The organism is Micromonospora sp. M61 (assembly GCF_018070245.1).
GTDB classification, from domain to species: Bacteria; Actinomycetota; Actinomycetes; order Mycobacteriales; family Micromonosporaceae; genus Micromonospora; species Micromonospora zamorensis.
Window position 1 is genome coordinate 115,343 of the sequence record NZ_JAGPYA010000009.1, and the last position, 46,267, is coordinate 161,609.

A 46,267-nucleotide genomic window follows, 5' to 3' on the forward strand; every position below is an offset into this window, starting at 1 on the left:
ATGTGGATGTGGTGGAGGCGCATGGGACGGCGACGAGGTTGGGTGATCCGATCGAGGCGCAGGCGTTGTTGGCGACCTATGGTCAGGGCCGGCCCGAAGACCGGCCGTTGTGGCTCGGTTCAATCAAGTCGAATCTGGGTCATACGCAGGCCGCGGCGGGTGTTGCGGGGATCATCAAGATGGTTGAGGCGATGCGGCATGGGGTGTTGCCGCGCACGTTGCATGTGGATGCTCCGACGTCGCAGGTGGACTGGTCGGCCGGTGCGGTCCGGTTGTTGACCGAGGCCCAGCCGTGGTCGGCTGACGGACGCCCACGTCGGGCGGGGGTGTCGTCGTTCGGGATCTCCGGCACCAACGCCCACGTCATCCTGGAGGAACCCCCCTCGACAGCGGCCCCGGCCCAGGAGAGGCCCCCGACCAACGAGATGGTGCCGTGGGTGCTGTCGGCCCGGTCGCCGGAGGGTTTGCGGGGTCAGGCGTCGCGGTTGGCGTCGGTGGCGGGTGTGGATCCGGTGGATGTCGGGTTCTCGTTGGTGTCGTCGCGGTCGTTGCACGCGCATCGGGCGGTGGTGTTCGGGTCGGAGGAGCTGGCCGCGCTGGCCGCTGGTGAGTTGGGTCCGGTCGTCGGATCGGTGGTGCGTGGCAAGGCGGCGTTCGTGTTCTCCGGTCAGGGGTCGCAGCGGCCGGGCATGGGTCTGGACCTCTACGACACGTTCCCGGTGTACGCGGAAGCGTTCGACGCGGCGTGCGCCGAACTGGACCGTCACCTCGACCGTCCGATCCGCGACGTGATCTCCGAGGGAACCGAACTGGATCAGACCGTCTACACGCAGACCGCCCTGTTCGCCGTCGAGGTCGCCCTGTTCCGGCTGGTCGAGTCGTTCGGCGTCACCCCGAACTACCTGGTGGGGCACTCGATCGGTGAGATCGCCGCCGCGCATGTTTCCGGGGTGCTGTCCCTGCCCGACGCGGCGAAGCTGGTCGCCGCCCGGGGCCGACTGATGCAAGCCCTTCCGACCGGTGGGGTGATGGTCGCGGTGCGGGCCACCGAGGCGGAGGTGCTGCCGCTGCTGACCGACGGGGTGTCCGTCGCGGCGATCAACGGTCCCCGCTCGGTGGTGCTCTCCGGCGTGGAAGGCGAGGTCGCCGCTGTCGCCGCCCACTTCGAGAAGTCGAAGCGTCTGCGGGTCAGCCACGCGTTCCACTCGGTGCTGATGGAGCCCATGCTCGCCGAATTCGCACAGATCGCCGAAACGTTGACCTACGCGCAGCCCCGGATCCCGGTCGTGTCCAACGTGACCGGGCAGCTCGCGGAGACGCAGGACGCCGGCTACTGGGTGCGGCACGTACGGGAGGCGGTCCGGTTCGCCGACGGCATCGCCACCCTGGAGGGCTTGGGCGTCGCGACGTTCGTCGAGATCGGCCCGGACGGGGTGCTCTCGGCGATGGGCGCGGACTGTGTGACGGATGCGGTGTTCGTACCCGTGCAACGCTCTGACCGCGACCAACCGACCGCCCTGCTCACCGCCCTGGCGCAGGTCTTCGTGCGCGGCGTCGCGGTGGACTGGACGCCGTGCCTGACCGGCGGACAACTGATCGACCTGCCCACCTACGCCTTCCAACACCAGCGCTACTGGCCGACGCCCGGCACCCAGGCGACGAACCCCACCGACGCCGCCTTCTGGGACGCCGTCGAACGGGCGGACCTCGACGCCCTCACCGCGACCCTGAAACTCGACGACAGCGCCGCCCTCACCCCACTGCTGCCGGCCCTGGCCTCCTGGCGCCGCGACAACACCGCCGGGGCGCTCGGCCGCTACGGCATCGACTGGGCCCCGCTGCCGTCGACCGCCGCACCCACCGGGACCTGGCTGATCGCCGAACCGGCCGGTGACACCCGCGTCTCGGACGCCCTCGCCGCAGCCGGCCTGGACCTGCGGCGCGGCACCCCAGACGAGGCCACGATGCGGGACGTCACCGGCGTGGCCGCCGTGGTGGACGACCCCGCGCAGGCCCTGCACGCCGTGCAGACCCACCAGTCCCTGCGCACCGACAGCCCGCTCTGGCTGATCACCAGCGGCGCCGTGGCCGCCGGCCCGCACGACCCGGCGCCCACCCCGCCCGCCGCGGCCGTCTGGGGTCTCGGCCGAGTCGTCGCCCTGGAACTCCGCCGTGGGTGGGGCGGCGTCGTCGACCTGCCCGCCGGCCCGGTCGACGGACGGTTGCTCGCCGCCGCGCTGACCGGCTCCGGGGGCGAGGACCAGATTGCCGTCCGCGACGGGCTCCTCGGCCGGCGACTCGTCCCGTCGGCCGGTACGGGTCGACCCTGGCAGCCGCGCGGCACCGTCCTGATCACCGGCGGCACCGGCGCGCTGGGCGCGCACGCCGCCCGGTGGGCCGCCGGCCACGGCGCCGACCACCTGGTCCTGCTCAGCCGCCGGGGGGAGGCGGCACCCGGGGCCCTCGACCTGCGCGACGAACTCGCCGCCGCCGGGGCGCGCGTCACGATCAGCGCCGTCGACCTGGCCGACCGGGACGCGCTCGGTGCGGTCGTCGCGGATCTGAACGCGGCGGGTGACACCGTCACCGCGGTGCTGCACACCGCAGGCGTCGCCACCCAAGCCCCGCTCGCGGAGCTGACCGCCGACGCCATCGCCGACGTCATGGCCGCCAAGGTGCTCGGCGCGACGCAGCTGGACGAGCTGTTCCGCGACACGCCGCTGGACGCCTTCGTGCTGTTCTCGTCCATCGCGGGTGTCTGGGGCAGCGGAGACCACGCCGCCTACGCGGCCGCCAACGCCGCCCTGGACGCGGTCGCCGAACAGCGCCGCTCCCGAGGGCTCACCGCTATTTCGATCGGCTGGGGCCCGTGGGCGGACGGGGGCATGGCCGCCGACAACGCCGTGGACGAGCAACTGCGCCGACGCGGCCTGCGCCCGATGGCCCCCGAACGGGCCCTGCGCGGGCTGCGCTCGGCGGTCACCGACGACCGTACGAGTATCGTCGTCGCCGACGTCGACTGGGCGACGTTCGCCCCGGCGTTCACCGCCGTCCGGCCGAGCCCGTTGCTCGACGGTGTTCCGGAGGTCCACGCCCTCACCGCCCAGCCGGAATCCGAGACGGACGACGGCTGGCGGACCGAGCTGCTGGCCCTCACCGGGACCGAGCGGACACACGCGGTGCTGGAGACCGTGCGGACACACGTCGCGGAGGTGCTCCGGCTGCCGGCGGCCCACGCGGTGGACCCCGGTCGTTCGTTCACCGAGATCGGCTTCGACTCGCTGACCGGCGTCGAGCTGCGCAACCGGCTCGGCACCGCCACGGGGCTGCGGCTGCCCACCACGCTGATCTTCGATCACCCGACGCCGGAGGCGCTCGCCGCGTACCTCGAGAACGAGGTTGCCGGGGTGACCGACGCGACGCCGGCCGCCGCCGTCGCGGGCCGCACCGACGAGCCGATCGCGATCGTGGCGATGTCCTGCCGCTTCCCCGGCGGCATCGGCTCGCCTGAGGAGCTGTGGCGGTTGCTCGCCGACGGTGGTGACGCCATCGGCGCCTTCCCCACCGACCGGGGCTGGGACCTGGACGCCCTCTACGACCCGGACCCGGACGCGGTCGGCACCACCTACGTCCGCGAGGGTGGCTTCCTGGCCGGGGCCACCGAGTTCGACGCCGGGTTCTTCGGCATCTCGCCCCGGGAGGCGCTGGCCATGGACCCGCAGCAGCGGCTGCTGCTGGAGACCGCGTGGGAGGCGTTCGAGCGCGGCGGTGTGCCGACCGACGCGCTGCGCGGAAGCCAGACCGGGGTGTTCGTCGGCACCAACAACCTCGACTACGGTCCGCTGCTCACCGGTGAGCAGGAAGCCGCCGAGGGCTACGTGAGCACCGGCAACGCGGCGAGCGTCGTCTCCGGGCGGATCTCCTACACCTTCGGGCTGGAGGGCCCTGCGGTCACTGTGGACACCGCCTGCTCGTCGTCGCTGGTCGCCTTGCACTGGGCGAGTCAGGCCCTGCGGCAGGGCGAGTGCGACCTTGCCCTGGCCGGCGGTGTCACAGTGATGTCGACCCCGGGCGCGTTCATCGAGTTCAGCCGCCAGCGTGGCCTGTCCGCCACGGCCCGGTGCCGGGCCTTCTCCGCTGGCGCGGACGGGACGATCTGGGGCGAGGGCGTCGGCATGCTCCTGCTGGAACGGCTCAGCGACGCCGTCGCCAACGGGCACCCGGTGCTCGCGGTGGTCCGGGGAAGCGCTGTCAACCAGGACGGCGCGTCGAACGGGCTGACCGCCCCGAACGGACCGTCGCAGCAACGGGTGATCCGGGCGGCCCTGGCCAACGCGGGTGTGTCGGCCGCCGACGTCGACGTGGTGGAGGCGCACGGCACCGGAACGAAACTCGGCGACCCGATCGAAGCGCAGGCGCTGCTGGCGACGTACGGGCAGGGTCGGTCCACCGACCAGCCGCTGTGGCTGGGGTCGGTGAAGTCGAACATCGGTCACACCCAGGCGGCGGCCGGTGTCGCCGGCATCATCAAGATGGTCGAGGCGATGCGGCACGAGACCCTGCCGCGTACGCTGCACGCCGACCAGCCCAGCCCGCACGTGGACTGGAGCGCGGGAGCGGTGGCGCTGCTCACCGAGGAGCAGCCGTGGGCGCGGACCGGCGACCGGCCGCGTCGGGCGGCGATCTCGTCGTTCGGGTTCAGCGGCACCAACGCGCACGCCGTGCTGGAGGAACCGCCAACCCCGCAGCCGTCGGTTGCCGCCGAGCCCGAGCAGCAGCAGGCGCCGGTGATGGCGCTGCCGCTGTCGGCGCGTACCGAGCCCGCGCTGCGTGAGCAGGGTGCGCGGCTGCGGCAGCGGCTCTCGGCGGGGGCCGATCCGAAGGACGTGATCCACTCGATCGCCACCACCCGCAGTGTCCTGGAGGAGCGGGCGGTGGTGGTCGGCGCCGACACCGACGCCCTGGTCGCGGCGCTTGACACCCTGGTCGCCGGCGGTGACCATGCCGCGCTGGTCACCGGTTCGGCGGTGCGTGGACGGACGGCGTTCGTCTTCTCCGGGCAGGGGTCGCAGCGCCCGGGCATGGGCCTGGAACTGGCCGCCACGTATCCCGTGTTCGCCGAGGCGTTCGACGCGGCCTGCGCGGAACTGGATCGTTACCTCGACCGGCCGTTGCGCGCGGTGATCGCCGACGGCGGCGAGCTGGACCAGACCGTCTACACGCAGACCGCCCTGTTCGCGGTCGAGGTGGCACTGTTCCGGCTGGTCGAGTCGTTCGGTGTGACGCCGGACTTCCTGGTGGGGCACTCGATCGGGGAGATCGCCGCCGCGCACGTCGCCGGGGTGCTGTCGCTGGCCGACGCGGCGAAGCTGGTCGCGGCGCGCGGTCGGTTGATGCAGGCGTTGCCCACTGGTGGGGTCATGGTTGCGGTGCGGGCCACCGAGGCCGAGGTGCTGCCTTTGCTGGTCGACGGGGTGTCCGTGGCGGCGGTCAATGGTCCTCGCTCGGTGGTGCTGTCCGGTGCCGCCGACGAGGTGGCATCTGTGGCCGCGCACTTTGAGAAGTCGAAGCGGCTCCAGGTTTCTCACGCGTTCCACTCGGTGTTGATGGAGCCGATGCTGGTGGAGTTCGCACAGGTTGCGGAGACGTTGACCTACGCGTCTCCGCGGATTCCGGTCGTCTCGAACGTGACGGGGCAGGTTGGTGAGACGCAGGACGCCGCGTACTGGGTGCGGCACGTGCGGGAGGCGGTTCGCTTCGCCGACGGCATCGCCACCCTGGAGAACCTGGGTGTCAGCACGTTCGTGGAGATCGGCCCGGACGGTGTGCTGTCGGCGATGGGCGCGGACTGCGTGACCGATGCGGTCTTCGTGCCGGTGCAACGCGCCGGCCGGGACCAGCCCACCACCTTCCTGACGGCTCTGGCCGGCGCCTTCGTCCGCGGGGTCGCCGTCGACTGGGACACGTGCAGCCCCGGCGGTCGGCGCGTCGACCTGCCCACCTACCCCTTCCAGCGCGTCCGCTTCTGGCCGTCCCCGGTCGAGCGGGCCTCCGTCGACCCGGTGGACAGCGAGTTCTGGCAGGCCGTCGAGGAGGGCGACCTCAGCCCATTGGGTATCACCGGAGACGGCAGCGACCTGCTGCCCGCCCTGACCGCCTGGCGTCAGGAACGGCGGGCCACCCGAGCCCGCGACTCGTGGCGCTACGAGGAGGCGTGGACCCCGACGACCCCGACCGCCACGACGGTCAGCGGGGCGTGGCTGGTGCTCGGCGACGACGCGTACCCGACTGTCGCCGCTGAAGCCCTCGCCGCGTCCGGCGCCGAGGTGCGTGGCGTCCCGGTCCTCGGCCTGGACCGCGCCGCCGTGGCCGACCAGCTCCGCCTGGCCGACGCCGGCGGTCCGATCGCCGGGGCCGTCGCGTCCGCTGGCACCCCCGAGGCCGCGCTCGTCCTCGTCCAGGCGTACGCCGACGCCGCTGTCGACGCGCCGCTCTGGATGGTGACCACCGCGGCCGTCGCCACCGACCCCGGTGACCCGCTCGACCCGTCCGCCGCGGCGGTGTGGGGACTGGGCCGGGTCGCCGCCCTGGAACTGCCGCACCGCTGGGGTGGCCTCCTGGACGTACCCGCCGACTGGGCCGGCGAGCACCTCGCCGCCGCGCTCGGTGGCGGTGAGGACCAGCTCGCCATTCGCGGCGACCGGGTGCTCGCCCGGCGCCTGCGGCACGCTCCCGCGCCCGTCGGCCGGTGGCGCCCGCGCGGCACGGTCCTGGTAGTCGGCGACACCAGCGGCGACATCGCCCGCTGGGCGGCGGCCGAGGGCGCCGACCGGGTGATCGTCACCGAGAGCATCACCGAGGTGGACCACGGCGTGGTCACCCTGGAAACCTGCACCGGCAACGACCGCGCCGACCTGGCCGACCTGCTGACCCGCGTCCGGGCCGACGGCGTCGCGCTGACGGCTGTCGTCCTCGCCGACCGCTCCGAGCCCGCCCCCACGCCCCTGACCGACACCGACCCCGACGCCTGGGACACCCCGGCGGTACGCCGGGCCCGGCACCTGACGGACCTGATCCACGAGGACTTGGACGCGTTCGTCGTCTTCACCTCGGTCGCCGGCACCTGGGGCGGCGGTCTACAGGCCGCCGCTGCGGTGGCCGCCACCACAGTGGAAGCACTCGCACAGCGGGCCGGCGGCACCGCGATCGCCTGGGGACCGTGGACCGGGAGCGACGAACGCCTGCGCCGCCACGGACTGAAGGCCCTCGCGCCGCACGCCGCCCTCGACGCGATGGCGGCTGCGGCAGCCACGGCCGGCCGGGTCGTCCTCGCCGACGTCGACTGGCCCCGGTTCGCGCTCGCCTTCACCGGCACCCGGCCCAGCCGGCTGCTCACCGACCTGCCCGAGGTGCCCGTCTCGGCGGCGGAGCAGGCCCCGGCCGGGGACGCCGGTGCCACCGCCGCGCTACGCGACGCGTGGCGCGCCCTGACCGAACCGGAACAGGATCGGGCGGCCCTCGACCTGGTACGCGGCACCGTCGCGGCCGTCCTGGGGCACGGCACCCTGGAAGCCGTCCCACCTACCCGGGCCTTCACCGAACTCGGCTTCGACTCGCTCACCGCGGTCGAGCTGCGCAACCGGCTCGGCCGGGTCACCGGCCTCAACCTGCCGCCCACGGCCGCATTCGACCACCCGACCGCGCTGGCCCTCGCCGGTCATATCCGGCACACGGTCATCGGCGATGGCCTGGACCTGACCGGCGGGCTTTTCGCCGAACTGGACCGTCTCGAAGCGGGCCTCGCCGTGTCCACACCGGACAGCACCACCCGCAGCCGGACGGTCCTGCGACTCCAGGCCTTCATCAACCGCCTCAACGACGTCGTCGAGCCGGTCACCGAGGAGGCACCACCGCTCGAAGAAGCCAGCGACGAGGAACTGTTCGCCTTCATCCGCAGTGAGCTCGGTCGCGCCTGAACGCGCCGGGACAAGGAGGAACACACTCATGACACGCGACTTCCCGGTGCCCGTCATCGAGGACTGGCAGCGGCTCACCCTCAGCGTGCTGCGCAGGTCCGGAAGAGCGGACGAGAACACCGCCGCGGGCGACGCCGCCGACCTGCTGGCCACCACCACGTACGACGGGTTCCCGCTGGCACCGCTCTACACCTCGCGGGACACCGCAGTGCCCGACGGGCTTCCCGGGCAGGCGCCGTTCACCCGCGGCGGCGGCCTCGGCGGCCGGTGGGACGTGCGTACCGTGCACACCGACCCCGACCCGGTACGCACCGCCGCGGCGGCCCGGGCCGACCTGCACGGCGGGGCGACCTCGCTGTGGCTGCGGGCTGCCGCCCCCGAGCAGTTGGGCGAGCTGCTCAGCGGTATCCCGCTGGACCGCACCGGCATCGTGCTCGGCGCCGGCACCGAGACCGACAAGGCCACCGCCGCCCTGCTGGACGTGGCCGCTCGGCAGACCATCGAGCCCCGGGTGTTGCGGGGGAACCTCGGCGCCGACCCGTACGGCGCGTTCGCGGCAACCGGCATCGAACCGGAACTCGGCGTCGCCGCGGACCTGGCGGCCCAGTCGGTGACGGCACACCCCGAGCTGCGGGCGCTGACCGTGGACGTGACCACGTATCACGACGCGGGCGGCAGCGACGCCGAGGAACTGGGCTGCGCGCTGGCCACCGGTGTCGCGTACCTGCGGGCGATGAGCGACCGGGGGATCCCGCTCACCAGGTCGCTCGACCAACTCGAGTTCCGCTACGCCGCGACCGCCGACCAGTTCGCCACGATCGCCAAGCTCCGGGCGGCCCGCCGACTCTGGCACCGGGTCACCGAGGTCGCCGGCGCGAACCGACAGTCGGCGCAGCGGCAGCACGCCGTCACCTCGGGCGCGATGATGACCGCCCGGGACCCGTGGAGCAACCTGCTGCGCACCACGCTCGCCTGTTTCGGCGCGGGCGTCGGCGGCGCCGGGGCGATCACCGTGCAGCCGTTCGACGTGGCCCTGGGTCGGCCCGACGAGTCGGCCCAGCGGATCGCCCGCAACACCCAGCTCATCCTGCTGGACGAGGCGCACCTGCACCGGGTCACCGATCCGGCCGGCGGGTCCTGGTACGTCGAGTCGCGCACCGACGAGCTGGCCCGGGTGGCGTGGGAGTGGTTCACCACGATCGAGAGGGCGGGCGGCATCGGGACGGCGCTGCGCAGCGGTCTGGTCGCGGACCGGCTGGCCGCGACCTGGGAGCGTCGGGCGACGCGTGTGGCCCGCCGCCAGGACGCGATCACCGGGGTCAGCGAGTTCCCCGATCTCGACGAGCAGGTCCCGGCCCGCCACGCCGTGCCACCGGCTCCGGTGGGCGGTCTGCCCCGCCACCGTTACGCGGAACGGTTCGAGGAGCTGCGCCGACGGGCCGACGGCGCGACCACGGCGCCGGTGGTGCACCTGGTCACGATCGGCCGGGCGTCCGACCACGGCGCCCGGGTCGCCTTCGCCGCGAACCTGTTCGCGGCCGGCGGCATCCGCACCGTGACGACCGCTGCCGACGAGCCGGTCCCGCCCGGTGCCGTGGCGTGCGTCTGCTCGTCCAACCGTCTCTACGCCGAGCAGGCCGCGTCGGTCACGGCCGCGCTCCGGCAGGCCGGCGCCGCGAAGATCTGGCTGGCCGGGCGGCCGGGCGGCCAGGCGGGCGTCGACGACCACCTGTACGCCGGGTGCGACGCCGTCCGCGTGCTGGAGACCACCCTCGACGACCTCGGAGTCCCGCGATGATCCCCTCGTACGCCGACGTCGAGCTCGGCACCCCACCCGCACCGAGCGGCCCCGCCCCGGAGTCGACAGATGTGTGGCAGACCCCGGAGGGGATCGGCGTCAAGCGGTTCTACACCGCCGACGACCTGGCCGGTGTGGACTTCCTCGACTCGCTGCCGGGCATCGCCCCGTTCGTGCGTGGTCCCTACCCGACCATGTACGCCACCCGCCCGTGGACGGTCCGCCAGTACGCGGGCTTCTCCACCGCGCAGGAGTCCAACGCCTTCTACCGGCGCAACCTGGCCGGCGGGCAGAAGGGACTGTCTGTGGCGTTCGACCTGGCCACCCACCGTGGTTACGACTCCGACCACCCCCGGGTGGCCGGTGACGTGGGCATGGCCGGCGTGGCGATCGACTCGATCCTCGACATGCGGGAGCTGTTCGCCGGCATCCCGCTGGACCGGATCAGCGTGTCGATGACCATGAACGGCGCGGTGCTGCCGATCCTCGCCCTCTACATCGTCGCCGCCGAGGAGCAGGGGGTCACGCCCGAGCAGCTGGCGGGGACCATCCAGAACGACATCCTCAAGGAGTTCATGGTCCGCAACACGTACATCTATCCGCCGGAGCCGTCGATGCGGATCGTGGCGGACATCTTCGCCTACATCTCGCAGCGGATGCCGCGGTTCAACTCGATCTCGATCTCCGGCTACCACATGCACGAGGCGGGGGCGACCGCCGACCTGGAGTTGGCGTACACCCTCGCCGACGGCGCCGAGTACGTGCGCGCCGGCAAGACCGCCGGGCTCGACGTCGACGCGTTCGCCCCCCGGCTGTCGTTCTTCTGGGCGGTCGGCATGCACTTCTTCATGGAGGTGGCGAAGCTGCGGGCCGGCCGCCTGCTGTGGGCACGGCTGCTGCGCGACGCCGGCGCGACCGACCCGAAGTCGCTGTCGCTGCGTACCCACTGCCAGACGTCCGGCTGGTCGTTGACCGCGCAGGACCCGTACAACAACGTGGTGCGCACCTGCGTCGAGGCGATGGCGGCGACCCAGGGCCACACGCAGTCGCTGCACACGAACGCGCTGGACGAGGCGTTGGCGCTGCCGACCGACTTCTCCGCCCGGATCGCCCGCAACACCCAACTGCTGCTCCAGCAGGAGTCGGGCACCACCCAGGTGATCGACCCGTGGGGCGGCAGCGCCTACCTGGAGCGGCTCACCCACGACCTGGCCCAGCGGGCGTGGGGTCACATCCGGGAGGTCGAGCAGGCCGGCGGCATGGCCCGAGCCATCGAGCAGGGGCTGCCCAAGCTGCGGATCGAGGAGGCCGCCGCGCGTACGCAGGCGCGGATCGACTCCGGTCGGCAGCCGGTGATCGGTGTGAACCGGCACCGACCGGTCGTGGAGGACCCGATCGAGGTGCGCAAGGTGGACAACACGGCGGTGCGCGCCGAGCAGGTCGCCAAACTGCGCCGCCTGCGGGCCGAACGCGACCAGCCGGCCTGCGACGCCGCCCTGGCCGCCCTTACCCGGGGCGCCACCGACCCGGCGGCCAACCTGCTCGACCTGGCGGTCACCGCCGCCCGGGCGCACGCCACCGTCGGGGAGATCTCCACGGCCCTGGAGACGGCGTTCGGCCGGCACGTCGCCCACATCCGTACGACCGAGGGCGTGTACCGCGACGAGGCGGGCACCGATCCCGGCGTCGCCCGGGCCCGCGACGCCGCCGACGCGTTCTCCGACCGGCGCGGGGTCCGTCCCCGGATCCTGGTCGCCAAGATGGGCCAGGACGGTCACGACCGTGGTCAGAAGGTGGTCGCCACGGCCTTCGCCGACCTGGGGTTCGACGTCGAGGTGGGTCCGCTTTTCCAGACCCCGGACGAGGTCGCCCGGCAGGCGGCCGACGCGGACGTGCACATCGTCGGCGTCAACTCGCTCGCCGCCGGCCACCTCACCCTGGTGCCCGCGCTGCGTGCGGCGCTGACAGCCCTGGGCCGCGCAGACATCATGATCGTGGTCGGTGGGGTGGTGCCGCCCGGTGACATCGCCGCGCTGCGCCGGGCTGGCGCCTCGGCGGTCTTCCCGCCCGGCACTGTCCTCGCCGAGGCCGCGGTGGACCTGTTGGAACGGCTTCAGCGATGAGTACGGTCGCGGGCTGACCCCGGACGACACGGTGGCCGCCTCCCACTCGGGAGGCGGCCACCGTGCTGTGCGGGCTGATTGTCGAGCGCTTCCGCGGCCATAAGTGGGGCTTGTGCTGGTCATTCGCTGAGGAAGCCGCTGCTGTGCGCGGAGGCTCGATACGCTCTCACCTTCCTGTTCATTATCTCACGAGCACCTTTTTCGGCTACAACGGGTAGCCGCTTCCGGTCTATCCGGTGACCGCTACGGTGCCCGGCATGCTTACTGGTGAGGAGAAGTTCGTTCGTTCCGGGCAGGTTCGGTTGTGGACCGAGAGATTCGGTCGCCCCGATGACCCCACCGTCTTGTTGGTCATGGGCACCTCTACGCAGGGCATCGGCTGGCCCGATGAGCTTGTGGAAGCTCTCGTGAGCAGCGGCCGGCAGGTGATCCGGTTCGATCACCGTGACACCGGCCGTTCCGACTCCGTCGACTTCACAACGCATCCGTACGCGCTCGCCGACATGGCAGCCGACACGGCAGCCGTTCTGGACGGTTACGACGTCACGGCCGCGCACATCGTCGGGACATCGCTGGGCGCGGCGATCGGGCAGTGGCTCGCTGTGCATCAGCCAGCCCGCGTCCGCACGCTGACGGCAATGGCATCCTCTCCGATGGGGAACAATCCGGGCCCGGCCTGGGCCAGGGCAATGGCAGGCCAACCGGCTGAGGCCGGCGAACTTCCACCTCCGACGGCACAGTTCCTCAACCACCTGATGGCCTCCGCGACGGCACCTCGCACGACGGCCCAGCAGCGCAGGGCCGCCGACGTACAGACCTGGCGGGTGCTCAACGGCGATGTCTTGCCCTTCGATGAGCCCGCCGCGCGGCGGTTCGTCGAACAGTGCTACGCCAGGGCTGACAACCTCGCTGCCGCCTTGAACCACGATCTGGCCGGTCGGCGTTGGGAGGACGACCGGCGGGCCTCCTTGTCTCGTATCGCCGCCGCCACGTTGGTCTTGCATGGCAGCGATGACCCGCTGTTCCCCCAAGCCCACGGTGAAGCCCTCGCGGCGCAGATCCCGGCGGCCCGCCTGGAGATCGTGCGGGGAATGGGCCACCACCCGTTCTTCGCGCCGGGGCTCACCGAGCGGATCGCCGACTCGATCATCCGCCACACGACCTGATTCCAAGACACCCGCGCCCGGGCCATGGTCGGACATGAATCAGCCGTACCTGACTATGGGTGCTGCCCGGATCGCGGGCGCGTACTTGATCAGCTGGTCGTACCGCTCGGCGGTGACGCCCGCCGGGACCGGCCGCGACAGCGCCGACCGGGCTCAGCGGTGCGCGGCGAGGCGGCCGGCGGGCCGGGTCTTCGGGACCACCGGCGCGAGGACGGTGATGGCGGTGACGACGAGGCCCTGCTCGACGAGCCACCGGCCGCTGAACCCGCTGAGCCGCCGCCCGTGCACCCACGGCCCGGTCACCAGCAGCGTGGCGTTGAAGGTGCCGTTCAGCGGGTCGATGACGATGTTCGCGTCCTCGAAGTCGAGCCACCGTGCGGTCAGCGGGAACCAGGCCTTGTAGACCGATTCCTTCGCGCTGAACAGCATCCGGTCCCAGGCGACGCCGGGATGGTCGCGCAGCAGGACGGCGATGCGGTCCCGTTCCTCGGCCAGGGAGACGGCTTCGAGCACGCCGTTGGCGAGAGCCTCGTTGGGTTCGGCGTCGATGCCGACAGTGGTGACCTTCTCCTGCTCGGCGAGGACTGCGGCGCGGTAGCCGGCGCAGTGGGTGATGCTGCCGACCATCCCGAAGGGCCACTGGGGCTCGCCGCGGGTGCCGGGCAGGACCGGCGCGGGAGCGATCCCGATCTGGCGCATCGCCTGGCGTGCGCACCAGCGGGCGGTGGTGAACTCGCGGCGGCGCTTGTCCACGGCCTTGCGGACGACGGCCTCCTCCTCGGGGAAGAGGTCGGCGCCGGGCGGGTCCACGAAGGTGTCGACGGCCGTCACGGCGCCGGGAAGGATGGACTCGATCATGGCTTCCTCCGCGCCGGAGAAACGGTTCCGGAGTCAGCGGTGGCCGACCTGACGCCCTCGGGCGGCAGTGCACGGGCACGGCTGGCATTGGTCACGCTTCAACAGTATCGACGCTGGTAGCCGTAGGGAACGAACGCTGCGGCTTTCACGGGCCGCGCTCGCGCAGCTAAGGGATCGCCCTTCCCGGCTAGGGGCCCGGGCAGTCGGTGGGCGTCCGATCGCGGGCCGCCGCCCCGGCGCCGACGCCCAGGCTGCGACCCGCGATCCGTCCCGCGTCATTCCGCGATCTTGGTCCGCGCGGTCCAGGTGAACAACAGCGGGGAGCCGTCGCCGAAGCGGCGCTCGAAGTGCTCGTAACCGGCCAGGTAGGGCACTTTGATCTTTCCGTAGACCAGCTGCTCGACGCTGGCCACCACCGTGCGGGGGATGTCGGCAGGTCCACCCTGGAGGAACACCAGCACGGGCTCGGACGGTGCCAGGGCCGGCGGGTCGAGTGTCAGGTACTGAGGCATCGGATCGGTCCTCTCTGCCACGGAGCCTCGTCGCTCCGAATTCAGCATGGGCGCGTCTCCGGCGCCGACACAGACCCCTAGCACCCCGATGCCAGGGCGGGGAGGGCGTCACCTCTTCAGGCCGTGCTCGATCGCCTCGATGATGCGGGGCCGCAGCTCGGCGGTGCTGACGATGGCGTCGACCGAGCCGACCTGGACGGCTCGCTGGATGCTGTGCACCCGGTCGAACTCCGCGGCCACCTCGCCCAGCTTCTCCGCGCGGACCGACGAGCGCACCTCGGCGAGCAGGGCGTTGAGGGCCGCCCGTTCCGCGCCGGTCGCGCCCGCGACCTGCGCGTGCAGCTCGGCGACGCGTGGGTCCTTCGCGGTGCGGTTGGTGACCTCGCCGGAAAAGACGACGGCCGCGGCCGGGGCGCCGCCGAGCACCGAGGCGAACGAGCCCTCCAGCGCGAGCACGGACATGTTCGGGTTGAGGGCCTTGGAGAAGACCACGAACGCGCCGCCGTGGTAGCGGGAGATCACCGTGAAGACGATCGGGCCCTCGAAGTTGACGATCGCCCGACCGATCTCGGCGCCGTACTCCAACTGGAGGTTGCGCATCGACTCGGGGGAGCCGTCGAAGCCGGACAGGTTAGCCAGCACGACGAGCGGGCGGTTGCCGGAGGCCGCGTTGATCGCCCGTGCCGTCTTCTTCGACGAGCGGGGGAACAGGGTGCCCGCCGTGTAGGTGTCCGGCCCGTCGGTGGGCGGGAACCCGCGCCGGGGGACCGGGCGCGACTCGATGCCGATCAGGCAGACGGGATAGCCACCGACGTGGGCGTCCTGGACCACCGACGTGTCGGCGTCGGCCATCCCGGCCCAGCGTTCGAGGACGGGGTGATCCTGGTCGGACAGGGCGCGCATGACCGTACGGATGTCGAAGGCCTTCTTGCGGTCCGGGTTGTGGCTCGCCGAGAAGATCTGCCCGACGGTGGTGAAGTCGCTGCCGTCGACGAGGTGCGGGTAGTCGGAGACGTCCCGGTCGACCGGGTCATCGGTGTCGGCCCGCCGCGGCCCGGTCTCCCCGGGTACGACGTAGGTGTGGTCGTAATGGGCCATGAGCACGTCCCGTGCCGCCGGCAGGCTGGGTGCCCAGTACTGCGCCTGCCCGTTCGGACCCATGACCCGGTCGTAGCCGCCGATGCCGAAGTTGTCCTCGGCCGACACGCCACCGGAGAAGTCCAGCGAGTGCTTGCCGGTGAGCACCATCGCCGAGTCCGGGGTCATCACCAGGATGCCCCTGGTGTGCATGAGCATGGTGGCTTCGGCGTTCCAGTACGGCTGGGCGCCGACGTTGATGCCGGCCACCACGATGTTGATCTCACCGCCGGCCTGGGTGAACGTCACGACGCGCTTGAGCGCCGCGGCGACCCAGTCCATGTTCTCGGTTCCGGAACTCATCGAGATGCGGGCGCCCGCCGACAGGGCGAACCACTCCAGGGGCACCCGCATGGTTTCGGCCAGGTCGAGGGCGGCGATGACGCGGGCGCACTCCGGCTCGGACAGGGCGCCCAGCGCCTTGGTCGGGTCGCCGAGCAGCACCACGCGGGTGACGCCCTCCGGGTAGCGCTCGGTCGGGGTGGTCACCACGCCGGCCACGATGGCCGCCGAGTTCTTCCCCTTCGGCCGTTCGACGGGTACGAGCGTCCCGGACGGGTCGAGGTCGTACTCGGTGAAGCGGCCCAGCAGCCCGGTCAGTTCGTACGGGTAGGTGGTGCCCCGACGTGCGGCACGCAGCACCTTCTGCCGGTAGTCGTCGAGCGGTCGCACCGGCTCGGTGGACGGCGCGCCCACGTTGAGGTGAGCGCCGTTGCCCGGGTCCAGGGTGATCGTCACCGCCACGTCCCCGGCCGAGTGCGGCTGCCGGGCGATGAACTGCACCTCTTCCAGCCCGGCCCCGGTCGAGGTGGGCAGGATCCGCTGGACCAGCGCGTTCAGCTCGTCGAGCGACAGGTTGGTGGGCGGCCAGACGTACATCAGGATCCGGTTGGTGTCGAACCGCTTGTCCTGCGGCCGCCGCGCCTGGATGTCGCGGATCGCGTCCAGGGCCAGGGTGGTGGCCTCCTCCAGGGCGGGCAGCGCGACCAGGCGTCCGTCGGTCTCCCGCAGCGGGGTCAGGTCGCGGACCTGGCCCATGGCGATGAGCCGTTCGTCGGCGGGGTTGCTGCGCGCCACGGCCTTGAAGAGGTAGATCTCCTCGTCGGCCGAGGGCAGCCGGGTCAGGTCGAACTCGCGCAGCCGCTCCAGTTGCAGGCGCTGGGCGATCTGCGGGTGCAGCCCACGGATCAGCCGGTCCTCGGTGAAGCCGGCCTCGCCGGGTCGGAAGGTGAAGTAGTGGTGCATGACCGCGCCGTTGGAGCTGGCGACGGTCGCGGTGACCCGCTGGACGGTCGACGGCAGCGGGTGTGCCGCGAACAGCTCAGCGAGGCGTACCGCGACGGCGTCGTCGTCGGGTTGGTCCTGCACCGCGACGTACAGGTCGGCGACCAGTGGGGCCGGGGCGTCGGCGGCCAGCTCGGCGAGCGCGGTGAGGGTGTCGGGAAGACGGGCGATGTCGGTGGCGCCCGCCACGATGTGGGTCGTGCCGTGCTCGGCGGTGAGGAGCCCGCCCCGCGCGGTCACCGCGGTCAGGCCACGGTTGCCGTAGTAGCGGCGGGTGAGCACCTCCAGCAGCGGGCCGTGCTCGGTGTGGCCGGGGCGTCGGATGCGCTGACCGATGATCCGCACGAGGGGTTGTCGACAGGAGACCATGCGTTGGATGCGGTCGGCCCGGTCCGGGGCGTCCGGGTGCTCATCGAGGTGGCGCAGGTCGGCACGGACCTCGGCATAGACCTCGGCGCGGGTGCGGCGCAGCAGGGGCTGGGCGTACCAGCGGAAGACCAGACCACGTGCCAGGTCGGCGATCACCGGGAAGCGGACCTGGGTCGCCTCGATCAGGCGCTCGAGGACGACACCGGCGGGTTCACGCAGGTCGCCGACGGGTGCGGGCCCGGCGAGCAGTTGGCGCAGCACCTCGGAGACGACCGGCGTCGCGGCGGCCATCCGTTGCTGGGCCAGGAAGATCCGGAAGACGGCGTCCTCCAGTTCCGGTGTGCGGTCCAGCCCGGTCACGCCGTAGTGGGCGAGGACCCGTTCCAGGCGTGCCACGAACCCGGGGGAGACGCCGGCCCGTTCGGCGTCGAGGCTCTGCAGGTAGCTGTGGAAGAACTCGCGCGGGGTGTGCACGGCGCTGCCCGGCTGGGCGTCGGCGGTCCGACGCGGCTTGTTGCGGGCCAGCTCCGCCAGGTTCGCGAAGATCGTCAGAAGGTCGAGGTGACCGGCCGGCGCCCCGGTACGCACGGCTGGGCAACGCCCGATCTCGCCCGGGGCGACGTCGTAGCCGAGCAGCAGCGCGCGCAGATCGTCCAGGACCTGCTCCGCCGACGGCCCGGCCGGTGCCGCCGGCAGGTCGATCTCGACGACCTCGGCCGAAGTGGTCCTCTCCTCGGTGGTGGTGTCGGCCAGTGGTTCGAGGCGCATCAGGGGGGTGCCCGTCTCGACCTGGCTGCCGACGGCGACGGGGCACTCGCGCACGCGGGCCTTGAACGGGGCCCGGAGCACGTTTTCCATCTTCATGCTCTCCAGCACCAGGATCGGCGCGCCGGCCTCGACCTCGTCACCGACGGTCAGGGGAGTCGCGACGACGAGGGCCGGCGCGGGGGAGCGGACCACGCCGCCCTCGTCTCTGCTGACCCGGTGGGTGACGCCGTCGACCTCGATCGTGTGGATCGGCCCGTGGGTGGCGGTCACCAACCGGAAGCGGTTGCCGTTGACCAGCATCTGCCCGCGGTGCTCGTCGAACCGTTCCATCTGCACGTCGACGCGGTGGACGTCCCCGCCGGCCGACAGGCCGATGCGGAAACACCTGCGGCTCACGCGGGACACCGCCACCCGGTAGGCGACGCCGCGCAATTTCAGGTCGAGCGGGCGGCCGGTCTCGTGGCGCACCTGCGGGCGGCCGCCGTGCGCGGTGGTGAACAGGCGCTGCCGGCTGACCTCCTCCTCGTCCTGGTAGGCCTCGATGGCGGCCGCGGCGAGGGCGATCGCGGAGTGGCGGTGGGTGACGAGGCGGCCCTCGGAGCGGACGCGGTCGATCCAGCCGGTGTCGGCGGAGCCGTCGATCACCTCGGACTGGTCGAGCAGGTCCAGCACGAAGCTCTTGTTGGTGGCGCCACCCTCGATGATGACGGTGGTCTCGGCCATGGCGCGACGCAGACGGCCGAGCGCTTCGTCACGGTCCCGGCCGTACGCGATGATCTTGGCGATCATCGAGTCGAAGGCCGCCGGGATGCTGTCGCCCTCACTGACACCGGTGTCGACCCGGATGCCCGGGCCGGCCGGCAGCGCGAGCCGGACGATCCGGCCGGGGGAGGGCGCGAAGTCGCGGTCCGGGTCCTCGGCGTTGAGCCGGGCCTCGACCGCGTGACCCGCCTCCACCGGTGCCGGACCGTCGAGCCGGCCACCGCCGGCCACGTGCAGTTGGAGTTTGACCAGGTCGGTGCCGGTGGTGATCTCGGTGATCGGGTGCTCGACCTGGAGCCGCGTGTTGACCTCCAGGAAGGCGAACAGCTTCTGGGCCGGGTGGTACAGGAACTCCACAGTGCCGGCACCCCGGTAGCCGACCGCCAGTGCGAGCCGCACCGCAGCGGCCTTCACCTCGGCGACCTGTTCCGCCGCCAGCACCGGCGACGCGGACTCCTCGATGATCTTCTGGTTGCGCCGTTGCACCGAGCAGTCCCGCACCCCGAGCGCCCAGGCGCCACCCTGCCCGTCGGCGATCATCTGCACCTCGACGTGCCGGGCGCCGGTCACCAGGCGTTCCAGGAAGACCACGCCGGAGCCGAAGGCCCGCAACGCCTCCTGGCTGGTGCGCTCATAGGCGTCGGTGAGGTCCACCGGCGAGTCGACCCGCCGGATGCCACGCCCACCACCGCCGGCGGTCGCCTTGAGCATCAACGGGTAGCCGATCTGGTCGCCCGCGCGAAGAGCGTCCTGGAGGGTCGCCACCTCGCCCCGGCTCCACGGGGCGACCGGGACGCCGACCTCCTCGGCGATCAGCTTCGAGCCGATCTTGTCGCCGAGCTTGCGCATCGCCTCCGCGCTCGGCCCCACGAACGTGACCCCGATCCGCTCGCACAGCTCGGCGAACGCCGGGTCCTCCGCGACGAATCCCCAGCCGACCCAGGCCGCGTCGGCGCCGGTCTCGACCAGGGCGCGTTCCAGCAGCTCGTGGTTGAGGTACGGGCGGGTGGCCGCGGCACCCAGCGGATACGTCAGGTCGGCCGCCCGGACGAACGTCGCGGTACGGTCCTCGTCGGTGAACAGGGCGACCGTCTCGACGTGGTCACCCGACTCCGCCGACAGGTCCCGTACGGCATGGATCAGCCGCATCGCGGCTTCTCCCCGATTGATGATCGCGATACGCCTGAACACCGGTCGACCCCTCCCCCGACGCCTGACGCTTCGACAGACGACGATTCTCAAGTGACCCGCGCGCGCATCGCGGTACGGGCACGGCCGGACCGTAACGCGCCCGTGGGAGCAGCCGACACCCCTAGCTTGGCCTGGGACGCGAGCCCGCCCAGGGTGGCGGCGCCGGGACGACAGGGGTCACCGGTCGCGCTCACCGTCCACCGCGGACCCCGGTGCCACTCGGTTCGGCCGTCGGAGTCACCCGGGGGGCTCTGGACCCGGTGCGACCCATCATCTCCCGGTACGCCCCGGCGATCCCGGCCAGGCCGCGGCCCAACTCGGTGCCGCGCAACCCGGCGTAGCCGACGACCAGTGCCGGCGGTCGGTCGTCGGCGCGCAGGGCGTAGAAGCGGCCGCCACGGACCAGGACCGAGCGGCGTCGGGCGGCCTGCACCAGCGCCTCCTCGGCGCACCAGGTGGGCAGTTCCAGGTACGCCTGCAACCCGCCGTGCCCGTTGCGCAGGGTGGTGCCGGGCAGCTCGCGGGCGACGAACTGGTGGACCACCTGACGGCGTTTCTGGATGTCGGCGGTGAGTCGCCGCAGGTGCCGGTCGAACGCCCCGGTGTCGATGAGCCGGGCGAAGGCGAGCTGCTCCAGGCTGGAGCAGCCGAGGTCCCAGCCGGCGCGCAGGCGCTCGATCGGCGCGGTCAGTGTGGCCGGGGTGGCCAGCCAACCGAGGCGGAGCGCCGGGGCGAGCACCTTGCTGGCGCTGCCGGCGTAGATCACCCGGTCCGGGGCGAGGCTCTGCAACGCCGGCATCCGCTGCGCCGGGGCGACGAAGGCGGCGTCGAAGTCGTCCTCGACGATGTAGCCGTCGACCGCCTCGGCCCAGGCGACGAGCTGCTCCCGGCGCTGCGCGCTGAGCGTGGCCCCGGTCGGGAACTGGCTGGCCGGGGTGACGAGCACGGCGCGGACCCCGCTCGCGGCCAGGGCGTCGACCCGGATGCCGTCGGCGTCCACCGGTAGGCCCACCGGACGCAGGCCGGCGTCGGCGATGAACTCCCACTCGCCCGGGTGACCCGGGTCCTCCACGCCGACCGTGTCGTGGCCCCGGTCGCGCAGCTCCCGGCACAGCAGCGCGAGGCCCTGGGCGAAGCCGGACGTGATCATGAGGTGGTCGGGTCTGGTACGCACGCCGCGCACTCGGCCGAGGTAGCCGGCGAGGGTGTGCCGGACGACCGGCAGGCCGGACGGTGGGGCGTATCCCAGCTCGCGGAGGCCGGCTGAGGTGACCACAGCGCTGACCGCCCGGATCCAGTCCTGCCCGGGGAAGGTGGAGGCGTGCAGGCCGCCGGTGCGCAGGTCCCGGAGTGCCGCCGTCGGTGCGCGGTCGCCCGGAGTGAGCGCCGAGCCGATCTCGTCGCGTGCCGCCGCCGCCACCGAGGTGCCCGAGCCGTGTTGGGAGACGAAGTAGCCCTCGGCGCAGAGCTGCTCGTACGCCTCGACGACCACACTGCGGGACACCCCGAGGTCGGCGGCGAGCTGGCGGCTCGACGGCAGGCGGGTGCCGGGACGCAGCACGCCCTCCTCGATCTGCGTACGAAATGCGTTACGGAGCTGCACTGCCAGCGTTTCGCGCGACTGACCATCTATTGACAGGTTTAGATTCAACAACAAGTGGTCCGCTCCGGCGTAGTCGAAGTGGTATGGACAGCGCGATCTGTACTTGAGGAAAGTGTTGTCCGGACGCGCAACCGTCCAGCGACCGGCGAATCAGGGCGTACGTTCCGAGTTGTCCAATATGGACCTCACTAACGTCCCTGGTGCCGGCGCGGGGCCGGTCGTGCGAGTCCTTTTGTGCGGGGGGAAAGTCCGATCTGCCGTGTCACGCGGCGGGGTCAGCGCCAACGGTGGCGCCGAAATCGGGCTGCTCAGAGGGGGTTTCGCAGTGTCCTCATTGTCAACCAAGACCGCCACGTGGCCCATTCGATCGCATTCTGTGGCGATGCGGCCTACGCCACTGGCCAACTCAATTCCAATAGAGGTGACATCCGTCACACTGTCGGCAATCAATCCATTGTCGCTCTACACGGCACTCTCCGAATGTCGTCCGCACGACGATCTGTATCTCTTCGAAAGCCTAGACGGCCCGGCTCAGGACCGCTATGCGGCGGCAGTCGGCTGGGACACTCTCGCCGAGTTGCGGTTCATCGCCGACCGGCTTGAGGTGATCTGCGACGGTCCGCTCGGCGACGCCCTGTCCGCCGTGCTCACGGCGGTCCTGGGCGAGCCGGCCCGGCACCGCGCGCCGGAGCGGGTCTGGTCGGTTTCCGGGCCACCCGAGGTCTGGGCGGCGGTCCGGGCCGTGCAGCGGGCCTTCGCGGTGCGGACCACCGCCCCCGCCGACAGCTTCGCCTTCGGCTTCCTCACCACCCTGGCGTACGAGGCCGCGCGGGACATGGACGAGCTCTCCGTCGACCGGGTGGTCGACGACATCCCACGCTGCACCCTCGTGCTGTTCCGGCACACCGTCTGGTGGGACCTGCGCGCCGGCACCCAGCGGCAGCTCACCGCCAGCGGCCCGCACCTGCCGCCCGACAGCGGCGCTCCCCGGCTGTCGGAGCTGCTCGCCGGGCTTCCCGACGATCACGCGGCGGTGCCGGTCGCCCCACCGCCCACCCTGGTGCGGGACACCGTCGACGAGGAGACGTTCGCCGCCCGGGTCAAGCAGTGCCTGCGGCACATCGAGGTGGGGGACAGCTACCAGATCCAGATCGGCCACCGGATCGACGTGGAGACGGCTCTCACCCCGCTGGAGGTCTACCGGCGGCTGCGGCACCGCAACCCATCGCCGTACATGTACCTGACGCCCTGGGCCGGCGGGACCGTCATCGGGGCGAGCCCCGAGCTGTTCCTCCGCGTCGATGAGGGCCGGCTTTCCATGCGCCCGATCGCGGGCACCGCCGCCCGCAGCGCCGACCCGGAGACCGACCGCCGGCTGGTGGCCGAGCTGACGGCCAGCGAGAAGGAGCGGGCCGAGCACGTCATGCTTGTCGACCTCTGCCGCAACGACATTGGTCGGGTCTGCGTGCCGGGCACGCTCAGCGTGGACGCGATGTTCGACGTCGAGCCGTTCGCGTACGTGCACCACCTGGTGTCCACCGTCTCCGGGCAGCTCGCCGACGACGCCGACGTCTGGGCGGCGATCTGCGCTGCCTTCCCGGCCGGCACCATGACCGGCGCGCCGAAGCTGCGCTCCATGGAGATCATCGACGGGTTGGAGGACGAGCCCCGGGGCGTCTACGCCGGCTCGATCGGTCTCGTCGACGTACGCGGGTACGCGGTGCTGGCGCTCTGCATCCGCACCGCCGTGCACGACGGTCGCCGCTACCGCACCCAGGCCTCCGCCGGGGTCGTGGCCGACTCCACACCCGGGGCGGAGTGGCGGGAGACGCTGGCCAAGATGAGCGCCACCTTCTGGGCCCTGACCGGCACGGAGCTGCTGCCGTGAAGGTCCTGCTCGTCGACGCGTACGACAGTTTCACCCACATCATCGACCAGTACCTGCGGACCCTCGGCGCGCGGACCGTGGTGGTCCGTTCCCGGTCGCGGTCCACCGAGCAGCTCGCCGCCCTGCGGCCGGACGCGGTGGTGCTCGGCCCCGGGCCGGGGCACCCCGCCGAGTCCGGGCACGTGGAGCTGGTGCACGCCTTCGCCGGCCAGGTGCCGCTGCTCGGCGTCTGCCTCGGCCATCAGGCGATCGGCCTCGCGTACGGGGGAACGGTCACCGTCGCCCGGCACTTGATGCACGGCAAGACGAGCGTGGTCGCCCACGACGGCCGAGGTGTCTTCGCCGGCGCGCCCGCCCCGCTCACCGTCACCCGCTACCACTCGCTGATCGTCGCGGACCCGGCCCCGCCGGCCCTGGAGATCACCGCGCGCTCGTCCGACGACGGCTACGTGATGGGGGTACGACACCTGACCCTGCCGGTGGAGGGGGTGCAGTTCCACCCGGAGAGCGTGCTCACCGAGGACGGGCTGCGCCTGTTCGACAACTTCCTGGGCCGCGCATCGGGGGCACTGCCGGCAGCCGGCGCCGGGGCGGTGGGGTCGCCATGACCGACCAGTCAGCCCCGCTCGCCGTGGTCACCGGCGCGGCGGGCGGCATCGGCCGGGCCGTGACCGTCGCGCTGACCGGGTCCGGGCACCGGGTGCTCGGCGTCGACGTCGACCCGGCCGGTGACCCGGCGGCGTACGCCTCGCTGGTCGCCGACGTGGCAGTGCCGGAGCAGGTGGAGCAGCTCTTCGCACGGATCCACGGGCGGTACGGCCAGCCCACGGTGCTGGTGAACAACGCCGGCGTCTACCACGCCCGGGACTTCCTCGACTACGACCCGAAGACGTACGCGCAGGTGCTCGACGTCAACCTGGGCGCCGCGTTCTTCTGCACCCAGGCGTTCGCCCGTGGCCTGGTCGACGCCGGCCGGCCCGGCACTGTGGTCAACGTGGCCTCGATCAGCGGGCAGTCCGGCAGCCCGGACGCGGCGTACGGGGCGTCGAAGGGTGCGTGCATCGCGTTGACCCGCAGCCTCGGCCGGGCGCTCGCCGAGCACCGCATCCGGGTCAACGCGGTCGCTCCCGGCCTGGTCGACACCCCGATGGCCGCCCGGATCCCGGTCGAGCGCCGGGACGACTACCGGGCCCGGATTCCGGTCGGCCGGTTCGGCTCGCCGGCCGAGATCGCCGCGGCCGTCGCCTGGCTGGCCGGCCCGGAGAGCAGCTACGTCACCGCCTCGGTTCTGGACGTCAACGGTGGCCTGCACTGACCTGCGCCACGGCCGGCGGCGACAGCACCGCAGCCGGCTCACCCCTGGAGAGGATCCGACCATGTGGCTTCCGACCACCGGCCCGGCGGCGGACTTCGCCGCCGACTACCTGGCCCTGCACCAGGCCTTCTACGACCGCACCCTCGACACCGCCGACCTGGAGGCCTGGCGGGCACGACAGCTGCGCACGGTGCTCGACCAGGTGTCCACCGGCTCGCCGTTCTACGCCCGTCACCTGGCCGACGTCGACCTCGCCACGATCACCCCGGCGACCCTCGACCGGCTGCCCTTCACCACGAAGACGCACCTGCGCCAGGAGATGCTCGACGTGCTCAGCCGGCCGCTGTCCGAGGGCGTCTTCTTCTACGAGACGACAGGCACGACCGGCCGGGCGACCCCGTGTCCCCGCGACGGCCGGGAGGTGGTGGCCAGCAACGCGCACGTCACCGAGTCCTGGGCGTCGATCTTCCGGCACCACTTCGGCGACCGCGCGCCCCGGATCGGGTTGATGGGGCCGACCGAGGTGCACTCCTTCGGCGACACCCTCGGTGACGTCGCGCGCAACGTCGGCTCGCTGAACGCGAAGATCTGGCCGTACTCGCCGGTGATCGGGTTCGCCAAGGCGTTGCAGCTCATGAAGGATCTTGAGCTGGAGGTCATCTGCTGCACGCCGGGCGTGGCCATGATGCTCGCCAAGGCGGCCGAACACTACGGCTACCGGCTGCGCGAGGACTTCGCCGTCAAGCTGCTCTTCGTCACCGGCGAGATGTGCACCCCGGCGCTGGCCCGCAACCTGGAGTCCGTCTGGGGCGCGGACGTCTACAACATCCTGTACGGCTCGCAGGAGGCGTTCGTCATCGCCACCGCCTGCCGCAACAAGCGGATGCACCTCTCCCAGACCAACTACCTCATCGAGGTGGTGGACCCGGAGACCGGCGTGTCGCACGGCTCGCGCGGCACCGGGGAACTCACCGTCACCATGCTGATCGACGGGGTGAAGCCGCTGGTCCGTTACCGCACGGGCGACGCGGTGATCATCGAGTCGTCGGACTGCGACTGCGAGATGGCCGGCGACCTGGTGCAGATCGTGGGCCGCACCCTGGACCGGATCGAGCTGGGCGGTCGACGTTTCACCGCCGGGCAGATCGAGATGGCCGTCCTGACCGGGGTCGTCGGCTCGGGCGGATACCAGGTGGTGATCGACCACGACCCGAGCGGCGGCGACCGGCTGACGGTCCGCCTGGAACTGCTCAAGGACCTCGTCGACGACCCCGGCGGGATCGCCGACGGCGTCCGGCAGCGGGCCGCCGCCGCGCTCGGCGTACCGGTCGAGGTGGAGCTGACCGACGGGCTCGACCCGATCACGAGCACCGGCGCCTTCGTGAGTTGGAAGGCCGCCCGGATCGTCGACCGGCGTGTCGAGGTCGACCACGAGACCCGGGTGGCGCAGCGGATGGCGGGCAACCGTGGCTACACCACCTGAGACGGCCGCGGACGAGTGGGTGCCGGCGCTGCCCGGCCCGCTCGCCGAGGCGTACGGGCGGCGCTGGCGCGCCGTGGTGGACCGGTGGGCGAGCCGGCCCGGCACGACGTTGGCCACCCTGGGCCCGCCCGGGACGTCCAGCCACCTGACGGCGGCCTTCCTCGCCGAGCGGCACGGGCTGCGCGTCGAGCTGTCCGACACCTTCGACGCGGTGCTCGCGGCGCTTGTGGACCGCCGGGTCGACCAGGCCCTCGTGCCGAGCGCGTACCAGGGGCTCACCCGCTTCCACTGGCACCGCGACCTGCGGCTGGACGCGTACTTCGCGCAGGCCACCCCGGAGTACGGCATCGCGGCCGACCCGGACCGCGAGCCGCCCGCCGGTCAGCTCGCGGTGGCCGCCCTCTGGGAGGTCCGGCGGCTCTTCACCGACCTCGCGCCACCCGCCCTGCGGGACCGCCCGATGCGGTGGGTCGACGCCGACTCCACCCAGCACGCCGCGGAGATCCTCGCCGCCGGCGGCGCCGACCTGGCGGTGACCAACGCGCCCGGGGTCCACCGCCACGCGTTGCGGTGGGTGGCCCGCCGCCCGGGCGCCGAGATCGTGTGGACCCTGTTCGGCCGCTGCTAGAGCCACCGTCGGCTCTCCTGCCCCGACACCGAGAGAACCGGAGTGATCGTCGTGTCCCGACGTACGTTGCTGCACCGCGCCACGGTCCAGGAAGGACTGGGGGTGGCGTCCCGCCCGCACCACAGCGTGCTGCTCGACGGCGAGCGGATCGTCGCGGTGCTGCCCGAGGCGCAGGCCCCACTGCATGACCCGGACGTGGACGTCCTCGACCTCGACGGCCGGACGGTCATGCCGGGCATGACGCTGGGCCACACCCACATCGCGTACCTGAACGTGCTCGACGGTCGGGAGATGCTCTTCAAGTACACGATCCCGGAGGTCACCCTCGGCGCCGCCGCCAACGCGGCCGACATGCTCCGGCTGGGCTACACCGCCTTCGTCGGTGCGGGCTCGGTGGCCGGCATCGACATGGCCCTGCGCCGGGCGATCGACGCCGGCCGGCTGCCCGGCCCGCGGATCACCCCGTGCAGCCGGGACCTGATGGTGTCCGGCCCGCCGGAGCGCCGCAACCCGGGGGTCAAGCAACGCATCCCGAGCGACCTGATGCGGCTGGCCGACACCCCGGAAGAGCTGATCGAGTACGTCGACACCGAGGTCGCCCAGGGCGCGGAGATCATCAAGGTCTTCTCCACCGGGGACGACACCTTCCCCAACGGTCGATCGCACGAGCTGCTCTTCACCGCCGAGGAGCTGGTGATCGCGGCCCGGGCGGCGCACCGGCGGGGAGTCCGGATCCGGGCGCACTCGCGGGGGCTGGCCGGTATCCGCAACGCCATCGCCGCCGGGGTCGACGTGATCGACCACGCCACGTACGCCGACGACGCGGCCCTGGAGGCGATCGCCGAGCGGGGCATCTTCGTGGTGCCGAGCCTGCATCAGCCGCACCGGCTGCTCACCACCGGCACCCGGTACGGCAAGACCCCGGAATACCTGGAGACCCTCGAATTCCAGGCCGAGGTGGAGAACACCCTGCGCATCCTGCCGCTGATGGTGCAGATGGGCATCCCGATCGTGGCCGGCGACGACTTCGGCTTCGCGTGGACCCCGCACGGCCGCTACGCCGAGGAGCTGGAGACGTACGTGACGATGGCCGGCATTCCCGCCCCGGTGGTGCTGACCTGGGCCACCGCCAACGGCGCACGGCTGGCGGGTCGGGGCGACGACGCGGGCACGGTGCAGCCGGGGCGGCTGGCCGACCTGGTGGTCACCGACGGGGACCCGGCCGAGGACATCACGGTGCTGGGCCGGCCGGAGGCGATCGAGTTGGTGCTGCTGGGCGGCCGGGTGGTCGCCGGGGACGCCACCCGTTACCGCGTCGGGCAGCGGGCGGGAGTGGCGTGATGCGCCGGAGCGTGCCGGTCGTCCCGCTGCTCGCCGTGGGCGCCTTCGCCATCGGCACCGACACCTTCGTCGTCGCCGGTGTGCTCCCCGAGGTGGCCCGTACGCTGCAGGTCAGCGTCGCCTCCGCCGGCTGGGTGAGCACCGTCTTCGCCCTGGCGTACGCGGTCGCCGCTCCGGTGCTCGGCGCCCTGACCGGTCGGCTGGAGCGGCGTACCGTGCTGGTGGTCTCGCTGGTCGGGTTCACAGTGGGCAACGTCGCCTCCGCGCTGGCGCCCGACCTGCCGCTGCTGCTGCTGGCCCGGGTCCTCACGGCGGTCAGCGCCGCCCTCTACATCCCCGCCGCCACCGCGTCGGCGGCCACGCTGGCCCCGCCCGAGCGGCGCGGCCGGGCCATGGCCGTCGTGCTCGGCGGCCTCTCCGCGGCAACCGTGGCCGGGGTGCCGTTCGGCACCTGGCTCGCCGCCGACCTTCAGTGGCGCGCCACCTTCTGGCTGCTCGCCGCCATCGGTGCCGCCTGCGCGGTCGCGGTGACCGTCGGCCTACCGGCGCTGACCCTGCCGCCCGGCCCGTCGCTGGCCGCCCGGCTCGCCCCGGCACGCGACCGTCGGGTCGGGCTGGCGGTGCTCACCACCGCACTCTTCATGACCGGCGGCTACCTCGCGCTGACGTACGTCGGGGCGCTGCTCGCGCCGGCCACCGACGGCGACGGAACCCTGCTCGCGGTGCTGCTGCTGGTCTTCGGTGTGCCGGCGGTCGCCGGCACCGTGCTCGGCGGACGGGCCACCGACCGGTGGGGTGGCGTGCCGGTGCTGCTCGTCTCGGTCACCGGGCTCGCCCTGGTCCTGGTCACACTGCCGTGGACCCGGCAGGCGCTGCTGCCGGCCGCGCTGGCCATGGCGGCGTGGGGCATCACGGCGATGGCCACCCAGCCGGCCCAGCAACACCGGCTCTTCACTGTCGCGCCCAGCTCCGGGCCGCTGCTGCTCTCCCTCAACTCGTCGGCCACGTTCGTGGGCATCGCCGTCGGCGGCTTCCTCGGCAACCGGCTGCTGCGACACGGCGGCACGGACGCCCTCGACCTGCTCGGACCGGTCGGCGCGGCACTCTGCGTGCTGGCGCTGGGCACCACGCTGCTCGGTGCCCGGGCCCATGCCGGCCGTCGCGACGACCAGCCTCCGACCGCCGGATTGGCCTCACCGGATCACCTTGGATTGGCCACACCCGGTGGTCGCCGCGCTGCGTACGGTCGGACCGACAATCGGACCCGAACCACGCGAGGATCACGATGACCCAGCTCAGCGACGGTGTGGACACCCTCACCGTGCGCATCGACGACCGGGTGTTGACCGCAGTGCCGGACTACGTGCTCGGCGTGATCGCCATACCGGCGATCGAGGTCGCCCCGGCGCCTCCCGCCGTGTCGGCACTGCTGACCGCCGCCGAGGACGCGCTGCACGCGGCAGGCCTGGACAAGGCGGCGGTGGCGGAGCTGCCGGGCATCGCCGCGTGGCGGGAGGCGTACCGGGCGGTGGGGGTGAACCCCAACCGGTTCCCGTGCGCCGCCGAGTCGATCGCCCGGCGGGTCGCCAAGGGTGACCGGCTGCCCCGGATCAACGCCCTGGTCGACCTCTGCAACGCGGTGTCGCTCGGTGCGGCGCTGCCGGTGGCCTCGTGCGCTGTCGACGGCCTCGCCGACCTCGTCGTCCGGCCGGCCGACGGCACCGAAACCTACCTCCCGCTGGGCACGCCCGAGGCGCCGGAGCAGCCCGAGCCGGGCGAGGTCGTCTACGCCGACGCCGATGGGCGGGCCCACTCGCGCCGCTGGAACTGGCGGCAGGGCCACCTGGTCCGCACCGATCTGGGCCGGCACCGGCTGCTGCTCACCGTCGAGTCGGCCCACCCCGGAGGCCGGGCCGAGGTGACGGACGCGCTGGCCCGGCTCGCCGCCGCCCTCGACGAGCTGTCCGACGGCACGCGGCAGGAGGCGGTGCTCGACGGCGCGACGACCAGCGCCGTCCTGCGCACCGCGGGTCCGGTCGCCAGCGACAGTGGGAGCCGATCGTGAACCGCGCGATCCTGGTGATCTACCGACCGGCGGCAGGCCGGTACGCGGCCCAGTTCCGCAGCGTGGTCGCCGCCGCGACCGAGCTGGGCGTGGCGACCGTCGCGCTGCTGCCGACCGGGCAGCCGGCCGCCGAGGCCGCTGGTCTGCCCTGCTATCACGCCGACCTCGACGACTCCGAGGCTGTCCGCTCGGCGGTCACGACGATCCTCGCCGCGCACGCGGTGGAGCGCATCTTCCCGCTCTTCGAGGGCGACGTGCTCACCGCCGCGCGCTGCCGCCGAGACCACGGCATCGCAGGGCTCGACCCGGAGCAGGCGCTGGCCTTCCGGGACAAGAACGTGATGCACCGCCGGGCCGTCGAGCTGGGCGTGCCGGTGGCCCGCTCGTGCCGCCCCGAGACGGTGGGCGCGGTCGCCGAGTTCGCCGCCGAGGTGGGCTGGCCGGTGGTCATCAAGCCGTATGCGGGCTGGGCCTGCGGGGACACCCACCGGGTGGACTCCACCGAGGACCTGGCCCGGGTCTGGCCGCTGGTCGCCGACGACCGGCACGACTACCGGGCGGAGGAGTACGTCCGGGGCGCCGAATACCACGTCGACTCGCTGCTGCGCGACGGCGAGGTGGTCTTCGAGCAGCTGTCCCGCTACACGTACTCGGTGCTGGAGTTCCGCGACGAGCCCGGCGGCACTGTCTCCCGCAAGCACGACCTGACCCCGGCGGAGCGGCGCATCCTGACCGCCAGCGCCACGGTGCTGCGCGGCTTCGGGATGCGTACCGGTGTGGCGCACGTGGAGTTCTTCCTGCGCGACGACGGCGAGCTGGTGTTCGGCGAGGCGGCCGCCCGGGCAGGCGGTGGCTCGATCGTCCCCGCCATCCAGGCCGGGCGGGGCATCAACCTGGCGGGGGAGTGGTGCCGGCTGGAGCTGGACCCGGGGCACGTGCCGGCGACCACCCTCGGCCCGGAGATCGGCACCGAATACCTCTGCTCCGACCGGTACGGCCGGATCACCGCGATCACCACCGCCGAGGAGCTGCGGGCGCTCGACTCGGTGCTCGACGCGGACGTGTGGAAGACCGTCGGGGACGTGCTCGCCGTGCCGACCGCCTCCAACGACGTGCTCGGCTGGTACGTCTGCGAGGGCCGCGACTTCGACGACGTACGCGCCCGGTTCAAGGTCATCCGGGACGCCTTCGAGGTGCTCACCGAGCCGGCCGGTGATCCGTCATGTGGCTGAGCCGGTTCCGGGCCCTGCCGCGCCCTCTGCGGATGCTGGTCTACGCCTCGTTCATCAACCGGGCCGGGATGTTCGTCTTCCCGCTGCTCGCGGTCTACCTGGTGCAGAGCCGGCACCTCAGCACCGGCGAGGCGGGTGTGCTGATCTCCGTGGGCAGCACCGGCCTGCTCGCCGGCAGCCTGCTCAGCGGCCCGGTCTGCGCCCGGGCCGGTCGACGTGCCGCGCTGGTGTCGAGCCTGCTGCTCAACGCGGTCGGCTACCTGGGCCTCGCAGTGCTCGACGGTCCGACCTGGACGTACGCGGCACTGCTCTTCGTCGCGCTGGTCGGTATGGGGATGTTCGCCCCGGCGGCGAACACGCTGATCGCCGACCTGACCCAACCCGAACAGCGCCCCTTCGCGTACACGGTCAGCTATCTGGCCAACAATCTCGGCATGGGCGTCGGCCCGCTGCTCGGCGGGTTCGCGGCGGCCTACTCCTACCAGCTGATGTTCGCCGGGAACATCCTGCTCGGCCTGCTCGCGGCGGCCACCATCTGGCTCTTCGTACCGGCGGACACCCGGCGGGTGCCGACGGCCTCGCCGGCCGGCACCACCCGTCGGGCCAGCCTGCTGCGGGACATCGACGTGGCGGTGCTGGTGGTGGTCTCGATCTGTTTCGTCGCGCCGCTGATCGGCCTGGAATACACGCTGCCCCTCGCGGTCACCACAGTGCTGCACTCGTCGGTGGCGGTGGTCGGTGCCGTCTACACCATCAACAGCGTGGTCGTGGTCAGTGCCAGTCTGCTGATCGAGAAGCGGATGAAGGCGTACTCGACCCGGGCCCTGCTGATCACGGCGGGCCTGCTCTGGTCGACCGGGATGGCCATCCTGGTCTTCGCGTTCTCGCTGCCCGCCGTGCTGCTGTCGACAGTGGTCTGGACCCTCGGGGAGATCATCGCCTCGGTGGTGATTCCGACCTACATCGCCGACCACGTCCAGGAGCACCGGGTCGGCAGCTTCATGGCGCTGAACGGTTTCGTGCTCAGCTCCGCCCGGCTGGTCGTGCCGATGGGCCTCGGCTTCGTCTGGCAGGCCGGTGGGCACCGCCCCGTCCTCCTCCTGCTCCTGCTGACCCCGGTGGTCGGCGTGGTCGCGTTCGCAGTGCTGCGGATCCGACCGGCTGCCCGGCCCGTGCCGACGCCCGCCGAGCCGGCCACCGCCAGTTCCTGACACCCACCCCTGGAAGAGGCCATGACCGCGACGAAGTTCGTGCTGCCCGACAGTGACATCCCGACGACCTGGTACAACGTGGTCCCCGATCTGCCCAAGGGTCTGCCCCCGATGCTGCACCCCGGCACCCGGGAGCCGATCACGCCGGCGGACCTCGAACCGCTCTTCGCCCGCGGCATGATCGAGCAGGAATTCTCCACCGAACGGGAAGTGGACATCCCCGGGCCGGTGCTCGACATCTACCGGCAGTGGCGGCCCAGCCCGCTCGTGCGGGCCCGTCGCCTGGAGCAGGCGCTCGGCACGCCGGCCCGGATCTACTTCAAGTACGAGGGGGTCAGCCCCGCCGGCAGCCACAAACCGAACACCGCGGTCCCGCAGGCGTACTACAGCAAGCAGGACGGCGTGCAGCGGCTGACCACGGAGACCGGCGCCGGCCAGTGGGGCAGCTCGCTGTCGATGGCCTGCGCATACTTCGGCCTCGACTGCGAGGTCTTCATGGTGCGGGTCAGTTACGACCAGAAGCCGTACCGGCGGGGCCTGATGGAGACGTTCGGCGCGTCGGTCACCGCGAGCCCGAGCGACCGTACCGGGGCGGGCCGGGCGGCCCTCGCCGCCGACCCGGAGTCCAGTGGCAGCCTCGGCCTGGCCATCTCCGAGGCGGTGGAGGCGGCGATGCACAGCGGCGGCGCCGCCAAGTACGCCCTCGGTTCGGTGCTCAACCTGGTGCTGATGCACCAGACGATCATCGGCCAGGAGGCGCTGCTCCAGTTGGCGATGGCCGACGACTACCCGGACATCGTGATCGGCGCGGCCGGCGGTGGCTCCAACTTCGCCGGGTTGGCCCTGCCGATCCTGCGTCGGCAGTGGGGCGGCGGCCCGACGGTGCGGTTCATCGCGGCGGAGCCGGCCTCCTGCCCGTCTTTGACCCAGGGCAGTTACGACTACGACTTCGGCGACACCGCCGGGCTCACCCCGCTGACCAAGATGCACACCCTGGGCCACGACTTTCACCCGCCGGCGATCCACGCCGGCGGGCTGCGCTACCACGGCATGGCGCCGATCGTGAGCGCGCTACGGGAGATCGACCTGATCGAGGCGCGGGCGGTGCCGCAGACCGCGTGCTTCGAGGCGGGCGTGCTGTTCGCTCGCAGCGAGGGGATCGTGCCGGCGCCGGAGTCCACCCACGCGGTCCGGGTGGCGGTGGACGAGGCGATCCACTGCCGGGAGACGGGCGAGTCGAAGGCGATCGTCTTCTCCCTGTCCGGGCACGGCCACTTCGACATGCAGGCCTACATCGACTACTTCGCCGGAAAGCTGACGGACTGACCTCGCAGGGGGTGGGCGCCGTGCGGCGCTCACCCCCTGCCTCGCACCGGGGGTTAATGTGCACAGCGAAGCAGGGACCATCCTCGCCATCAACGGATCGGAACGGGTCGGCGGCAACACCGACCACGCCATCGCGTACGCGGGTCGGCTGATCGCCGAGCGCGGTGCGATCCTGCGCACCATCCAGCTACGTGAGCACCGGATCTCGCCGTGCAGCCCGTGCGGCGACTGCAACAGCCGTACAGTGCCCTGCCAGCTGGACGACGACGTCCCCGCCCTGGTGGAGCAGATGACCAACGCCGACGGGCTGATCTACGCGGCCCCGGTGCACGGCTTCGGCCTGGCCCACCTCATGCAGGTCTTCATCGAGCGTGCGGGCGTCGGCTACCTGCGGTTCACCCGTCCGCTGGCGGACAAGGTGGGCGGCATCATCGTCACCGGACGGCGCTACAGCGACTCCTCCGTACACAACCAGATCGTCAACAACCTGCTGCTCAACCGGATGATCCTGGTGGGCAGCGGGTTCCCCGTCCTGCTGCGCAACACCACCGGCACGCCCGGCCTGACCGACCCCGAGGGCATCGACGCGTTGGAGCGGATGGTGCACCGGATGCTCGACATGGTGCAGCTGCTCAAGCGACACCAGCGGGTCGACGGCGACCCGGTGCTTCCGCGCCGGGACCGCAACGAGCGCGTTCCGCGGCCCCGCCGCAACGAATCCGTCCAGACCAGAGGAGATATCGAGAATGTCCACTGAGCAGGTTGCCGCGCCGGTCGGCATCGACTTCCCGGCCACCGAGTGGGAGAGGTGGGACAAGCCGGGGGCCGAGGGGCGTGTCAAGATCTCGTACGTCGGTGGGCAGCGCCTGCGCCTGCTGGAACTGCCGCCCGGCTTCGACGAGCATCACTGGTGCCTGCGGGGGCACACCGGTTACGTCCTGCAGGGCGAGTTCACCATCCACTTCCGGGACCGGTCGGTGCCGTGCCGCCCCGGGATGGGCTTCGTCATCCCCGACGACGAGGAGCACCGGTCCCAGGGCAGCGACGCCGAGCCCACCGTCGTCTTCGTGGTCGACCAGGTTCCCCAACCGTGAGCGACCAGCACCGGATCACCGCGCCGGCCGGCTCCCCGCCGGCCGGCGCCGCCGACGGCCCGGCCCGGATCGCCGAGCTGCGCGGTGCCATCGACGGGCTCGACCAGCGGATCATCGCCCTGCTGGCCGAGCGCACCCGGGTGGTGCAGGAGCTGACCGCGCACAAGACGGACGAGGCGACCGTCCGGTCACCCGACCGGGTGCGGCAGGTGCTCGACCGGGTGCACGACCTGGCCAGCCGGCACGGCATGCCGCCCGAGGTGGCGGTCGGCACCTACCGTGCCCTCATCGACGAGCTGACCCGGATGCAGCTCGACATGCTGGCCGCCCGTCGTGCGGCGGCGCCGCTGGTGGACGAGCGATGAGCCGCCCGCCCGTCGACCTGCGGCACGCCCTGGCCACCCTCGACCCGCTCCCCGGCGAGCTGGTCCGGGTCGCCACGGAGCTGCCGGCCCGCTACGGCGTCTCCGCCCACTACGCGCGCTGGGCCGGCGCGCCCGCCGCCCCGCCCACCGGCGCCGGCCCGGCGGTGCTCTTCGACCGGGTACGCCCCGACCACGGCCCGACCCGGGCGGTGCTGATGGGCCTGTACGGCACCCGCAAACGCGCCGCCGGCCTGCTCGGCTGCACACCGGCCGAGTTGCCGCACCGGCTGCTCGACGCGGTCGCCGCGCCCCGCCCGCCGGTGCCCGCACCCGACCCGGCCCGCTGGCCTCGCGAGACGCTGCCGGTGGACCTGACCGCGCTGCCGGTGCCGGTGCTCACCGATGAGGACGCCGGGCCCTACCTGACCCTCGGCGCGGTGCTCGCCACCGACCCGGACACCGGGGTCCGCAACCTGTCCGTGCACCGGATGTGCGTGCAGGGTCCGGACACGCTGACCATCTGGATGGTGCCCGGACGGGACCTGGAGCTCGCGCACCAGGCCGCGCTGCGCCGGGGGAGCCCGTTGCCGGTGGCCATCCACCTCGGCCTGTGCCCGGCGGTGCTGCTCTCCTCCTGCTGCCCGACCTCACTGGTGCCACCGGACCTCGACGAGCTGGCGGTGGCCGGTGCTCTCGCCGGGCAGCCGGTGGAGCTGCTGCCCTGCCGCACTGTGGACACCGAGTTCATCGCGCACGCCGAGTACGTCATCGAGGGGGAGCTGCTGGCCGACCGGGCACCCGAGAGCCGGCACGGCACTGTCGCCACACCGGAGTTCCTCGGCTACCAGGGCCGGGCGCACCCCTCGTTGCCGTTGATCCGGGTCACCGGGATCACCGCCCGGGAGAGCCCGATCCTGCAGGCGGTGTCCGGCCCCGGGCACGAGCAGTCGGTGCTGCTCGGCTTCGGGATGGAGGCCGCGGTGCTGGACCTGTTGCGCCGCCGGGGCACGCCGGCGCTGGCCGCGCACTGTCACACCGCAGGTGGCGGTCAGCTCATGGTGGTGCTCCAGTGGCCGGCGAAGCGCGGCCCGGAGGACGACGCGGCGGTACGCGTCGCCGCCGAGGCCGTGCTGGAGCAGTTCCGGATGGCCAAGCTGGTGCTGTGCGTGGGCGACGACGTCGACATCGAGTCCGATCAGGACCTGTGGTGGGCGATGGTCACCCGCTTCCAGGCCGACCAGGACCTGCACGTGCTGCCGGACCGGGAGGGTTTCCCCCTCGACCCGAGCCAGCACACCGGCTACTCCCCGTCGCTCTCGGCCGACGGTCGGACGGCGAAGGCGGTCTTCGACTGCACAGTGCCGTACGCCCAGCGCGCCCGGTTCCAGCGGCCCCGGTTCACCGAGCCGTCACTTCCCGCACCGCGGCGGCCAGCAGCGCCACACCTTCGGTGATCCGGGCGGTGGGCAGCGCCGCGTACCCGATCAGGAAGGTCGGCTCGGCCGGCGACAGGGTGACGAAGTAGCCCGAGGCCGGGTAGATCCGGACGCCCCGCGCGGCGGCGGCGCGCACGATCGCCGCCTCGTCGGCGTCGGGCGCGCCGCCCAGGGTCACCAGCACGTGCAGTCCGGCCGCCGTGCCGGAGATCCGCACCCCCGCGCCGAAGTGTTCGTAGAGCGCCTCCAGCAGCCGGGCGCGTCGCTGCCGGTAGAGGCGGTCCATCCGGCCGATGTGCCGGGCGTACGCGCCGGAGGAGATGAACTCGGCCAGTGCCTCCTGGGTCAGCGTCGCGGTCAGCCGGTCGGTGATCCACTTGACGCCGAGGAAGGGTCGGACGAGGTGCGGCGGCAGCACCGCGTAGCCGATGCGCAGCGAGGGGAAGAGGGTCTTACTGAAGCTGCCGACGTAGACGACGTCCGCGTCCTGCGGGTCGGCGGCCAGCGACGGCAGCCGCTCCTCGGCGAAGGTGAACTCGTTGTGGTAGTCGTCCTCCAGCACCGTGGCCGCGTGTTCGCGGGCCCAGCGCAGCAGCGCTCGTCGCCGCCGCTCGGACATGATGAACCCGGTCGGAAACTGGTGCGACGGAGTGACGTAGATCAGGCGTACCCGGGCCGGGTCGAGGCCGTGCGCGCGGACCTGGGAATCGATGTCGTCGACCCGTAGGCCCTCCTCGTCGACAGCGACCGGCACCACAGCGGCCCGTGAGTAGCCGAAGATCTGCCGCAGCACCGTGTGGCTCGGGTCCTCGATGATCACCACGTCGTCGGGGCCGACGAGCAACCGGACCAGGATGTCCATGGCCTGGGTGGCGCCGCTGGTCACGACCGTGTGTTCACGCGGGGCGTCGAGTGCCCGGCTGCGCCGCAGCAGCGCGCTGATCTGGGCACGCAGCGTCGGGGAGCCCTCGGCCGGGCCGTATCCCAGCGCCACCGCGTCGGCCCGACTCACCGCCTCGGTGAGCGACTGTCGCCACCGGGTCACCGGGAAGCTGGCCAGCGCCGGGGTGCCGTGCCGGAAGTCGTACGTCCCGTCCGGCCGGTGCATCGGCGCTGGCTCCCAGGGCTTCCACAGTGGGCTGCCCGCGTCGGTGGCCAGCGGGGGCTCCGGCCACAGGTGCGCGTGGGTGGCGGCGCGTTTGGCGGGTGGCGGCGTGTCCGCCAGCGCGTCACTGACCCGCGTGCCGGATCCGCGCCGCGAGGTGAGCACCCCGTTGGCCCGCAGCAGTTCGTACGCCCGGGTCACCACGGTCCGGGAGACCCTGAGCTGGTGCGCCAGCTCACGGCTCGGCGGCACCGGGTCGCCGGGGCGCAGCCGACCCGTCCGGACGGACCCGCTGATCTGGTCGCAGAGCTGCTGCTGCAACGGCACCGAACTGGCGCGGTCCAGTGCGACGAGAAGCTGGGACGAACTCACCTGCGCACGCTCCCCCGATCGACGCCGGTGCCGAGTCTAGTCGCGCCACCCGCGTCCACCTCCGGTTCCCGCGGCGCGCCGGGCAGCCCGTGCGCTCACTGGTCACGACAGCCGAGCTGGTCGCCGAGCTCGTTCGGGATGCCGAACGGGCTGCATTCGAGCGCGCTGCCCTCGCCCAGCTTCTTCCACCCACCGCCCGTGTACTCGAACACCAGCACACCGTCGCCCTGCATTCTCGGGTCGACAGCGATCACCCCGGCGGTCGCCCACCGACTTGCGCACTTGATGTGATCCGGGTCGATCCGGTGGGTGTCGCCCAGCCCTGACGCCCGGTGCAGGGTGGCCGCGCTCACCGGACAGGCAGCCCGGGAGGTGGGTGTCGCGGGCGACGCGCTGCCGGTCGGCGACGCGGCGGAGGAGCCGGGCGGTGTGGTGTTTCCGCTGGCCAGCGGAGCGGGCGAGGTGGTGGTGCAGGCCGCCAGGCCCGCCAGTACGGTGATCGGCACCAGGGCACGCAGCGCTGTCGGTGTCATCAGGTCCTCCAGTCCAGCAGGGATGGGTCTCCCGCTAGACGCCCTGCGGTCGGTCATGGTTGCGGCCGACTGCCGGTCCGAGTGTCGGGTTTTTTCTCGACCCTGTCGGCTGCCGAGCAGGCGTACCCGCGTGCCCGGCACCCGGTCCAGTTTCTCGGCCGCTGCGGCGACGGCAGAGCCCCGCGCGACGCACGAACACCACCGCGCCGACACTCGGCGTACATCTGATGTATGTGCGGTTGAAGTGGCCTTTCCGGGCTGGTCCGCGCCCGCCAACCACTGGCGGACCGTTCTCGACGCGCTGCTTGGAGCCCTGCCGATGGGCGCAGACGCTGCCGATTCCACCCATCGATCGACCATTGCCTATTCCGTCGCCTCGGAGTAACCTTCGCGAAACACATCGGATGTCTGACTGTCTAAGGCGTTTTGGAGGATCGATGTCCGACCTGACCCGACGGCAGGCCCTCAAAGTCGGCGCGGCCGGCGCGGGTGGGGCTCTGCTGCCGTTGCCCTGGACCGCCGCGGCCCGAGCAGACTCGGCCGTGCCTCCGCAGGTGCTGGCCGCCGGGGACCTCGCGCTCTGGTACGACGAGGGTGCCGGCACCGACTGGCTACGGGCGCTGCCGATCGGCAACGGGCGGCTCGGCGCCATGGTCTTCGGCAACGTCGACACGGAACGACTCCAGCTCAACGAGGACACCGTCTGGGCCGGTGGGCCGCACGACCCCAGCAACCCCAGGGGCGCGGGATCGCTGGCGGAGATCCGGCGGCTGGTCAACGCGAACCAGTGGACCCAGGCCCAGGATCTGATCAACCAGACCATGATGGGAAACCCCGGCGGCCAGTTGGCCTACCAGACCGTCGGCAACCTCCGGCTCGCCTTCGGATCCGCCAGCGGGGCATCCCAGTACGACCGGACGCTCGATCTCACCACCGCCACCGTCACCACGACGTACGTGCTCAACGGCGTCCGATACCAGCGCGAGGTCTTCGCCAGCGCGCCCGACCAGGTCATCGCGATGCGACTGACCGCCGACCGCAGCGGCTCGATCAGCTTCACCGCCACCTTCGACAGCCCGCAGCGCACGACGGTGTCCAGTCCGGACGGCAGCACGATCGGCCTCGACGGTGTCTCCGGCAACATGGAGGGCATCACCGGCGCGGTCCGCTTCCTCGCCCTGGCCAACGCCACCGTCACCGGCGGTTCGGTGTCCAGCTCCGGTGGCACCCTGCGGGTCACGAACGCCACCAGCGTGGTCTTGCTGCTCTCCATCGGCTCCAGCTACGTCAACTACCGCAACGTCGGCGGCGACTACGGGGGCATCGCACGGCAGCGCCTCAGTGCCGCGCGGGGGAGCAGCTACGACCAGCTGCGCAGCCGGCACGTGGCCGACTACCAGGCGCTGTTCAACCGGGTCAGCCTGGATCTGGGCCGCACGTCCGCCGCCGACCAGACGACGGATGTCCGGATCGCCCAGCACAACAGCGTCAACGACCCGCAGTTCTCGGCGCTGCTGTTCCAGTACGGCCGGTACCTGCTGATCTCGTCGTCGCGGCCCGGCACCCAGCCGGCCAACCTCCAGGGCATCTGGAACGACTCGCTGGCCCCGTCGTGGGACTCGAAGTACACGATCAACGCCAACCTGCCGATGAACTACTGGCCGGCCAACACGACAAACCTCGCCGAGTGCCACAACCCGGTGTTTGCCATGATCAACGATCTGTCCGTGGCCGGGGCGCGCACCGCCCAGGTGCAGTACGGCGCCGGCGGCTGGGTCACCCATCACAACACCGACGCGTGGCGGGCCACCGCGGTGGTGGACGGCGCGTTCTGGGGCATGTGGCAGACCGGCGGCGCGTGGTTGGCCACGATGATCTGGGACCACTACCTGTTCAACGGTGACATCGAGTTCCTGCGGGCGAACTATCCGGCCATGAAGGGCGCGGCGCAGTTCTTCCTCAACACCCTGGTGACCGAGCCGACCCTCGGCTACCTGGTGACCAACCCGTCGAACTCACCGGAGCTCAGCCACCACGCGAACGCCAGCGTGTGCGCCGGCCCCACCATGGACAACCAGATCCTGCGGGACCTCTTCGACGGCTGCGCGCGGGCCAGCGAGATCCTCAACGTGGACAGCACGTTCCGGGCCCAGGTTCGGGCCACCCGGGACCGGCTGCCACCCATGAAGATCGGCTCGCGCGGCAACATCATGGAGTGGCTCTACGACTGGGTGGAGACCGAGCCCAACCACCGACACATCTCGCACCTGTACGGGCTGGCACCCAGCAACCAGATCACCAAGCGGGGCACCCCACAGCTGTTCGAGGCGGCCCGTCGGACCCTGGCGCTGCGCGGCGACGACGGAACGGGCTGGTCGCTGGCCTGGAAAATCAACTTCTGGGCGCGGATGGAGGAGGGCAAGCGGGCCCACGACCTGATCCGCTACCTCGCCACCACCGCCCGGCTCGCCCCCAACATGTTCGACCTGCACCCGCCGTTCCAGATCGACGGCAACTTCGGTGCCACCGCCGGCATCGCCGAGATGCTGCTGCAGAGCCACGTCGGGGAACTGCACATCCTGCCCGCGTTGCCACCGGCCTGGCCGGGCGGGCGAGTCTCCGGTCTGCGGGGTCGGGGCGGGCATACGGTCGGCATCACGTGGAGCAACGGTCAGGCCACCGAGATCCTCGTCCGACCGGACCGCGCCGGCACCGTCCGCCTGCGCGCCCGGATCCTCACCGGCACCGTCACCGTTGTCGACACCGGCGACGGTACGGCGGCGCGGGTCACCCGGATCGAGTCCGACCTGATCGAGATCACGGTGCAGGCGGGGCGCACCTACCGGGTCACCAGCTCCGGCGTGGCCACGCCCACGCTGGAACAGAGCTTCAGCAACGTCGGCATCACGAGTGACAGCAACACCAACGTCGGGAACTTCGACGGTGGCGGGGCCTCGCTCTCCGCGCAGGCCCTGGCGCAGGCCGGCGCCAGCCCGGGCGGCACGGTCAGCCGCAACGGGGTCACCTTCCGCTGGCCCAACGTCAGCTCCGGGGCCGCCGACAACGCCATCGCCTCGGGCCAGTCCATTGGCGTGACCGGCACCGGCAGCACGCTCGGCTTCCTGCTGACCGGCACCTACGGCACGGTGTCGGGGACCGGCACTGTGGTGTACGCCGACGGCACCCGCCAGACGTTCACGCTGAGCACACCCGACTGGTACGGCGGGCCGCACTCCGGGGGGACCGCCGCCATCGTGTCCGCATACCAGAACCGGCCCAACAACCAGCGGCAGAACACCGCCGCCTGCATCTACTACGTGGGTGTCGCGCTGCAGAGCAAGGCGGTGGCCTCGGTCGTGTTGCCCAACATCAGCGCGCGGCCCGCGGCCAACGTGCCGACCATGCACATCTTCGCCATCGCGATCGGCGGCTGAGGGCACCGGATCCCGCATCCGGGGGCTCTGACGGCGCCGGATCCCGCATCGGGGGAGCGGGCCCGTCCCAAACCGGGACGGGCCCGGCCCGTTGGGCGCCGACGCACCCCGCCCACCCCTGCCCCCGACCCCGGAAGTGGTGGAATACGACCGGTTTGCGGGGGGAAGATCGAGCATCGCCGACGCGAGTCGTGACAGGATTGTCGGCATGTCTGCTCGCGCACTGAGCTTCGGGATGGTGGCGGAACAATACGAGCGGTACCGGCCCGGTTACCCTGCCGAGCTTCTCGACCTGGTGCTGACGTACGCGGGTCGGCCGATTCGGACGGCCCTGGAGATTGGCGCCGGGACGGGCAAGGCGACCCGTCTGTTCACCGGACGGGAGGTGACGGTCACCGCGACCGAGCCGGACGGCGCCATGCTCGCCGAGCTGCGCAAGCACGTGCCAGCAGGCGTCCGGACCGTGCAGGCCGCCTTCGAGGACCTGCGGCCCGGCGAGCGGTACGACCTGGTCTACGCGGCGGCGGCACTGCACTGGACGAAACCGGAGGGCCGATGGTCGACCATGGCCGCGCTGCTGGAGCCCGGCGGCGTGTTCGCCTCGTTCGGCGGGCCAACCCAGCTGGCTGACCCGGCCGTGGCGGACGCGGTCCGCGCCGCCCGGGCGCCCTTCCTGGAGAGCGACGAGGTTCCATCTCCCGATGGCACGCCCCCGGGGCATGCCATGCAGTGGCCGGGCACGGAGCTCCAACGCTCCGATTGGTTCGCCGACGTCCAGCAGATCGTGGTCGAGCGTCGCCTGACGATGAGTGCGCGCGACTACGTCGGGCACCTGTCGACGATCTCGGCGTATCTCGAACTGCCGACCTCGGAACAGGAGCAGGTCTTCGGCCAGATCATGCGGATCCTGCCCGAGGCGGTCGAGCTTTGCGCCGACATCGTCGTGCATCTCGCGCGTCGGCGCACCGAGCAGTAACGCCAGTGGGCGTTCAGACCAGGAAGCTCTCTCGCATCCTCGCGCCCAGATTGATGCCACCGACAGCGCGGGGCCCGGCCGGGTCGTGCACGCTGACGGTGTTGTTGCGCCGCATCAGCTCACGGACCGCGGGCGGGAGCCGGGGCGGGTCGTCCATGGCCGCGATGACCTGCCCGGCGCTCAGGATCAGTCGATCGGCCAGGGCCGCCGCGTCGGTGTCCACCCGCACCCGTCCATACTCCCAGGCCGCGGTGGTGAGGTCGAGCACCTCGAACACGCGCGTCAGCAGCGGGTTCGGGTCGGTCACCCGGTCCAGCCGAGGCGCCTGGCTGCCGACCACCGCGACAGCGGCGGCCACCTGGGCGTACGGGTGGAAGCCGCACGGCAACGCGAACAGTGGCCAGCGCAGGGCGTGGCCGGCCTCCATCCACAGCGGCCGGTAGTTGCGGCGGTGCACCAGCAGTCGCCGGCCCGTCCGCCGGTGGATCTCCTGGGCCTGGGCCTGGAGGTCCGCGTGGGCCTCGTCGGCGACCTGACTCACGATCCGGGCCGCCACCACCAGGCCGTCGTCGCTGTTGAGCGCCGCGGTCAGCGCCTCGACCTGCTCGGGGAACCGGACCTGTGCGTGGGTGCCGTACCGGGACTGGACGTCGCGGAGCAGCGCCTGCTGTCGTCCAGGGTCGAGCTGGACCCGCCTACCGCCCAGCAACCGCCGGAGCCAACGCATGTCGCCTCGTTTCAGCAGAGCCGTCGTGGACGGCGGCAATGCTAGTGCGTCGGGACTTCACCGGCTGCGGACGGGGTGGCTGACCGAGCCCGCGGGTCGTGTCGGCGACGACCGGCGACGCCGCGGCGTGCCACAGTGGTTCATGCCGCTGAGCAGGTATCACCTCAGAGCTTCGATCGCCGTCTCGGACATCGAGCGGGCCGTCGGGTTCTACGAAGGCACACTCGGCCTGCCGGTGCTGCAGTCCGGTCCCAGCGCCCATGTCGCCGGCGGCAGCCGCGTCTATGGTTCTGGCGGCGGGCCGGCACTCAACGTCTACCAGTCGGCCACTGCCGGGAAGACCCCGGCGACGCTGGCGACCTGGTACGTCGACGATCTCGACCAGACCGTCGACGAACTCGTCGCCTCCGGTGTCGAGTTCATCCGCTACGAGCAGCTGGAACACGACGCCAAGGGGATCACGCCTCGGGCCGGTGGTGGCCGCATCGCCTGGTTCCAGGATCCGGACGGCAACACCTTCGCCCTCGAAGCCGACACCTGATCCGGATCCGGTGTACGCCCCCGGGACGGCGTGGGTAGTTTTCCTGTCATGAGTGAGGACAGCTTCCGCTCGGTGCAGATCGAGCGCACCAGCGTGGGAAACTACGTCGCGCGCAACGTCCGCGGCGGGTCGATGTCGTTGGGCACGGGGGAGGACACCAGCTTCACCCCGGTGGAGTTGCTGCTGGCCGCCATCGCCGGCTGCACCGCGGTCGACGTGGACTACATCACCAGCCGCCGTGCCGAGCCGACCCAGTTCTCCGTCGAGGTCACCGGCGACAAGATCCGGGACGAGACCGGAGGCAACCGGATGCAGAACATCCGAGTCGAGTTCACCGTGACGTTCCCGGAGGGCGCGGACGGCGACCGGGCACGCGAGGCGCTGCCCCGTTCGCTGCAACAGTCGCACGATCGACTCTGCACGGTCTCCCGTACCGTCGAGCTTGGCTCTCCGGTCTCGATCGTCGAGACCGGCGGGTCCAGCGGAGACTGACCCGCTCTGGCAATCAGGTCGGTGCCGCCACCCCGACGATCAATTGACCTGCATCTACTTGTGATTGATGCTGTGGGAGCGCTCCCGTAACATACCTGACGCGGCCTGTTAACGCTCACAAGCCCCCACTTGCAGCGACCACCACCAATGCATGGGCCGCCATCCCGTCAGGAGGGTGCTATATGACCAGATCCAGAGCCACCAATGTCGGTCTGGTGTCGGCCGGCGTCGCCTTACTGGTGTCGTCAACGGTCGTGGCTGCGTTACCGGCCGGCGCCACGGCTGCGGGCTGTTCGGTGACCTACGCCGTGTCGTCGCAGTGGCAGGGCGGCTTCGGCGCCAACGTGTCGGTCACGAACCTGGGTGACCCGCTGACCAGTTGGGCGTTGACCTGGTCGTACAGCGCCGGTCAGACGGTGACGCAGGCCTGGAACACGTCGTTGACGCAGAGCGGTTCGGCGGTGACGGCCACGAATGTCAGCTACAACGGAGCGGTCGCGACAAACGGCACGGTGTCGTTCGGCTTCAACGGTTCGTGGACGGGCAGCAACCCGGCGCCGACGAGCTTCGCTCTGAACGGCGTGACGTGCACCGGCGACACGACGCCGACCACGCCACCCCCGACGACCCCGCCGCCGACAACTCCACCTCCCACGACCCCGCCGCCCGGTGGCACGTGCAACCTTCCCTCGACGTACCGCTGGTCGTCGACGGGCGTGCTGGCCAACCCGAGGTCGGGTTGGGTGTCGCTCAAGGACTTCACCGTCGCCCCGTACAACGGCAAGCAGTTGGTCTACGCCACCACGCACGACTTCGGGACCAGGTGGGGTTCGATGAACTTCGGCCTCTTCTCGAACTACTCGCAGATGGCCTCGGCCAGTCAGAACGCGATGAACTCGGCGACCGTCGCGCCGTCGTTGTTCTACTTCGCGCCGAAGAACATCTGGGTGCTCGCCTACCAGTGGGGTGGGCCGGCGTTCTCGTACCGGACCTCCAGTGACCCGACCAACCCGAACGGGTGGTCCGCGGCGCAGACGCTGTTCACCGGAAGCATCACCGGTTCCGGCACCGGCCCGATCGATCAGACTCTCATCGGCGACGGTACGAACATGTACCTGTTCTTCGCCGGGGACAACGGCAAGATCTACCGGGCCAG

Annotated in this window: 31 protein-coding genes (1 of these 31 only partly in view); 24 read left to right on the plus strand and 7 right to left on the minus strand. The window is 71.9% G+C overall.

Annotated elements, in window-relative coordinates; all coding sequences use genetic code 11:
• The 4 genes from KBX34_RS33430 to KBX34_RS07665 all read left to right on the plus strand — a co-directional run.
• Positions 1-7,976, plus strand: partial view of a type I polyketide synthase gene (locus KBX34_RS33430; protein WP_374223666.1) — the 3' portion only. It extends 10,966 nt beyond the left edge of the window; the window shows 7,976 of its 18,942 coding nt (coding positions 10,967-18,942); its start codon lies off the left edge, out of view; it ends in the stop codon at positions 7,974-7,976.
• Between the two features lie 28 nt (positions 7,977-8,004).
• Positions 8,005-9,774, plus strand: coding sequence for a methylmalonyl-CoA mutase subunit beta (locus KBX34_RS07655; protein ID WP_210924093.1), 1,770 nt, complete (start codon positions 8,005-8,007; stop codon positions 9,772-9,774).
• A complete protein-coding gene (scpA, locus tag KBX34_RS07660; RefSeq protein ID WP_210924095.1) occupies positions 9,771-11,897 on the plus strand; it encodes a methylmalonyl-CoA mutase in 2,127 nt (708 codons plus the stop codon). Before KBX34_RS07655 ends, scpA begins: the two co-directional genes overlap by 4 nt.
• A gap of 257 nt (positions 11,898-12,154) precedes the next feature.
• Positions 12,155-13,063 carry an alpha/beta fold hydrolase gene (locus KBX34_RS07665; RefSeq protein WP_210924097.1) on the plus strand — a complete coding sequence of 303 codons (909 nt, stop codon included), beginning with the start codon at positions 12,155-12,157 and terminating at the stop codon, positions 13,061-13,063.
• 153 nt (positions 13,064-13,216) lie between these two features.
• Here KBX34_RS07665 and KBX34_RS07670 read toward each other — a convergent pair whose 3' ends face one another.
• The 4 genes from KBX34_RS07670 to KBX34_RS07685 all read right to left on the minus strand — a co-directional run bounded on the left by KBX34_RS07670 (position 13,217) and on the right by KBX34_RS07685 (position 21,547).
• Complete coding sequence (locus KBX34_RS07670) at positions 13,217-13,921, minus strand: 4'-phosphopantetheinyl transferase (protein ID WP_088947726.1); 705 nt, start codon at positions 13,919-13,921, stop codon at positions 13,217-13,219.
• A 275-nt stretch (positions 13,922-14,196) separates the two neighbouring features.
• Positions 14,197-14,433 carry a DUF5988 family protein gene (locus KBX34_RS07675; RefSeq protein ID WP_088947727.1) on the minus strand — a complete coding sequence of 79 codons (237 nt, stop codon included), beginning with the start codon at positions 14,431-14,433 and terminating at the stop codon, positions 14,197-14,199.
• Positions 14,434-14,541: 108 nt separating this feature from the next.
• The gene (locus tag KBX34_RS07680; protein ID WP_210924099.1) at positions 14,542-19,944 is read right to left on the minus strand and encodes a carboxyl transferase domain-containing protein; all 5,403 of its coding nucleotides are present in this window, start codon (positions 19,942-19,944) and stop codon (positions 14,542-14,544) included.
• A 190-nt stretch (positions 19,945-20,134) separates the two neighbouring features.
• Positions 20,135-21,547, minus strand: coding sequence for a PLP-dependent aminotransferase family protein (locus KBX34_RS07685; protein WP_307871347.1), 1,413 nt, complete (start codon positions 21,545-21,547; stop codon positions 20,135-20,137).
• Positions 21,548-21,968: 421 nt separating this feature from the next.
• On the opposite strand from KBX34_RS07685, the gene KBX34_RS07690 reads away from it, so the two are divergent.
• The 15 genes from KBX34_RS07690 to KBX34_RS07760 all read left to right on the plus strand — a co-directional run bounded on the left by KBX34_RS07690 (position 21,969) and on the right by KBX34_RS07760 (position 36,949).
• Positions 21,969-23,435, plus strand: coding sequence for an anthranilate synthase component I family protein (locus KBX34_RS07690; RefSeq protein ID WP_307871348.1), 1,467 nt, complete (start codon positions 21,969-21,971; stop codon positions 23,433-23,435).
• The gene (locus KBX34_RS07695) at positions 23,432-24,043 is read left to right on the plus strand and encodes an aminodeoxychorismate/anthranilate synthase component II (RefSeq protein ID WP_210924103.1); all 612 of its coding nucleotides are present in this window, start codon (positions 23,432-23,434) and stop codon (positions 24,041-24,043) included. Before KBX34_RS07690 ends, KBX34_RS07695 begins: the two co-directional genes overlap by 4 nt.
• On the plus strand, positions 24,040-24,750 hold the full coding sequence (locus KBX34_RS07700; protein WP_210924105.1) for an SDR family NAD(P)-dependent oxidoreductase: 711 nt from the start codon (positions 24,040-24,042) through the stop codon (positions 24,748-24,750). Before KBX34_RS07695 ends, KBX34_RS07700 begins: the two co-directional genes overlap by 4 nt.
• Positions 24,751-24,811: 61 nt before the next feature.
• Positions 24,812-26,233 (plus strand): phenylacetate--CoA ligase family protein, encoded by a 1,422-nt coding sequence (locus KBX34_RS07705; protein WP_210924108.1) that lies wholly within the window; start codon positions 24,812-24,814, stop codon positions 26,231-26,233.
• Entirely contained in the window at positions 26,217-26,861 is a 645-nt protein-coding gene (locus KBX34_RS07710) for a prephenate dehydratase (protein ID WP_307871349.1), read from the plus strand. The genes KBX34_RS07705 and KBX34_RS07710 overlap by 17 nt, the downstream gene beginning before the upstream one ends.
• Before the next feature lie 51 nt (positions 26,862-26,912).
• Complete coding sequence (locus tag KBX34_RS07715; protein WP_307871350.1) at positions 26,913-28,202, plus strand: amidohydrolase family protein; 1,290 nt, start codon at positions 26,913-26,915, stop codon at positions 28,200-28,202.
• Positions 28,202-29,491: an MFS transporter gene (locus tag KBX34_RS07720; RefSeq protein ID WP_210924110.1), complete on the plus strand. Its 1,290-nt coding sequence runs from the start codon at positions 28,202-28,204 to the stop codon at positions 29,489-29,491. Before KBX34_RS07715 ends, KBX34_RS07720 begins: the two co-directional genes overlap by 1 nt.
• Entirely contained in the window at positions 29,488-30,267 is a 780-nt protein-coding gene (locus KBX34_RS07725; RefSeq protein WP_210924111.1) for a B3/4 domain-containing protein, read from the plus strand. Before KBX34_RS07720 ends, KBX34_RS07725 begins: the two co-directional genes overlap by 4 nt.
• Positions 30,264-31,499, plus strand: a complete 1,236-nt coding sequence (locus tag KBX34_RS07730; RefSeq protein ID WP_210924113.1) for an ATP-grasp domain-containing protein — start codon at positions 30,264-30,266, stop codon at positions 31,497-31,499. The genes KBX34_RS07725 and KBX34_RS07730 overlap by 4 nt, the downstream gene beginning before the upstream one ends.
• Complete coding sequence (locus tag KBX34_RS07735) at positions 31,490-32,710, plus strand: MFS transporter (RefSeq protein ID WP_141909023.1); 1,221 nt, start codon at positions 31,490-31,492, stop codon at positions 32,708-32,710. The genes KBX34_RS07730 and KBX34_RS07735 overlap by 10 nt, the downstream gene beginning before the upstream one ends.
• Positions 32,711-32,731: 21 nt before the next feature.
• On the plus strand, positions 32,732-34,036 hold the full coding sequence (locus KBX34_RS07740) for a TrpB-like pyridoxal phosphate-dependent enzyme (protein ID WP_210924114.1): 1,305 nt from the start codon (positions 32,732-32,734) through the stop codon (positions 34,034-34,036).
• Positions 34,037-34,094: 58 nt separating this feature from the next.
• The gene (locus KBX34_RS07745; RefSeq protein WP_099852523.1) at positions 34,095-34,793 is read left to right on the plus strand and encodes a flavodoxin family protein; all 699 of its coding nucleotides are present in this window, start codon (positions 34,095-34,097) and stop codon (positions 34,791-34,793) included.
• Complete coding sequence (locus tag KBX34_RS07750; RefSeq protein ID WP_145783082.1) at positions 34,783-35,130, plus strand: cupin domain-containing protein; 348 nt, start codon at positions 34,783-34,785, stop codon at positions 35,128-35,130. Before KBX34_RS07745 ends, KBX34_RS07750 begins: the two co-directional genes overlap by 11 nt.
• Complete coding sequence (locus tag KBX34_RS07755) at positions 35,127-35,495, plus strand: chorismate mutase (protein ID WP_210792770.1); 369 nt, start codon at positions 35,127-35,129, stop codon at positions 35,493-35,495. The genes KBX34_RS07750 and KBX34_RS07755 overlap by 4 nt, the downstream gene beginning before the upstream one ends.
• Positions 35,492-36,949, plus strand: coding sequence for a UbiD family decarboxylase (locus KBX34_RS07760; protein ID WP_210924115.1), 1,458 nt, complete (start codon positions 35,492-35,494; stop codon positions 36,947-36,949). The genes KBX34_RS07755 and KBX34_RS07760 overlap by 4 nt, the downstream gene beginning before the upstream one ends.
• Here KBX34_RS07760 and KBX34_RS07765 read toward each other — a convergent pair.
• Together KBX34_RS07765 and KBX34_RS07770 are read right to left on the minus strand one after the other, a co-directional pair.
• Positions 36,894-38,408 (minus strand): PLP-dependent aminotransferase family protein, encoded by a 1,515-nt coding sequence (locus KBX34_RS07765; RefSeq protein ID WP_210792772.1) that lies wholly within the window; start codon positions 38,406-38,408, stop codon positions 36,894-36,896. The two genes, KBX34_RS07760 and KBX34_RS07765, sit on opposite strands and share 56 nt — an antisense overlap.
• 95 nt (positions 38,409-38,503) lie before the next feature.
• The gene (locus KBX34_RS07770) at positions 38,504-38,941 is read right to left on the minus strand and encodes a hypothetical protein (RefSeq protein ID WP_210792773.1); all 438 of its coding nucleotides are present in this window, start codon (positions 38,939-38,941) and stop codon (positions 38,504-38,506) included.
• A 437-nt stretch (positions 38,942-39,378) separates the two neighbouring features.
• Here KBX34_RS07770 and KBX34_RS07775 point away from each other — a divergent pair, with 437 nt between their 5' ends.
• The gene (locus KBX34_RS07775; RefSeq protein WP_210924116.1) at positions 39,379-42,375 is read left to right on the plus strand and encodes a glycoside hydrolase N-terminal domain-containing protein; all 2,997 of its coding nucleotides are present in this window, start codon (positions 39,379-39,381) and stop codon (positions 42,373-42,375) included.
• Positions 42,376-42,583: 208 nt separating this feature from the next.
• Positions 42,584-43,351, plus strand: coding sequence for a trans-aconitate 2-methyltransferase (locus KBX34_RS07780; RefSeq protein ID WP_210924117.1), 768 nt, complete (start codon positions 42,584-42,586; stop codon positions 43,349-43,351).
• A gap of 13 nt (positions 43,352-43,364) precedes the next feature.
• Here KBX34_RS07780 and KBX34_RS07785 read toward each other — a convergent pair whose 3' ends face one another.
• The gene (locus tag KBX34_RS07785) at positions 43,365-44,078 is read right to left on the minus strand and encodes a hypothetical protein (protein ID WP_210792776.1); all 714 of its coding nucleotides are present in this window, start codon (positions 44,076-44,078) and stop codon (positions 43,365-43,367) included.
• 142 nt (positions 44,079-44,220) lie between these two features.
• Here KBX34_RS07785 and KBX34_RS07790 point away from each other — a divergent pair, with 142 nt between their 5' ends.
• From KBX34_RS07790 to KBX34_RS07800, 3 genes are all read left to right on the plus strand, one after another.
• A complete protein-coding gene (locus KBX34_RS07790; RefSeq protein WP_210792788.1) occupies positions 44,221-44,619 on the plus strand; it encodes a VOC family protein in 399 nt (132 codons plus the stop codon).
• A 48-nt stretch (positions 44,620-44,667) separates the two neighbouring features.
• Positions 44,668-45,111, plus strand: coding sequence for an OsmC family protein (locus KBX34_RS07795; RefSeq protein WP_088947750.1), 444 nt, complete (start codon positions 44,668-44,670; stop codon positions 45,109-45,111).
• A 182-nt stretch (positions 45,112-45,293) separates the two neighbouring features.
• On the plus strand, positions 45,294-46,267 hold a 974-nt coding region (locus KBX34_RS07800; protein WP_210924122.1), incomplete at its 3' end, for a non-reducing end alpha-L-arabinofuranosidase family hydrolase.

Bases quoted from the DNA above. Each gene is read 5' to 3' on its own strand.
- KBX34_RS07655 (WP_210924093.1), top strand. From the start codon at position 8,005: ATGACACGCGACTTCCCGGTGCCCGTCATCGAGGACTGGCAGCGGCTC.
- scpA (WP_210924095.1), top strand. From the start codon at position 9,771: ATGATCCCCTCGTACGCCGACGTCGAGCTCGGCACCCCACCCGCACCG.
- KBX34_RS07665 (WP_210924097.1), top strand. From the start codon at position 12,155: ATGCTTACTGGTGAGGAGAAGTTCGTTCGTTCCGGGCAGGTTCGGTTG.
- KBX34_RS07670 (WP_088947726.1), bottom strand. From the start codon at position 13,921: ATGATCGAGTCCATCCTTCCCGGCGCCGTGACGGCCGTCGACACCTTC.
- KBX34_RS07675 (WP_088947727.1), bottom strand. From the start codon at position 14,433: ATGCCTCAGTACCTGACACTCGACCCGCCGGCCCTGGCACCGTCCGAG.
- KBX34_RS07700 (WP_210924105.1), top strand. From the start codon at position 24,040: ATGACCGACCAGTCAGCCCCGCTCGCCGTGGTCACCGGCGCGGCGGGC.
- KBX34_RS07705 (WP_210924108.1), top strand. From the start codon at position 24,812: ATGTGGCTTCCGACCACCGGCCCGGCGGCGGACTTCGCCGCCGACTAC.
- KBX34_RS07720 (WP_210924110.1), top strand. From the start codon at position 28,202: ATGCGCCGGAGCGTGCCGGTCGTCCCGCTGCTCGCCGTGGGCGCCTTC.
- KBX34_RS07725 (WP_210924111.1), top strand. From the start codon at position 29,488: ATGACCCAGCTCAGCGACGGTGTGGACACCCTCACCGTGCGCATCGAC.
- KBX34_RS07735 (WP_141909023.1), top strand. From the start codon at position 31,490: ATGTGGCTGAGCCGGTTCCGGGCCCTGCCGCGCCCTCTGCGGATGCTG.
- KBX34_RS07740 (WP_210924114.1), top strand. From the start codon at position 32,732: ATGACCGCGACGAAGTTCGTGCTGCCCGACAGTGACATCCCGACGACC.
- KBX34_RS07750 (WP_145783082.1), top strand. From the start codon at position 34,783: ATGTCCACTGAGCAGGTTGCCGCGCCGGTCGGCATCGACTTCCCGGCC.
- KBX34_RS07760 (WP_210924115.1), top strand. From the start codon at position 35,492: ATGAGCCGCCCGCCCGTCGACCTGCGGCACGCCCTGGCCACCCTCGAC.
- KBX34_RS07770 (WP_210792773.1), bottom strand. From the start codon at position 38,941: ATGACACCGACAGCGCTGCGTGCCCTGGTGCCGATCACCGTACTGGCG.
- KBX34_RS07775 (WP_210924116.1), top strand. From the start codon at position 39,379: ATGTCCGACCTGACCCGACGGCAGGCCCTCAAAGTCGGCGCGGCCGGC.
- KBX34_RS07780 (WP_210924117.1), top strand. From the start codon at position 42,584: ATGTCTGCTCGCGCACTGAGCTTCGGGATGGTGGCGGAACAATACGAG.
- KBX34_RS07785 (WP_210792776.1), bottom strand. From the start codon at position 44,078: ATGCGTTGGCTCCGGCGGTTGCTGGGCGGTAGGCGGGTCCAGCTCGAC.
- KBX34_RS07790 (WP_210792788.1), top strand. From the start codon at position 44,221: ATGCCGCTGAGCAGGTATCACCTCAGAGCTTCGATCGCCGTCTCGGAC.
- KBX34_RS07795 (WP_088947750.1), top strand. From the start codon at position 44,668: ATGAGTGAGGACAGCTTCCGCTCGGTGCAGATCGAGCGCACCAGCGTG.